Annotated in this window: 49 protein-coding genes and 2 tRNA genes (2 of these 51 only partly in view); 29 read left to right on the top strand and 22 right to left on the bottom strand. The window is 53.2% G+C overall.

Annotated elements, in window-relative coordinates; translation table 11 throughout:
• The 6 genes from ACQ0MK_RS04935 to ACQ0MK_RS04910 all read left to right on the top strand — a co-directional run.
• Window positions 1-936 carry the 3' portion of a sensor histidine kinase gene (locus ACQ0MK_RS04935; RefSeq protein WP_430475074.1) on the top strand. The gene continues 444 nt to the left of window position 1, outside the view, so the window shows 936 of its 1,380 coding nt (coding positions 445-1,380); its start codon lies off the left edge, out of view; the stop codon is at window positions 934-936.
• Between the two features lie 841 nt (window positions 937-1,777).
• On the top strand, window positions 1,778-5,491 hold the full coding sequence (locus ACQ0MK_RS04930) for a vitamin B12-dependent ribonucleotide reductase (RefSeq protein ID WP_430475073.1): 3,714 nt from the start codon (window positions 1,778-1,780) through the stop codon (window positions 5,489-5,491).
• 96 nt (window positions 5,492-5,587) lie between these two features.
• Entirely contained in the window at window positions 5,588-6,169 is a 582-nt protein-coding gene (locus ACQ0MK_RS04925; RefSeq protein ID WP_430475072.1) for an isochorismatase family protein, read from the top strand.
• Window positions 6,170-6,364: 195 nt separating this feature from the next.
• Complete coding sequence (locus ACQ0MK_RS04920; protein WP_430475071.1) at window positions 6,365-8,224, top strand: autotransporter outer membrane beta-barrel domain-containing protein; 1,860 nt, start codon at window positions 6,365-6,367, stop codon at window positions 8,222-8,224.
• 205 nt (window positions 8,225-8,429) lie between these two features.
• A complete protein-coding gene (locus tag ACQ0MK_RS04915) occupies window positions 8,430-8,642 on the top strand; it encodes a DUF3185 family protein (protein WP_430475070.1) in 213 nt (70 codons plus the stop codon).
• Window positions 8,643-8,786: 144 nt separating this feature from the next.
• Window positions 8,787-9,608: a DODA-type extradiol aromatic ring-opening family dioxygenase gene (locus ACQ0MK_RS04910; protein ID WP_430475069.1), complete on the top strand. Its 822-nt coding sequence runs from the start codon at window positions 8,787-8,789 to the stop codon at window positions 9,606-9,608.
• Between the two features lie 65 nt (window positions 9,609-9,673).
• Here ACQ0MK_RS04910 and ACQ0MK_RS04905 read toward each other — a convergent pair whose 3' ends face one another.
• The 4 genes from ACQ0MK_RS04905 to ACQ0MK_RS04890 form a co-directional block, all read right to left on the bottom strand.
• Window positions 9,674-10,396 (bottom strand): copper resistance protein B, encoded by a 723-nt coding sequence (locus ACQ0MK_RS04905; protein ID WP_430475068.1) that lies wholly within the window; start codon window positions 10,394-10,396, stop codon window positions 9,674-9,676.
• 6 nt (window positions 10,397-10,402) lie between these two features.
• Window positions 10,403-12,082: a copper resistance system multicopper oxidase gene (locus ACQ0MK_RS04900; protein WP_430475067.1), complete on the bottom strand. Its 1,680-nt coding sequence runs from the start codon at window positions 12,080-12,082 to the stop codon at window positions 10,403-10,405.
• Between the two features lie 75 nt (window positions 12,083-12,157).
• Window positions 12,158-12,727, bottom strand: a complete 570-nt coding sequence (locus tag ACQ0MK_RS04895; protein WP_430475066.1) for a cupredoxin domain-containing protein — start codon at window positions 12,725-12,727, stop codon at window positions 12,158-12,160.
• A gap of 128 nt (window positions 12,728-12,855) precedes the next feature.
• On the bottom strand, window positions 12,856-13,176 hold the full coding sequence (locus ACQ0MK_RS04890; protein WP_430475065.1) for a hypothetical protein: 321 nt from the start codon (window positions 13,174-13,176) through the stop codon (window positions 12,856-12,858).
• A 263-nt stretch (window positions 13,177-13,439) separates the two neighbouring features.
• Between ACQ0MK_RS04890 and ACQ0MK_RS04885 the strand changes: the two genes are divergently transcribed.
• Window positions 13,440-13,862 (top strand): secondary thiamine-phosphate synthase enzyme YjbQ, encoded by a 423-nt coding sequence (locus tag ACQ0MK_RS04885; protein ID WP_430475064.1) that lies wholly within the window; start codon window positions 13,440-13,442, stop codon window positions 13,860-13,862.
• A 24-nt stretch (window positions 13,863-13,886) separates the two neighbouring features.
• Here ACQ0MK_RS04885 and ACQ0MK_RS04880 read toward each other — a convergent pair whose 3' ends face one another.
• Together ACQ0MK_RS04880 and ACQ0MK_RS04875 are read right to left on the bottom strand one after the other, a co-directional pair.
• Complete coding sequence (locus ACQ0MK_RS04880; protein ID WP_430475063.1) at window positions 13,887-14,507, bottom strand: TetR/AcrR family transcriptional regulator; 621 nt, start codon at window positions 14,505-14,507, stop codon at window positions 13,887-13,889.
• Between the two features lie 81 nt (window positions 14,508-14,588).
• A complete protein-coding gene (locus tag ACQ0MK_RS04875) occupies window positions 14,589-15,488 on the bottom strand; it encodes a DMT family transporter (protein WP_430475062.1) in 900 nt (299 codons plus the stop codon).
• A gap of 265 nt (window positions 15,489-15,753) precedes the next feature.
• Between ACQ0MK_RS04875 and ACQ0MK_RS04870 the strand changes: the two genes are divergently transcribed.
• Window positions 15,754-16,221, top strand: a complete 468-nt coding sequence (locus ACQ0MK_RS04870) for a RidA family protein (protein WP_430475061.1) — start codon at window positions 15,754-15,756, stop codon at window positions 16,219-16,221.
• A 63-nt stretch (window positions 16,222-16,284) separates the two neighbouring features.
• On the opposite strand, the gene ACQ0MK_RS04865 is transcribed toward ACQ0MK_RS04870, so the two are convergent.
• Window positions 16,285-16,746: an SRPBCC domain-containing protein gene (locus ACQ0MK_RS04865; RefSeq protein WP_430475060.1), complete on the bottom strand. Its 462-nt coding sequence runs from the start codon at window positions 16,744-16,746 to the stop codon at window positions 16,285-16,287.
• Window positions 16,736-17,191, bottom strand: coding sequence for an ArsR/SmtB family transcription factor (locus tag ACQ0MK_RS04860; protein WP_430475059.1), 456 nt, complete (start codon window positions 17,189-17,191; stop codon window positions 16,736-16,738). Before ACQ0MK_RS04860 ends, ACQ0MK_RS04865 begins: the two co-directional genes overlap by 11 nt.
• Before the next feature lie 27 nt (window positions 17,192-17,218).
• On the opposite strand from ACQ0MK_RS04860, the gene ACQ0MK_RS04855 reads away from it, so the two are divergent.
• Complete coding sequence (locus tag ACQ0MK_RS04855; protein WP_430475058.1) at window positions 17,219-18,130, top strand: NAD-dependent epimerase/dehydratase family protein; 912 nt, start codon at window positions 17,219-17,221, stop codon at window positions 18,128-18,130.
• Window positions 18,131-18,135: 5 nt separating this feature from the next.
• On the opposite strand, the gene ACQ0MK_RS04850 is transcribed toward ACQ0MK_RS04855, so the two are convergent.
• A complete protein-coding gene (locus tag ACQ0MK_RS04850; RefSeq protein WP_350041298.1) occupies window positions 18,136-18,462 on the bottom strand; it encodes a DMT family transporter in 327 nt (108 codons plus the stop codon).
• A 263-nt stretch (window positions 18,463-18,725) separates the two neighbouring features.
• Here ACQ0MK_RS04850 and ACQ0MK_RS04845 point away from each other — a divergent pair, with 263 nt between their 5' ends.
• Window positions 18,726-19,916 carry an FAD-dependent oxidoreductase gene (locus tag ACQ0MK_RS04845; protein WP_430475057.1) on the top strand — a complete coding sequence of 397 codons (1,191 nt, stop codon included), beginning with the start codon at window positions 18,726-18,728 and terminating at the stop codon, window positions 19,914-19,916.
• 96 nt (window positions 19,917-20,012) lie between these two features.
• Here ACQ0MK_RS04845 and ACQ0MK_RS04840 read toward each other — a convergent pair whose 3' ends face one another.
• A complete protein-coding gene (locus ACQ0MK_RS04840) occupies window positions 20,013-20,864 on the bottom strand; it encodes a DUF4437 domain-containing protein (protein WP_430475056.1) in 852 nt (283 codons plus the stop codon).
• Between the two features lie 121 nt (window positions 20,865-20,985).
• On the opposite strand from ACQ0MK_RS04840, the gene ACQ0MK_RS04835 reads away from it, so the two are divergent.
• A complete protein-coding gene (locus ACQ0MK_RS04835; protein ID WP_430475055.1) occupies window positions 20,986-21,900 on the top strand; it encodes a LysR family transcriptional regulator in 915 nt (304 codons plus the stop codon).
• 25 nt (window positions 21,901-21,925) lie between these two features.
• Here the strand turns inward: ACQ0MK_RS04835 and ACQ0MK_RS04830 are convergent, their stop codons facing one another.
• The gene (locus ACQ0MK_RS04830; protein ID WP_430475054.1) at window positions 21,926-22,477 is read right to left on the bottom strand and encodes a sugar O-acetyltransferase; all 552 of its coding nucleotides are present in this window, start codon (window positions 22,475-22,477) and stop codon (window positions 21,926-21,928) included.
• 114 nt (window positions 22,478-22,591) lie between these two features.
• Window positions 22,592-23,707 (bottom strand): patatin-like phospholipase family protein, encoded by a 1,116-nt coding sequence (locus tag ACQ0MK_RS04825; RefSeq protein WP_430475053.1) that lies wholly within the window; start codon window positions 23,705-23,707, stop codon window positions 22,592-22,594.
• 268 nt (window positions 23,708-23,975) lie between these two features.
• Here ACQ0MK_RS04825 and vapB point away from each other — a divergent pair, with 268 nt between their 5' ends.
• Window positions 23,976-24,206: a type II toxin-antitoxin system VapB family antitoxin gene (vapB, locus tag ACQ0MK_RS04820; RefSeq protein ID WP_430475052.1), complete on the top strand. Its 231-nt coding sequence runs from the start codon at window positions 23,976-23,978 to the stop codon at window positions 24,204-24,206.
• Between the two features lie 3 nt (window positions 24,207-24,209).
• The gene (gene vapC, locus ACQ0MK_RS04815; RefSeq protein ID WP_430475051.1) at window positions 24,210-24,608 is read left to right on the top strand and encodes a type II toxin-antitoxin system tRNA(fMet)-specific endonuclease VapC; all 399 of its coding nucleotides are present in this window, start codon (window positions 24,210-24,212) and stop codon (window positions 24,606-24,608) included.
• A gap of 426 nt (window positions 24,609-25,034) precedes the next feature.
• Here the strand turns inward: vapC and ACQ0MK_RS04810 are convergent, their stop codons facing one another.
• Window positions 25,035-25,799 carry an outer membrane protein gene (locus ACQ0MK_RS04810; protein WP_430475050.1) on the bottom strand — a complete coding sequence of 255 codons (765 nt, stop codon included), beginning with the start codon at window positions 25,797-25,799 and terminating at the stop codon, window positions 25,035-25,037.
• Between the two features lie 352 nt (window positions 25,800-26,151).
• The gene (locus tag ACQ0MK_RS04805) at window positions 26,152-27,351 is read right to left on the bottom strand and encodes a LysR family transcriptional regulator (protein ID WP_430475049.1); all 1,200 of its coding nucleotides are present in this window, start codon (window positions 27,349-27,351) and stop codon (window positions 26,152-26,154) included.
• A 258-nt stretch (window positions 27,352-27,609) separates the two neighbouring features.
• On the opposite strand from ACQ0MK_RS04805, the gene ACQ0MK_RS04800 reads away from it, so the two are divergent.
• Entirely contained in the window at window positions 27,610-28,467 is an 858-nt protein-coding gene (locus tag ACQ0MK_RS04800; RefSeq protein WP_430475048.1) for a hypothetical protein, read from the top strand.
• Window positions 28,468-29,020: 553 nt separating this feature from the next.
• Window positions 29,021-32,059 carry an FAD-binding and (Fe-S)-binding domain-containing protein gene (locus tag ACQ0MK_RS04795; protein ID WP_430475047.1) on the top strand — a complete coding sequence of 1,013 codons (3,039 nt, stop codon included), beginning with the start codon at window positions 29,021-29,023 and terminating at the stop codon, window positions 32,057-32,059.
• Between the two features lie 42 nt (window positions 32,060-32,101).
• Here the strand turns inward: ACQ0MK_RS04795 and hsdR are convergent, their stop codons facing one another.
• The 3 genes from hsdR to ACQ0MK_RS04780 are packed head-to-tail and all read right to left on the bottom strand — an operon-like array spanning window position 32,102 to window position 37,223.
• Window positions 32,102-34,459 (bottom strand): EcoAI/FtnUII family type I restriction enzme subunit R, encoded by a 2,358-nt coding sequence (gene hsdR / locus ACQ0MK_RS04790; RefSeq protein WP_430475046.1) that lies wholly within the window; start codon window positions 34,457-34,459, stop codon window positions 32,102-32,104.
• A 17-nt stretch (window positions 34,460-34,476) separates the two neighbouring features.
• Window positions 34,477-35,661, bottom strand: coding sequence for a restriction endonuclease subunit S (locus ACQ0MK_RS04785; RefSeq protein ID WP_430475045.1), 1,185 nt, complete (start codon window positions 35,659-35,661; stop codon window positions 34,477-34,479).
• On the bottom strand, window positions 35,658-37,223 hold the full coding sequence (locus ACQ0MK_RS04780) for an N-6 DNA methylase (protein ID WP_430475044.1): 1,566 nt from the start codon (window positions 37,221-37,223) through the stop codon (window positions 35,658-35,660). The genes ACQ0MK_RS04785 and ACQ0MK_RS04780 overlap by 4 nt, the downstream gene beginning before the upstream one ends.
• Window positions 37,224-37,649: 426 nt before the next feature.
• On the opposite strand from ACQ0MK_RS04780, the gene ACQ0MK_RS04775 reads away from it, so the two are divergent.
• The 7 genes from ACQ0MK_RS04775 to ACQ0MK_RS04745 all read left to right on the top strand — a co-directional run bounded on the left by ACQ0MK_RS04775 (window position 37,650) and on the right by ACQ0MK_RS04745 (window position 45,818).
• The gene (locus ACQ0MK_RS04775) at window positions 37,650-38,897 is read left to right on the top strand and encodes a hypothetical protein (protein WP_430475043.1); all 1,248 of its coding nucleotides are present in this window, start codon (window positions 37,650-37,652) and stop codon (window positions 38,895-38,897) included.
• Between the two features lie 263 nt (window positions 38,898-39,160).
• The gene (locus ACQ0MK_RS04770; protein WP_430475042.1) at window positions 39,161-39,634 is read left to right on the top strand and encodes a cache domain-containing protein; all 474 of its coding nucleotides are present in this window, start codon (window positions 39,161-39,163) and stop codon (window positions 39,632-39,634) included.
• Window positions 39,604-40,419, top strand: coding sequence for a hypothetical protein (locus ACQ0MK_RS04765; protein ID WP_430475041.1), 816 nt, complete (start codon window positions 39,604-39,606; stop codon window positions 40,417-40,419). Before ACQ0MK_RS04770 ends, ACQ0MK_RS04765 begins: the two co-directional genes overlap by 31 nt.
• A gap of 50 nt (window positions 40,420-40,469) precedes the next feature.
• A complete protein-coding gene (locus ACQ0MK_RS04760; RefSeq protein ID WP_430475040.1) occupies window positions 40,470-40,778 on the top strand; it encodes a Dabb family protein in 309 nt (102 codons plus the stop codon).
• Between the two features lie 153 nt (window positions 40,779-40,931).
• On the top strand, window positions 40,932-41,927 hold the full coding sequence (locus ACQ0MK_RS04755; protein ID WP_430475039.1) for an HlyD family secretion protein: 996 nt from the start codon (window positions 40,932-40,934) through the stop codon (window positions 41,925-41,927).
• On the top strand, window positions 41,924-44,686 hold the full coding sequence (gene rbbA, locus ACQ0MK_RS04750; RefSeq protein WP_430475038.1) for a ribosome-associated ATPase/putative transporter RbbA: 2,763 nt from the start codon (window positions 41,924-41,926) through the stop codon (window positions 44,684-44,686). Before ACQ0MK_RS04755 ends, rbbA begins: the two co-directional genes overlap by 4 nt.
• A 1-nt stretch (window position 44,687) precedes the next feature.
• A complete protein-coding gene (locus ACQ0MK_RS04745) occupies window positions 44,688-45,818 on the top strand; it encodes an ABC transporter permease (RefSeq protein ID WP_430475037.1) in 1,131 nt (376 codons plus the stop codon).
• 64 nt (window positions 45,819-45,882) lie between these two features.
• On the opposite strand, the gene ACQ0MK_RS04740 is transcribed toward ACQ0MK_RS04745, so the two are convergent.
• Together ACQ0MK_RS04740 and ACQ0MK_RS04735 are read right to left on the bottom strand one after the other, a co-directional pair.
• Window positions 45,883-45,959 (bottom strand) — tRNA-Val (locus ACQ0MK_RS04740).
• A 16-nt stretch (window positions 45,960-45,975) separates the two neighbouring features.
• A tRNA-Val gene (locus tag ACQ0MK_RS04735) sits at window positions 45,976-46,052 on the bottom strand.
• A gap of 259 nt (window positions 46,053-46,311) precedes the next feature.
• On the opposite strand from ACQ0MK_RS04735, the gene ACQ0MK_RS04730 reads away from it, so the two are divergent.
• The 3 genes from ACQ0MK_RS04730 (at window position 46,312) to ACQ0MK_RS04720 (ending at window position 48,270) form a co-directional block, all read left to right on the top strand.
• Window positions 46,312-47,181, top strand: a complete 870-nt coding sequence (locus ACQ0MK_RS04730; RefSeq protein WP_430475036.1) for an N-formylglutamate amidohydrolase — start codon at window positions 46,312-46,314, stop codon at window positions 47,179-47,181.
• Window positions 47,178-47,762 (top strand): GNAT family N-acetyltransferase, encoded by a 585-nt coding sequence (locus ACQ0MK_RS04725; protein WP_350043457.1) that lies wholly within the window; start codon window positions 47,178-47,180, stop codon window positions 47,760-47,762. Before ACQ0MK_RS04730 ends, ACQ0MK_RS04725 begins: the two co-directional genes overlap by 4 nt.
• A gap of 139 nt (window positions 47,763-47,901) precedes the next feature.
• Entirely contained in the window at window positions 47,902-48,270 is a 369-nt protein-coding gene (locus ACQ0MK_RS04720; RefSeq protein ID WP_430475035.1) for a hypothetical protein, read from the top strand.
• A gap of 726 nt (window positions 48,271-48,996) precedes the next feature.
• Here ACQ0MK_RS04720 and ACQ0MK_RS04715 read toward each other — a convergent pair.
• From ACQ0MK_RS04715 to dgcN, 3 genes are all read right to left on the bottom strand, one after another.
• Window positions 48,997-50,106, bottom strand: a complete 1,110-nt coding sequence (locus ACQ0MK_RS04715) for a diguanylate cyclase (RefSeq protein ID WP_430475034.1) — start codon at window positions 50,104-50,106, stop codon at window positions 48,997-48,999.
• Between the two features lie 462 nt (window positions 50,107-50,568).
• The gene (gene dgcA / locus ACQ0MK_RS04710; RefSeq protein WP_430475033.1) at window positions 50,569-51,549 is read right to left on the bottom strand and encodes an N-acetyl-D-Glu racemase DgcA; all 981 of its coding nucleotides are present in this window, start codon (window positions 51,547-51,549) and stop codon (window positions 50,569-50,571) included.
• 1 nt (window position 51,550) lies between these two features.
• Entirely contained in the window at window positions 51,551-52,555 is a 1,005-nt protein-coding gene (dgcN, locus tag ACQ0MK_RS04705; RefSeq protein ID WP_350043452.1) for an N-acetyltransferase DgcN, read from the bottom strand.
• 273 nt (window positions 52,556-52,828) lie between these two features.
• Here dgcN and ACQ0MK_RS04700 point away from each other — a divergent pair, with 273 nt between their 5' ends.
• The 4 genes from ACQ0MK_RS04700 to ACQ0MK_RS04685 form a co-directional block, all read left to right on the top strand.
• Complete coding sequence (locus ACQ0MK_RS04700; protein ID WP_350043451.1) at window positions 52,829-54,178, top strand: glutamine synthetase family protein; 1,350 nt, start codon at window positions 52,829-52,831, stop codon at window positions 54,176-54,178.
• A 223-nt stretch (window positions 54,179-54,401) separates the two neighbouring features.
• On the top strand, window positions 54,402-55,508 hold the full coding sequence (locus ACQ0MK_RS04695) for a polyamine ABC transporter substrate-binding protein (RefSeq protein ID WP_430475032.1): 1,107 nt from the start codon (window positions 54,402-54,404) through the stop codon (window positions 55,506-55,508).
• Between the two features lie 412 nt (window positions 55,509-55,920).
• Window positions 55,921-57,087, top strand: coding sequence for an ABC transporter ATP-binding protein (locus ACQ0MK_RS04690; RefSeq protein ID WP_350047215.1), 1,167 nt, complete (start codon window positions 55,921-55,923; stop codon window positions 57,085-57,087).
• Window positions 57,084-57,671, top strand: the 5' portion of a protein-coding gene (locus ACQ0MK_RS04685; protein WP_350043792.1) for an ABC transporter permease subunit. The gene runs 357 nt beyond the window's last position; 588 of the gene's 945 nt are visible here — the first part of the coding sequence; the start codon lies at window positions 57,084-57,086; its stop codon lies off the right edge, out of view. Before ACQ0MK_RS04690 ends, ACQ0MK_RS04685 begins: the two co-directional genes overlap by 4 nt.

Raw genomic sequence — 57,671 nt, 5'->3', positions numbered from 1 at the left:
CTCTTCCTACAAGTAGCTGAACCTATGGCCCATCGACACGAAGCAGCTCTTGAAAGTTCGCTTGCGGTTCTTTTGCCGCTCATTGTTCTGGTGCCCGCCATTGTGGTTGCAATCTGGCTCAGTGTCCGGTCAGGACTCGTTCCCGTGCGTCATTTACGCGATGAAATCGGCCTGCGGGGCGGCGGAAATCTTGATCCGGTTGAACTTGATGAAACGCCTCGCGAATTGTCAGGCATGGTCAATGCCATCAACATGTTGCTGGTCCGCTTGCGCGCCGCCTTGAATGCCGAACGCAGCTTTGCCGCCAACAGTGCGCATGAATTGCGCACCCCCATCGCCAGTGCCCTTGCCCAGCTTCAACAATTGCAACTCGAAGTCGGCGACAACAGCCCTGTTCGCGAACGCACCCAAAAAGTCGAAATGTCGCTCGACCGGTTGCGTCGGCTGTCTGAAAAACTGCTGCAATGGTCGCGGGCAGAGGCCGGCATTGGGCGAAGCCCCCACCCCCATCAACTCTCTCCAATTGTCGAGATGATGATTGAGGATATCGAACGCAGCAACCGTTTCACCAACAAGCTGGTCGCAACATACGATGACGTTCCCCTGATCGCCGCAGTTGACCCTGATGCGTTCGGGATTTGCCTGCGCAACCTGCTTGAAAATGCCCTGCTGCACGGCACCAACGCCGAACCGGTACAGGTCCACGCCACAGGTCCCGCCACCATCAGCGTCGAAAACGCCTGTCCGGTCATCCCCCCTGAACTCCTTGGCCGACTGGCCAACCGTTTCGAACGTCACGGCAGCCACCCGGAAAGCACCGGACTGGGATTATCGATCGCAACAACCATTATTTCACAGGCCGGTGGCACACTTGAACTGATGTCCCCGCGCCCGGGAAAACCTGATGGGTTTGTCGCGATCCTTAACCTAGGCTAAGAAACGATATTACTGACGCTTCAGGCCACCGCCTCATTATCTACCCACCTATTCAATGCCAAGGATTATTGACGACAGGCCCGCCATAAAAACGACTTTCCTCTTCCAATAACGGCTTTCACACCTCCGGCCCGCATTTTCGGTCGTCAAACGACCCACAACTGCTGGTGGGGCGACGACTCATTGATCCATATATGTCTGGGGCCTTTGTCCACCCTGTTATCCACAATATGCGGTATGTCTGCTGTTGGACCGAAGGCCTGGATCACGTTGATTTCGACCCATAACAGAAACAGAATTTTAACATAAATATCAAACTGTTAATCGATATCCGCATGCTAACAATCAAGGCAAATCAATAAGTTTTTAGCTTCGCACTGGAAATGGAACGCAAACGGCGTTAGCTTGTATTTGCTTAGTGAAGGACACCCCGTCCTTACACAACATGTAGTCCGAGTCTTAGGACCGACACACAATCACGCTGCGACAAGAACCGCAGTTTTCCGGGCATCAGCGCCGGATTCAGAGATTGTTAACGAGAATCCCAGCAGCATCGAATCAGCAAGACGGCAACCGACCCACTACATGTGGTGGTAAAAATCACTGTCAACCACAAAGATTAGTGGACTGTGGCAAAATTTTGCCCTTATAGTCTTCCCACGAACCGGATGGTTCCAAGGGGGGACCACACCACTCGAATACGGATTTAGCGCTGATCTCGCAAAGGCCAAAAAAATGGCCATAGGGGCAGCGTATGTGCATAGAGCAAACTATATAGAGTCAGGCGAGGCAGGCGCAAAGCGCCGCACGGCTTCACGTCTGATCATAACCGGAGCAGACCATGCGGATTACCAGAAAGTTCACTCAGGAAGGTGTCAGCCCATACGCAGACATCGACTTTCGCAAATCGTCATGCGTAATCAAAAACCCCGATGGATCGGTTGTTTTTGAAATGAATGACATTGACGTTCCCGCCTCCTGGTCCCAGGTGGCGAGTGACGTTCTGGCGCAAAAATATTTCCGCAAGGCCGGTGTTCCGGTTGCGCTGAAGCCGGTTAAGGAAAAAGACGTTCCGAACTGGTTGTGGCGTCAGGCTGCTGACAAGACCAAGCTCGAAAAAATGCCGACTGAAAAACGCTACATTAGCGAAACCAGCGCAACGCAGGTCTTTGACCGTCTTGCAGGCACCTGGACCTATTGGGGCTGGAAAGGCGGATATTTTGACGCCGAATCCGATGCGCAGGCTTTCTTTGATGAAATGCGCTATCAGCTTTCCCACCAGATGGGTGCACCGAACTCTCCGCAGTGGTTCAATACCGGCCTGCATTGGGCATACGGGATTGATGGCCCGGCACAGGGTCACTCCTATGTTGATTTCAAAACCGGCGAACTGACCAAATCGGCAAGCGCTTATGAACATCCGCAGCCGCATGCCTGCTTTATTCAGTCTGTTGCCGATGATCTCGTCAATGAAGGCGGCATCATGGATCTCTGGACCCGTGAAGCCCGTCTGTTCAAATTCGGCTCCGGTACCGGTTCGAACTTCTCGAACGTACGTGGCGGCGGTGAAAATCTGTCGGGCGGCGGTCGTTCTTCCGGCCTGATGAGCTTCCTGAAAATTGGTGACCGTGCTGCTGGCGCAATCAAATCGGGTGGCACCACCCGTCGTGCTGCCAAAATGGTTGTTGTCGATATCGATCACCCCGATATCGAAGAATACATTGATTGGAAAGTTGTCGAAGAGCAAAAAGTTGCTGCCCTTGTCGCCGGTTCCAAACTTGCTGAAAAGCACCTGACCCAGGTTCTTGCGGCCTGCACCAACTGGGATGGCGCTGCTGACTCAGAAGATCGTTTCCTCCCGCGTGCCAACCCGCAGCTTAAAGAAGCTGTCTTGGGTGCCCGTGCGGTCATGATCCCGGATTCCTATATCAATAAAATCATTGAATTCGCCCGTCAGGGCTTCACCGAAATCAGCTTCAAAACCTATGACACTGATTGGGATTCCGAAGCATACCTGACCGTTTCGGGTCAGAACTCGAACAACTCTGTTCGTGTCTCGAACGGTTTCCTTCAGGCTGTTTTGGATAACGGTGACTGGGAACTGATCCGTCGTACCGATGGCAAAGTTGCCAAAACCATTGCCGCACGCGATCTGTGGGACAAAGTTGGCGAAGCCGCCTGGGCCTGCGCTGATCCCGGCATCCAGTATGACAGCACGATCAACGAATGGCACACCTGCCCGAATTCGGGTCGCATCAATGCGTCCAACCCGTGCTCGGAATATATGTTCCTTGATGATACCGCCTGTAACCTTGCATCGCTTAACCTGATGAACTTCCGTTCTGATGATGGCGGTGTCGATGTTGCGGCCTATGAACATGCTGTCCGTCTGTGGACGGTTGTTCTGGAAATCTCGGTTCTGATGGCGCAGTTCCCGTCCGATCGTATTGCCGAACTTTCCTATCGTTACCGTACCCTTGGCCTTGGCTATGCCAACATTGGCGGCCTGCTGATGAGCATGGGCATTTCATATGACAGCGACGAAGGCCGTGCGATTGGCGCGTCCCTGACCGCGATCATGTGTGGTGTGTCTTATGCGACCTCGGCCGAAATGGCGGGCGAACAGGGTCCGTTCCCGGGCTATGGCGAAAACGCCAACGAAATGCTGCGTGTCATGCGCAACCATCGCCGCGCTGCTTACGGCGAGCAGGAAGGATATGAAGGCCTTGCCATCAATCCGGTTCCGCTCGTTGCGGCTGACAGCCCCTATGCCGAACTTCCGGTTGCTGCGCGTGCAGCATGGGACAAGGCGATCGAGCTTGGCGAAAAGCATGGCTATCGCAATGCACAAACCACCGTGATTGCCCCGACCGGCACCATTGGTCTGGTGATGGATTGTGACACCACCGGGATCGAACCTGATTTCGCACTGGTGAAGTTCAAAAAGCTTGCCGGTGGCGGGTATTTCAAAATCATCAACCGTACCGTTCCGGTCGCGTTGGCAACCCTTGGCTATACCGAAAACCAGATCCGCGACATTGAAAAATTCGCAGTTGGTCACGGAACGCTCAAAGGCTCGCCATCCATCACCCATGATGATCTCAAAGCCAAGGGCTTTGACGATGACGCGATTGCCAAGGTCGAAGGTGCGCTTAAAAACGCATTCGACGTCAAGTTTGTCTTTAACAAATACACCTTTGGCGATGACTACTGCATCAACCAGCTTGGTCTTGATGCCAAACAGATCAACAGCATGGACTTTGACATGCTGGCCGCCCTTGGATTTGATAAAAAACAGATCGAACTGGCAAACACCTATGTTTGCGGCGCGATGACCCTTGAAGGTTCCCCGCATCTGCGTGACGAAGACCTTTCGGTCTTTGATTGTGCAAATCCATGCGGTCGTACCGGCAAGCGTTATCTCTCGGCTGAAAGCCACATCCGCATGATGGCTGCAGCTCAGCCATTCATCTCGGGTGCGATTTCGAAAACCATCAACATGCCAAGCAGTGCCAACATCCAGGATTGCAAAGACGCTTACATGCTGTCCTGGCGTCTCGGCCTGAAGGCAAATGCGCTCTATCGTGATGGCTCGAAACTCAGCCAGCCGTTGAACTCTGCCCTTGTTGAAGAAGACGATTACGCTGATCAACCAAATGCTGCCAAGGCAACTGCGGCATCCCAGCAGATCGTTGAAAAAATCATCGAACGTGTCATCCGTGGCGACCGTCGTTCCCTTCCGGGCCGCCGCAAAGGTTACACCCAGAAGGCCACCGTTGGCGGTCACAAGGTTTACCTGCGTACCGGCGAATATGAAGACGGCAAGCTTGGTGAAATCTTCATCGACATGCATAAAGAAGGTGCGGCTTTCCGTTCCTTGATGAACAACTTTGCAATCGCCGTTTCCATCGGCCTGCAATATGGTGTTCCGCTCGAAGAATATGTCGAAGCCTTCACCTTCACCCGCTTTGAACCATCGGGCATGGTTTCCGGGAATGATGCGATCAAGATGTCGACCTCGATCCTTGATTACATGTTCCGCGAACTTGCCATTTCCTATCTTGGTCGGAATGACCTCGCCCATGTTCAGCCATCCGACATCCTTCCCGATGCCGTTGGCGAAGGTGTGGCCGAAGGCGATCTTGGCGAAGCTGCCAAGAAAACCGGCGATCAGGCGATTGAAACCATCCGCAAAGTGGCATCAAGCGGCTTCGTGCGTCGCAACCTTTATGTTGTCGATGGCGGTGCCCAGACCGAAGAACGCGTTGTCGAAGTCAAATCGACAGGCACTGACGGTCATGGCCACAGCCACACTGCCGAAACGGCAAGTGCCGCAACCACAACCGCCGCACCGGCAGCACCGCAGACCACTGCGATCCTGACGGCCGGCGAAGAAGTCTCGGCCAAGGTCGACCAAAAGATGGACCAGATCCGCGAAGCCCGCATGAAGGGTTACGAGGGTGATGGTTGCCCTGATTGCGGCAACTTCACACTGGTCCGGAATGGCACCTGTCTGAAATGTGACTCTTGTGGCGGTACGACGGGCTGCTCGTAAGGGCCCCGGCACTTCCGCAAATCTGATCTGATCAGAAAACCGGCCGGGACACTCTCCCGGCCGGTTTTGTTTTTGGACATCACAAAGGACTGCATCATGGCCGTGCCCGATCGTGTTCCCGACTTCAAAAACAACACCGCCCTTATCGTCCTTGATGTGCAAAAGGCCATCGACGACCCGAAATGGGAGTCTAAAAATAATCCCGGCTATATCGATGCAATTGCGCGCCTTCTGGCCGAATTTCGCACCCGCGACCTACCGGTGATCCATGTCCGCCACGAAGAATCCAATCCCGCCTCAACCTTTTACGCGGGCGGCCCCGGCCAACCGTTCAAGGATGAAGCAATCCCGATGGATGGTGAAACCATCATCACCAAAACCGTCAATTGCGCCTTTATCGGAACTGATTTGGAAAAACATCTGCGCGACCGCGGCATTACGCGCCTGATCTTTACCGGCGTTGTCATTCACAATTCGATGGATATATCCATCCGTGCGGCCCACTGCCTTGGCTTTGAATGCCATCTGCCACTTGATGCCACCACCGCGATTGATGTCACGGATGCCCACGGCAAACGGTTTGATGCCCAAACCGTGTTTGATCTTTATGCCGCCGTTCTGGCATCAGAATATTGCACCCTGACTCGCAGTGAAGATGTGATCAGCACCCTGTCCTGAACGACATTTTCCTTGACCAAGTCACACACCTGACAGCCTTGGCTATCCACTTATGGTCAATCATTATCCACTTTTGGTCAAGAATCGACACAATCCCCCTCTTAAGGATAACCCTCGCCGCGTAATGCCTTTAATGATCCTGCAACGGGACCGATCCGTCGGCACCGATCAAAAAGGATATGGGCACGGCGAACAATGCATAAGAACACTAGCACCTTCAAACAGGAGCGATCTGATCGTTCTCCCGTCACCACGTGCAAGTCTTTGTTAAAAAAAGGTCTCTATGCGCTGGCCCTGACCGGGCTATCCCTGCCTTTTGCCGACAGTGCTTTGGCAGTTAGCGTAGGTTGCGGTTTCTGGAACTCTACAATTAACAACACCGACGGCATCGTTATCACCAACGCTTTTAGCGCACGGGAGGTCACCAAGGTCACCTTCACACACATAAGCGGCGCCTCGCCAAACAACTATACCTACACCTATACGGACAATAACAACGCCGCCAATTCACGCTCCGCCACAGCGGGCAGCACCACCACCGGCGATACTGTCACCCTCACCATCCAGATCCCGGCAGATACGACAAGCGGTAAGCTTTTCTTGGATGCCACGGGTTCGACCGCGAGATACAACATGACCGCATCCTGCGTTGCCGGATCGGCACCGGTCGCGGCATCAACATCTTCGGCCAGCACCACATCCGCTGTGATCGCGGCCGTCTCCCGCTCCCAGACCACAGTCATTCAACAAAATATCGCATCGCGCGTCTCATCCGTGATCCGTACTGTCACCAATTCCAGTACGGACAATGTGCTGGGCCTCGCCACCTCATCACGCGAAACCGCCACCAATCGCACCAGCCTGACCGACAGCACCGCCGATGATGATAACCTCAACAGCAACAGCATCACCGACCGCGATGATGCACTGCGCCGCATGGCAATGATGGGCAGCTTTGACAGCTCCACCGGCCTTGGCATGGATATGCTTGGCCTTGGCCCGACCGACCAAGGCGATGTTGGTGGTGCCGCCGGTGTTGATGGCCGATCTGCCTTTGCCACTACAAGCCCGTTTACGGTGTGGGGCCATGGCTCCTTTACCTCGGTCGAGAATGATTATGTCAATGGCACCAATGACAGCCGCTATGACGGTGATGTCTGGGGCTATAATGTCGGGCTGGATTACCGCTTTGCCGATGCGCTGATTGCCGGCATAGTACTTGGTTACACCGATACCGACCTGACCACATCGTTTAATGATGGCAGCTATCAGGAAACCGGTTGGGTCGCATCGCCTTATGTGATTTATCGCCCGATTGCAAACCTGACCATCTCTGGCGAAGCCGGATACGGTATGGGCGACCTTGATGTCACACGCGATAACGATGCAGTATCGGGCTCCACGGAATCAGACATGTGGTATGCTGCCCTGACCACGTCCTATCGGACCAATCCGATCGAATCCCTGGCGGCGGCCTCACTGACCCCGTCTCTGGCCTTTTTGGCGGCTCGCAAAACCGTCGATGGCTACAGCGAAAGTGACGGCACAACCAATGCGACCACCCACTCCAACACCCGTCAGATCAAACCGGCGATCGAGGCCGCCTATGATTTCACCCCGACCCAAAGCCTTTTGATCTCGCCCTTCCTTGAAACCGGTCTGGTCTATGATTTCACCGATGAAATCAACAAAGACAAAACCGCGTTTAATCTCGGCGGCGGTGTGCGCCTGTCCGATGCGATCACCGGACTGAATGCCGCCCTGGAAGGCAGCTATCTTGCCGGGCGATCTGACTATCGCGAATACACCATCGGCGGCACCATCACCTATGGCTTCGCCCTGACCGATCAGGACGGACGCCAGATGGGAATCATCACCCCGTTCTTTGCCAGCAACCTGAATGAATATGGCAATCAGCGCATGCGGACCGGATTTGGCTTTGATATCGGCCAACTAACCAGCGAACTGGCCCTCAGCCACATGATGTCGGTTGCCAATGATGATGATGAAAGCAATGCCAGTGCAGTTGAAATAACCATGTCCTTGCCGTTCTGATTTCGGTTTCCTAAATCTGCTGCACGTAGCTCACCCGATAAAGCCCCTGGCCAGTGGCCGGGGGCTTTTATGTGCTCATGCCCGAACCGATCAAAGGGTGGCAAGATGGGAACAACTTCTCGCAAGGCGCGTTTGGACCTCTGTAGTACATGTCTCGAAACCCGGGACATGCGCAAATCTGAATGAACGGAACAGGAGCCCATCAATGCCCATAAGTCGTATTGCAGGCATCGTCATTTGTATCATCGGCATTGGCCTTTTGATCACTGGTCTCAACGCATCCGACAGTGCGGCCGACCAGATTTCCGAAACCCTCGTTGGCAGCTATACCGATCAGACGATTTGGTATCTGATTGCCGGTGGTGCTGCTGCGATCGGTGGCTTTATCCTGATGATGTTTGGCGCCAAAGCCCGCTAGACATCCCCGGTCTGTCGCCATTGCCGCGAAATCCCGCCTCTTTCGCAGGCAATGGCAACAGACTGTTTACGAACCGCATCTGGTCATCGCCCGCCATTACGCTCATAGTCAGGATCGATACTGTCCCTGATCAAGGTGCCCGACATGACCGACGCAACCGCAAAATCCCCATCCGCAAATCTGGCTCCGATGTTTATCTCGCACGGCTCTCCGATGCTGGTTGCGCGTCAAAACACACCTGCCTTTGATTTCTTTGTCGGTGAACTGGGCCGCCATACCGACGGTGTCCGCGCCATCTTGATCGTGTCTGCTCATTGGCAGACCGATGCCCCGACCATCTCGACCGCAGAACAGCAAGAAACCATCCATGATTTCTTTGGCTTCCCACAGCCGCTTTATGATCTGCGATATGACGTCGTGGGTGATCCCGATCTGGCCGGGCAAATTGCCGATCAGATCGATATTGCCACCGATGACGCGCGCGGCCTTGATCACGGGGCCTGGATGCCGATGGTTCTCGCCCGCCCGAATGCCGACATTCCGGTTTTTCAGCTTTCCATGCTCGGCCATGGCAGCCCCAAAGATCATTATGAATTGGGTAAAAAGCTGCGCGGTTTGCGCGATTTGGGCGTTCTTGTCATTGCCAGTGGTGCGATGACCCATAACTTGCGTGTGCTTGATCGCAACGAAGGGCCAATTGATCCTTGGGCCACGGAATTCACCGACTGGATGCTTGAAAAAGTCAAAGCCCACGACATCGACGCATTGCTGAACTATCGCAGCCTCGCCCCGCATGCCGCCATGGCCCATCCCGAAGACGATCATTTGATGCCGTTTTACGTCGCCCTTGGCGCGGCATCAGACGGTTTCACGCCTGATCTGATCCATAACAGCTATGAATTTGGCAACCTTGCCATGACGGCTGTGCGGTTTTACGATCAGGGCGCGATTAAAACTGCGGCCTGAATATATACGCGTTGGTCGCCGCCGATAGAAAGTCAAACCGGGAGGTTTCCCTCCCGGTCATTCGATTAAAACATCAGGCGCACACCGGCCACCACAAAGGTTGCCTCGTAGTCCTCACCGTCATTTCTGGAAAAATCGGCGGTATCACCCAGTTTCCTTTCATAGGCAACACCGATATAGGGTGACACACTACGATCAATCAGATCGTAGCTCAGCCGCAATCCAAGCTCGATGGCAAACAATCCCTTGCCGACTTCAAGCTCCCGATCTTCGGAGAACGCCGCATTAATCTCGACAGATGGCGTCAAGATCAGACGATTGGTGATCAGGCCTTCATATTCGATATCAAGTCGCGCACTTCCATCGCCGGTTTCGCTGACAAACAGATCGGCATCGACTTCAAACCACTGCGGCACAAGCCCCATCACCCCGACGGTCCCGTACCAACGATCTGTACCTTCGGGGCTATCCAAACGCACGCCAGCCTTGGCATCAAAGAAATCAGAGATCGGTGTTTGAAGCACGACCCGGTTTTCAAGACTCTCATAAAAGTCGGCACTCAGATCGCGCTCTCCCTCACCTTGCCAGCGCAGTTTCAATTCATCGGTGCCAATAAAGGCATCCCCATCCCAGACAAACAGCTTCTCGCTTTCGTCTCCGGAACGGTATTCAAACTGCTCCATCTGAATGCCATAGAAAATGTGATTATCCGCCTTTGCCCCCAATGAGAACGAAAGAAATGTGGCAATAACACTGCCACCAAATGCGACCAATTTAACGATTTTCATGATCAATCAGCTCCCGTTCTCAAGAGAAACCGTGGGGCCACCTTCAACAATGACCTTGCGGAACATTCCCGACGCCATGTGGTAGCTTAAATGACAATGGAACGCCCATTGCCCCGGTTCATCGACTTCGGTTTCGGAATAAACGGTGGTTCCCGGGTTAATATTGATCGTATGTTTGACCGGGTTCCATTTGCCCTGCCCGGTATCAAGGATCGACCACATGCCATGAAGATGCATCGGGTGGGACATCATCGTTTCATTGACGAATTTGAACCGGACACGTTCCCCGTATTTTAGGCGAATTGGCTCCGCATCTTCGTATTTGACGCCATTGATCGACCATGTGTATCGCTCCATATTTCCGGTCAATCGAAGCTCGATCTCACGCGTTGCCGGGCGTTCGGGATATAATGGTTTCTGCGCCTTCAGATCACCATATGACAGGAACTTTCCACCATTTGCAGCCCCCGGGGTTAACCCGCTGCCCGCCGCATAAAACGGATCAGCCTTGGCAGCCCCCATATTGGAATGATCCATTCCGCTCATATTGGAATGATCCATGCCAGCCATATTGCCCAGATCGCTATCGCCCATAGCGCCATGATCCATACCGGCCATGTCGCCATGATTCATCCCCATATCCGCCATGGTCAGTAATGGAGACTCCATGCGACGTTCGGGCATATCAGCACGCATACCTTCCTTGGGTGCCAGCGTGGCAAAGGCATAACCTGACCGCCCCATGGACTCTGCCATGATGCCATACGCCTTAGCGTCTTTTGGTTGAACGATCACGTCATATGTTTCTGCCACCGAAATGCGAAATTCATCAACCTTCACAGGCTGCACATTATTGCCATCTGCTTGCACGACTGTCATGCCAAGTCCCGGTATGCGAACATCGAAATAGGTCATCGCCGACGCATTAATGAACCGCAGGCGAACACGTTCACCCGGTTCAAACAGCCCCGTCCAATTCTGTTCCGGTGACTTGCCATTGATCAGGCCAACAAACCCTTGAACATCTTCGATGTCGGTTGGCATCATGCGCATGCTGCCCCAGTCCCCGCGCTCAGACAACGTCGCACCAAGACCGTTTTCCGAAACATCATTGATGAAATCGCCAAGGGTCCGCTGATTGCGATTGTAGTAATCGGGCATCATTTTCAAGTTCCGCAAAATACGGGCGCCCGAATGCGGATGCTTGTCTTTCAACACCACGACATATTCACGGTCGAATTTAAACGGCTCACGCTTTTCCGGTTCGATAATGATCGAACCATAAGCCCCGTCTGGTTCCTGAAAACCGGAATGGCTGTGGAACCAGTATGTCCCGCTTTGTTTGACCGGAATACGATAGGTAAAGGTTTCCCCCGGCTCAATTCCGGGAAAACTGATCCCCGGAACCCCATCCATCTGATAGGGAAGGATCAAACCATGCCAATGAATTGACGTCGCCTCTTTAAGGTTATTTGTCACCTTGATGACGGCTTCTTCGCCTTCCTTGAACCGCAAGGTCGGGCCCGGCGAAACACCATTATATCCGATGCCTTTAGTTTGCGTGTCACCCGTATTGATGGTGACATAATCTACGGAAAGATCATATGTCGCCGCACTGACTGTGAAAGGCACAATCATCGCGGCAAGCGCACCCAAAAGGACGCGTCCAGCGAATTTGATTTTCATTTTTCAATTCCAGAAGATCAGATGCGCCAGAGGCATAAGAATTAGCTACCTCTGGCACAAAACAAGGGGGACGAATTACTGCAAGCGGACTTTGCCAACCATGCCGCTTTCATAGTGGCCCGGAACATTGCAGGCGAATTCGAGTTCCGCTGCTTTGGGGAATGTCCAGATCACCTCAGCCGTTTTTCCCGGCTCAAGCAAAACACTGTTGGGATCGTCATGCTTCATCGTCATGCCGTTCCCCATGTCCATTTCCATCTTGTCCATATGGATTTTATCAACATCAAGCACACCATGCTCAACCATCATCATCATTTCTTCCTGATGACCGGCATGCATGGCCGCTGTGCCAATATTGAATTCGTGAACAAACTCGCCTTTGTTTTCGACCAGAAAACGAACCGTTTCACCGCCACGGACGATGATTTTTTCCGGGTCGTAAAAGTTATCTTCCATCGTTATGCGAATGGTCCGGCGAACATCAGATATATTGCCCGGCGCACCGATATCAAAAGCCGCCTCGCTACCATGGGCATCGCTGTGACCTGCACCCGCGAAAGCCGGCGCCTGAACAGCCATCAATGATCCGAACACAAAGGTAGAAGCAGCAAGAATACGAATAGAAGATGTTTTGAAGTTGGGCATGTAAATGCTCCTGAGAAATATTCACAAGAATGCCCTCACAACGCACAATTCGGGCGCTATGGCGTATGATTTTCCTGCAAAAACAGGGGGAAAACGCGAAAGGGCGGCAATTAGAAAGGTGAATTTTCTCAGATACGCGGAGGTTTAACCCGAACGTCAATCTCTGCAGAAGATGCCCGACGGACTTCTGTCCAGTATTTCACATTGTGAACAACCGGAACAGCCATCCAGATACCATCAAGTTCCTGAACGAATGGGCCGCAAACGGCCATACCACACATATCGGGGTGCGCAGCATTCTGTTCATGATGGGATGACACTGGCATGTCTGAAATCATGCCATGATGCCCAGAAGCGGAATTCGCAACATCTGCCTGCACACCCTCAATCCCCGACAGCATAACTGTCAGGACGATGATCAGTGAAAGAAGGCAAGAAACAAACCGCAAGACATTTTCCTATGATGTTGCTTTGCGATCAGTATATAGCGCTGCCAAAATCGTCAAGTGGCAATATTGTGGCAAGACAACCAACATAGCCCCCTAGGTCCGGCTCCCAGCCTTCGCTCAATCGCTAAAAACCTACCTGAGATCAGATTGCTTCTGAATGAAATTTCGATCCAAGCTTAACAAGTTCGGCAATCTTGCCATACTTTCACTACGCTCTTACGATAACGGGCACGGTAACTCGGACGGTAAAGGAACAGCTCGCCATGCTACGCCAAGACCAGACCACACTTGAAATCACCACCAGCGGTCAGGGTCTGTTTGAAATTACCGATCCGGTTCAGTCATGGATTGCCCAAACCGGCCTGTCTTGTGGTCAACTTTCCGTCTTTGTCCGCCATACATCGGCCAGCCTGACCATTCAGGAAAATGCCGATCCGGATGTGCGGCTTGATCTCGAAACCTTCTTTGCACAACTCGTACAGGAAAACCCCAGTCTCTATCGTCACACCTGCGAAGGACCGGACGATATGCCCGCCCACATCAAATCCGCCCTGACCGATGTGTCTTTGACCATTCCGGTTGGCGATGGCCGGGCAATGCTCGGCACATGGCAGGGCATTTATCTGTTTGAACATCGCCATGCACCGCACCGGCGCAAAGTTACCCTGCATCTGATCGGGGAATAGTAAAAGCGTGGGCCTAAAGAACGGCTAGGCCGCCAATTCTGGCTTTGACGCCCAAAGCCCCATAACCTGCGCTTCAACCAATTCACGCAATGTTGCGCACATATCTTCGCAGTCGAAATTCTGGCGGCTCATATGTTCGTGGATGGTAAACAGGAAAAGCGCCATCAGGCTTTTTCGGATCAGTTCAGGCGACAAATTGGCGTTTAATTCACCAGACAATTGCGCTTCTTCGATCAAACCCTGAAACGCCTTGATCAAGCCACTGCTTTGCATGATGTCATTGACCGCCCCTTTGCGTGCGGTAAAGACCACTTGTTGCATGATCACCTGCCACATACCGGGATTAAGACCAATCTGGGCAAAGCGATAAGATGCAACATGCATCAACCTGTCCACAAAGCACCATTCCGGATCCATGGTATAAAGACCGATTTCAATCGCCTCGGCCATTTGCGCCCCGATGCAGCAAATCACCAGTTCTTCCTTGGTCGGAAAATGATTGAAAATCGTGCCTTCGGCCACACCGGCCCGCTTGGCTATTTCGCGGGTGGATGCACTGTCAAAATCACCACTCGCAAAACAGTTCCGCGCGGCTTCCAAGATCTTTTGACGGGTCTCTTCGCGTTTGGTCGCCCGGATATTCATGGGGCTTCTCCGGCTATATGAGTTAACTCAATGAGTACACTCACCTAAACTGCAAAAAACAATCTGTCAATTACCCTGAACTTAAAGTGGTGCAGCTGCGCGCATCCGGCGGCTTTCACGAATGCCCAGAAGACTGTGGAACACCAATGTCACAATGACGATTGTGCCGCACACAAGGGTCATCTGGCCCGGTGTTTCGTCAATCACCAGCCATACCAGAAACGATCCAAGGATCGCTTCATTCAGCATGATCAACCCGACCTCGGCGGCGGGAATTTTCCGTGCGCCTGCCGAAATAAACAAAAACGATACCGGCAGCACCCAGAATCCCAATATTAAAAGCCACACCCAGTCCATGCCGGTCACACTAAACGGTTCCGCCGTCGGCAGCAGGATCAGTGCCCCCAAACAGGACCCAAACAGCATGGCCTTGACTTCATTGATCTGCGGCCGTGCGCCAATGACGTTAAAGAACCCGGCCATGCAGGTCGCGGCACCGAGCGCAAGAACATCGCCAAGGGCGTTTTCCCCGCCAAAACCAGCCCCGACAATCAAGGCAAGGGCGACAAACACCACAACCGACGCCACCCAGGTCCGCATCGGTTGGTTGCGCTTAAACACCAACACCCCGATCACACCGGCAATCAACGGGGTCGCGGCAATGATGACCAATGTGTTTGCCGCATCGGTGTTGCGGATCGACAGGATAAAGAAAATCGCCGTGCCGCAAAAAAACAAACCCGCCGGAATTTCAGGGCGTCCCGGCATAACCGAGGCAACAAACCCTTGTCCCTTATAGTGCCCCTTTATCAAGGCCATCACAAAGGTCGCAACCGCCAAAAACCCGATCCGCCAGAATGACGCCGTCATATCGTCCACTTCAATCAGGCGGATCAACAAAGCATCCGGGCAAATGACAAGCACCCCGATAAAGGTAAGCCACGCACCGTGCAAATTTCCGACCTGATTGCGAAACGACATAATCTGCGACTTTCAAACATTTGATATTAAACTCAAAAACACGCCTTACCTTTGATATTGCGCATGAATCTTATCCTTATAGTAGTGCGGTGCTTTGGTCTTGAAGGCAATTTCATTTTCCTCAACTGTTGCTGAAACAGCTTCAAGCAATCAACAACATTCCAATAATGCTGCGTCGCACAAGAGAAGAAACTGTTTTGTTCAGAACCCAAGGGCGTTAAGTTTGGCAAATTACACGCCACCGCAGTAAAAAGGATCGATCATCATGGCTGGTAAAATTGACGCACAGCTTGCCAAACTTGGCATCACCCTGCCCCAGGCCACCGCACCGGTTGCCAATTACGTGCCCTATGTTGTGTCAAACAACCTTGTCCACATTTCGGGTCAGATCACCATGGAAAATGGCGAACTGAAATTTGTCGGCAAGCTCGGAAAAGACTATCAGGTTGAAGAAGGCCAAAAAGCCGCCCGCCTCTGTGCGCTGAACCTGATTGCACAGCTTAAATCCGCGATTGGTGATCTTGATAAAGTCACCCGTGTTGTCAAACTGAACGCATTCGTGAACTCCGCCCCGGACTTCACCGATCAACCAAAAGTCGTCAATGGCGCGTCCGACACCATGGTTGAAATCTTTGGCGATGTCGGCAAACATGCCCGCTCCGCTGTTGGTGTTGCGTCTCTACCACTCGGTGTCGCGGTCGAAATTGATGGCATTTTCGAATTCGCCGACTAAGCCTGATCAACAACATCACCAAAATTAGCCGGGCAGTCGCCCGGCTTTTTTGTTGAACGCTTGTTACTCGACAGTTTTTGCCAACTGTTCAATCACGGTGCCCCACCCTTCGAAGAATCCCATCTCCTGATGCTTCAGGGAGTCTTCCGTATTTCGATGCAATACATGCGCCCGGTACAACGTACCGTTACCCTCCTGTGTGAAGGTTATGATCGCGGTCAGCGCCAACCACGGCTCGGTCGGTTGCCACCCCTCTTGTAGTACCGTCGTCCAGACAAGACGCTTATCGGGAACCACCTCAAGAAAACAGCCTTCGACATGGGGCTGAAAATCTTCACCACTTTGGCGCATCCGTGTCTCAAACCCGCCTCCGGCGCGCAGGTCTAGCTTCATCACCTTGCATTCTATCGGGGCCGGTATCCACCACTTCTCAAGATGCTCGGGCGTACTCCATGCTTTCCAAACTGTAGATGGCGATGCCTTGATGAAACGTTCGACCGTTAGTTCCGACTGATTAATTGCCATCTTCAGATCTCCCAATCATTTCAACTTCCACATAACTGGCAAGGCGATCGGTTTGCGCCTGCCAGAGTTTCCTCTGTTCGGAAAGCCAGGCTTCGGCTGCTGCCAGTTTTTCAGCATTGATCCGGCAAGTGCGTACACGCCCGACCTTTTCCGAATGAATCAAGCCATCACTTTCAAGAACACGCAGATGCTTCATGAAAGACGGCAACCCCATATCAAAGGGTTCCGCCAGCTCTTTGACCGATGCCGGTCCTCTCGTCAGTCGGCTCAACACCGCCCGGCGCGTCGGGTCGGCAAGGGCGTGAAAAGCCGCATCAAGTGATGTTTGATAGTTTTCCATTTGGAAAACCATAATAAACAGTTCTCCTTTTGGCAAACTTTTTTCCCCGGTGAAATCTCTCCAAAATATTCTTGACCTCAATCGCGGTTGAGGTTCGATAAGCACCGCATCACATCCAAAAGGAGAGCTATGATGCGTGTCTTCATCACCGGCGGCACCGGCCTGATCGGATCGGCGGTACTTAGAAACCTGATTGCCCATGATCATAAGGTTTTCGCCCTTGCCCGGTCCGAGAACAGCAAAAACAACCTGATCACCGCCGGGGCAACACCGGTCATGGGCGATATTACCCACCCTGAAATCTGGTGCGCGGATTTACCCGAAATCGATGCGGTTATTCACGCTGCCAGTGATTTTTCCGATCAAATGGCCGAAATTGATGCCGCCCTGCTCGATCATTTGATCCCGGCTCTGCATCGCCAAGCGCGTCCGGTGCGCCTGATCTATACCGGCGGCATCTGGCTTTATCCAGAATCCTCGCCATCAGACCCGATGATGGATGAAACCACCGCCTTTGCCCCGTTACCGGAATTTCAATGGGGAGAGTCCGGTATCAACCGCGTTCTTTCGGATGAAAAAATCGACGGCATCATCCTTCATCCGGCCTGCGTTTATGCCAGTGGCGAGCAGGGCCGAACCGGGCATTTTGACCGGGATATCGACACCATAAAAACGGAAAACCGCGTTACCGTGATTGGCGGGGATAACATCTATCAACCCTTGGTCCATGCTAACGATCTGGCCGATCTTTACCGGCTGGCGCTTGAGAAGGCCAAACCCGGTTCAAGCTATATCGGATCAACCATCCATGATCTTTCAAACCGCAAGGCGGCAGACCTGATCGCCAGACATTTCGGATCGGGAAACACGCGGGTTGAAACCATCACACCCGAAACCGCGATGGCACGTCTGGGCGACTGGGCCCGTGGCTTGGCCCATAGCCAACATTTCAGCAGTACCAAGGCACAGCATGAACTGGGCTGGAACCCCAAACATCGCGATATCGAAGACGCGATCCGAACGATCAAAGCACACCAAAACTAACGGTGTTAACTTTTACCACCCACCACCTTAAGCCCGACCACGCCACCAATAATCATCAACAGGAAAATGCCCTTCATCGCGGTCATGGGTTCTTTGAAAAACACCAGGCCAATGATCGCGATGGCCGCCGTACCCAGCCCGGCCCAGACCGCATAGGCTGTGCCAATCGGAATAACGCGCAGTGTTAGCGACAAAACCCAGAAACTCAACCCATAGACAACAAGGGTCAGAACCGAAAACCGCCAGTCGGTAAATCCGTTGGAGAATTTAAGCGAAACAGTCCCGATAACCTCAAGGCTGATCGCAATGAACAGATAAAACCAGGCAAGCATGACAAATTTCCTATGGTGGCAGGCAGCCGATATGGCCGGTGCAGCGGGGCGTGCACCCAACCAAAATGGCCGATCCCGCCCGATGACGCAATCCCTTGGCGCCGCATAGCCGCCCTGATCGCACCAAGGCGACGATTTGGATCAAACCAAACCCCAAAATGATTGCGTATAACCGATCAAACGGGCACATTGCCCGACACAAATGCGCGGTAATTGGCCGGTATTTATGCGTGAAGACAGGCCAAAGACAGGAAAACACGATCATGATCGAAACAGATATTCTGATTGCAGGCGGCGGGATCGCCGGAATGAGTGCCGCGGCACGATTTGCCGCCGACGGCCATCAGATCGTGATTGTTGACCCTGCCCCGGCCGACATTGGCGAAGGCACCGATTTACGCACCACCGCCTTTTTGGAGCCGGGGATCGCAACCTTGACCAAGGCCGGTGTATGGGATGCGATCAAACCCACGGGTGCGGAACTGCGCGTCATGCGGATTGTCGATGCAGGTGGCGAAACCAGAACCCCGCGCGAAACCGCCGACTTTGACGGGGCCGAAACCAAACAGGGTTTCTTTGGCTGGAATGTCTCGAACAAGGCCGCCCGCGTTGCCCTGATGGCAAAGCTTGGCCAGCTTGAAAATGTCGATTTCCGATTTTCCACGACTGTGACCGGCTTTAAAAACACTGCGCGTTTTGCCGACGTAGCCCTGTCTGATGATGAAACCATCCGGGCAAAAGTCGTGATTGCCGCCGATGGCCGCAACTCGTCTTTGCGCGACATGGCCGGGATCAAACATAAACGCTGGGCCTATGACCAAAGTGCCATGGTTTTTGTCGTCACCCATGACAAACCGCACAATAATATCTCGACCGAAATTCATCGCACCGGCGGGCCGCTGACCCTTGTTCCGATGCCGGACCTGGGTGGCAAGCCCTGCTCGTCCGTGGTCTGGATGTCGCTGGCTGCACGCGCTGATGAACTTAACGCCATGAGTGATGAGGCACTCTCGTCCGAGATCACTAAAGACACCATGAACCTGTTTGGCCCGCTGACTGTCGCCAGCCCGCGTGCGGTTTGGCCCATGATCGCCCAAGTTCCCAGTCGGTTGATTGCCGCCCGCCTCGCCCTGATTGCCGAGGCCGCCCATGTCGTCCCGCCGATTGGCGCACAAGGGCTTAATATGAGCCTGCATGACATCGAAACACTGGCCGACCTCATGGCCAAGGCCAGATTGCACGGGCAGGATATCGGCGCGACCCCGCTTTTGAAATCCTATGAACGCCGCCAACTGCCCAAAACACTGGCCCGTGTCGGCGGCATTGATCTTTTGAACCGGGCGTCGATGTTGGAGCCAAAACCACTCCGCGATCTGCGCTATGCCGGCCTCTCGGCAATCAACCGCATCGGCCCGTTGCGCAAATTCGCCATCAAGGTCGGGATTGGCAAATAAGCCCCCTTCACCGACAAACGCCATACCCCCGAAAAAAAACATGCCGCACCTTTCACGGTGCGGCATGCTTGATACGGTCACGGATCGAATGCGTTTTTAGTTGGCGCGCAGTTCGTATTTTCCTTCGGTGCGCACATAGAAAACACTGTCCTGATTGGCATCGGCTTTAAGGTGATGGCGGACTTTTTCCTTTGATCCGAAATAGCTGCCCGGTGTCAGCGCTTTGGCATCGCCCGTATCAGCAAGTTCATAGGTCGCAGCCCCGGAAACAAGCACAGCACGCAATTGGGAATCGTTGCTGATCAATTCGCCGTCAAATCCCGCAGGCAGTTTAAGGAAGGTTCCGTTCATCTCGCCCGTTCTGAGCTGCCCCCAAAGAAATGCCATCTGGGCACCTGACGCGTCATCGGTATCGGGGTGATCGATCCAGGTCACGTCTGATGCCGCCAGCCAGACAATGTTGCCCGCATCAAGATTGATCGGGTGTTCGCCATTATCGAACTGCTCTTCGGACGGTTGAACAAGATACGGCCCTTCCAGAATTTCAAGAAATGCCGTCGCACTGCCGCCATCGCGGGCTGCGGTAATATGCGCCTCGCCCGCCGGCTGGGTCCAGAATGACCCCGGTCCCATCCACATGCTTTCGGCCGTGGGATCATCATTATGAACAGCCCCTTCGATCACGACCGCACGATAGGTAATGTTGTGGATATGCGGCGGGGATGAAAAACCATCGGCAAATTCGATAATGGCACCGGTCGGAACATCCTTGCGCATGTCGCCCCACAGAACCCCGGCTTTGGGGCTGGCGTCACCGCGCGCGGGATTAAGCGGCTCAAACACAACATCAGACCGTAAAACAACATCACTGGCCGGTTCTGCATGAACCGGAGCAGCTGCGGATACGCCAGTCATCATGGCGGCGAAAATAAATGCACGTATACTCATGGGGAAACCCTTTGCTTGTCATCACTCAGGCTCCTGCGCCTGTTGAGGACAAGCTATACACAATCCATTTTTATAAAATAATCGGATGAAAAACAAAATGACTATGTGATATAACCAAATAATGAACCTTGATTTGAAATCCATCGAACTGTTTATTCGGGTTGCAACGCTGGGCGCAATCGGCAAGGCCGGTACGGAATTCGGCCTGTCACCCACCGCGACGACCCAACGTATTCAGGCACTCGAAGCGGCGGTCGGGACGCAACTGATCCACCGCACAACGCGTGCCATCTCCTTATCGGCAGATGGCGAAGCCTTCCTGGAACATGCGCGGAAAATCGTCGCCGATGTCGAAGACGCGCTGGCTGATATTCAATACGAACCGCAATCCATTCGCGGTGAATTGCGCATTGCCGCACCGGCATCCTTTGGGCGCATTCATGTCGCCCCCTATATTGCCGAATTTATCGATCTGCATCCGAATGTCTCCATTCAGTTGCATCTGACCGATTCCGTCATCGACATTGTCGAACAGGGTATTGATCTCGCAATCCGGCTGGGCGCTTTGCAAAGCTCGACGCTCAAGGCGCGCAAGCTTGCCGAAAGCCCGCGCATGATTGTGGCCGCACCAGACTATATCGCACGGCACGCAAAGCCGACCTTCCCCGAAGACCTTCACGATCACAACTGTCTGGCCCGCGAAGATATGCGCACTTGGAAAATGACCGGCCCCGATGCGGATGAATACGAAATCAGGATTTCCGGCAACTTCGCCAGCAACTCTGCCGAAGCAGTGACCGAAGCGGCCCTGACCGGTCTCGGGATCGCGCGAAAGTGCCTCTGGGAAGTCGCCGAACATCTCAAAAGCGGCGCATTGGTGCCATTGCTTTCGGACTATACCATCACACCGGAATGGAACGTTTATGCCCTGCGCTCTCCGTCGCGCCTGACACCTGCGCGTGTCCGTGCCTTCGGTGATTTCCTGGGTCAGAAACTTCGTTCGGTTCCTGCCTTGTCAAACCGTAAACCCGATTAACGATCCCACCCGGCATTCGCGGTGATCACGCCCGAACACGGGCCGGATTCCCAACCACAGTCGCCCCGGCGGGCACATCGCGTGTGACCACCGATCCGGCACCGACAATTGCCGCATCACCAATCGTCACACCGGGCAGAATAATCGCACCCCCGCCGATCCAGACATTTTCGCCAATCGTTACCGGTCGCGCGATTTCAAGATGCTGCTTGCGAAGCTCCGGTTCGCGGTGATGATCGGCGCAATAAATCTGCACATTCGGGCCCAGCATCGAATGATCGCCGATCTGCACCGGCGCGGTATCAAGGATCACGCAGCCGACATTTAAAAACACGTCTCGGCCCAGATGGATATTGATGCCATAGGCACAATGAAACCGCGCTTCTATCCGCACGTCTCCGGCACATTTGGCAAATAATGCGCGCAGTTTCGATCCGATATTTCCCCGTTCAGCCGGGGAAAGATGGCTATGTTCATGACATGCATCCAGCGCCCGATGGCGCATTTCGGACAATTGCGGATCAAGGCAGGAATACCAATCTCCTGCCTGCATCTTTTCAAATTCGCTTTGGGGCATAAAAGGTGACGCTTTTTGTTGGTTTCTTAAATTCGCAAGCGAACTCTACGCCTTCCGATCCCCCTGCGCAATTCACCCGAATGGACAATTGCCCCGTCTCGCAGACCATGATCGTTATTGCTTCATATAATCTGGCGCAAACAAATCCAGATCAAGCGATGGCCGAACCCCGATATCGCGGCGGTGCCGTGTTAAAAACGCCGACGCGGCGTCGCGTCCGGTATCGCGCAGCTTGGTCATAAAGCTCCACTCCGCATTCATCTTGGAGGATTGATCAAATTCAAGCATCGCCTCGCTTGCGATGCAATGCATCCGCATCGCCCCCCATTTGCTGGCTTCGCAGACATGCTCGGGCGCATCCTTGCGCAGGATCGAAATCATCCGCAATTCCTTCATCAGGCTGCTATTAAACGATACCTCGTTGAGCCGGTTGGCAATATCACGCGATGATTTGGGAATGCCCGACCGCTTGACCGGATTGATCTGTACGAGAACCGTATCATCCGATCCGCATTCAAGCACCAACGGGCCAAGGCTCGGATTGCCGGAATATCCCCCGTCCCAATAGGGCACCCCGTCAATTTCAATCGCCTTATAGATCGTTGGCAAACAGGCCGATGCCAGCAACACATCAACACTTATATCGGGATTGCGAAACACCCGGCCCTGCCCGGTTTCCACATTGGTTGCGGTGATAAAAAGCTTGGCCGGACTTTCATTAAGTGCCTTGAAATCCACCACATCATTCAAAATCGCCGCCAGCGGATTATCCCCGGCCGGATTAAGATCATAAGGCGAAAACATCTTCGCACTCATATCAAGCCACATATAAGCCAACGAATTTTCAAGCGACCAGTTGCCAAACAAAATATCGATCGGGCTGCGCTGAAGCGGGCTATAGCGTGCTGCTTCCGACACCGCCTGCCAGAACGTTTCAAGATCGGCCCGCGCCCCGTCATGCCCGCCCTTGGCAAAACCCGATGTCACCACCGCCGCATTCATCGCCCCGGCCGAGGTCCCCGAAATCGCCTCGATCGCGATTTCCTCATCTTCCAACAACCGGTCCAGCACACCCCAGGTAAACGCCCCGTGCGATCCCCCGCCCTGAAGTGCGAGGCTGATGGTTTTTTGCGGTTTCCCGGATTTACGCGGGGTTTTGGCTTTGGTCATGGTCCTGCTCTTGGCCTTATCGTCACTTTGCGCCACCGCGCCACGATCAGTATCGCTCATGCCAACTCCTGCTTCACACGTCCGCAAGGGACCACCCTACCATGATGATATGTCGTAGAATTTCGGTTTTACCAGTTTGGAAAGATTAAAAGCAGGAAACGCGACAAAACTGCCACAATATCTGTCATTCCCGCGACGGCGGGAATTTAACGCTAGCGCCCCAACAGGCAAATGTTAACCAAGGCGCCAGCAAATGGTATATACTATTGCCATATACCACCGTTCCACGTAGTATACTCTGATTGTATATACCTGTTGGAGCCACCCGATGACCCAGGCATCCGTCTTTTTGAACAACAAAACACAGGCCATCCGCCTACCCAAAGATGTCGCCTTCCCCGAGGGCACCAAATCGGTCGAGGTGATTACAGTTGGCAATACACGGGTCATCATGCCCGCCGATCAGCTGTGGGACAGCTTCTTTGACGCCCACACCGTCAGCGACGATTTCATGAGTGATCGCAATCAGCCGGACATGCAAAAGCGCGAAGGTTTATAAGCAATGCTGCGCTTCATGCTCGATACCAATATCTGCATCTATACGCTTAAAAACCGTCCGCCCTCGGTCCGCGAACAGTTTAACCGTTACAGCGGTGCGATGTGCATTTCCACCGTCACACAGGCCGAACTGGTCTATGGCGCAATGAAATCCGCCCAGCCCGAAAGCAACCTTGCGACCATCGAACAATTCGCCGCGCGCCTAACAGTGCTTGATTTCGATACCAATGCCGCCGGTCATTACGGCGACATCCGAAGCATGCTTGAAAAACAGGGCAACATCATCGGCCCCTATGACCTCATGATCGCCGGACATGCCCGCAGTCAGGGACTAACGCTGGTGACAAACAACATGCGGGAGTTTGAACGTGTGGCCGGTTTAAGGCTTGAAAATTGGGTATGATATCGAAGAACAGGAAATCGCCCTCTTTTAGTTGCGCCCCCAACTTCAACATATCCACCTGTCGTCACCCCCGCGAAGGCGGGGGCCCATAGAGACCACCGCGTCACACGTGACCAATGCATCACATTGGATGCCCGCCTGCGCGGGCATGACCCAAGGGTAGGAAAGCTGACAAAATTATCTTTTTCCCCGACCTCGCAAACCCTCATCCCCACTCAATCGCCGCCGGTAATCCAGCTTCGGCGCTTGCTCTATCACCATGGCAAGGAATATCCGCGCAATCGGCGACAGGCTTTTGCTCTGGCGCGTGATCACGCCGATCTGGCGGTGGCGGGTTGGTTGACACAGCGGCACACTATCATATCCTGAACCGTGTAAACCCTGCTTGGGCGTGGCCACATTTGGCCGCTCCCCCAAAAGAAGCGGTCAAAACCGTTTGATCAGGCCAACACGGATATTGTGGGATTGAAAATCGGCATCATGGCTAAAGACATCGTCATTCCCCGCCGGGGCAGATAACAGATTACTGCCATCGACGATGTCGGGATAATAGGTCATCACATAATCGCCCCGCAACGACCAACCATCGCCGATCTGGTGGCTCACCCCGATATTGGACGACACCCCAAAGACGGTTTCTTCAGTGCTGAACGACGCCGCTGCCGGGCTCGCATCATCCGAGAAGTTGAATTTATAATTGAACCGGCTGACAGATGGCCCGGCCGCAACATGGATCATTGTATCGCCAAAGCTATAGCCAACCCGTGGACGGATGCTAAAGGAAAACTTGCTTTCGACTTTTGTGCTAACGAAAAAGTCATTGGCGACTGTGTTGTATCTGGTTGGACCACTATTTTCGGTTTTGGAATAATTCATCGCAGTCAGATCGGCTTCAATGCCATAGACAAGATTGCCATCCTGCACATTATAGCCCAGCAAGCCTGAACCACTGATCGCGAAACCATCAACATCTTGCTGGAAAGTATTGTTCAGCAGGTCGATGTTAAGCGTGTCAAAATATGTACCGTCACTGACCGTCGTATCCGGGCTGGATTTGCCATAGACACCGCCCAAGGCCGCACCGCCATAAAACCCCTGCCAGTTATTGTCCGACATGCTGTCATCAGCATATGCCGCATTCGCCGACATCATGGCACAAACCGCGCCAGCAACACCCCACAGACCACGCATAACAAACCCTTACCCTGAAAATATTCCAAGCACCCTACAATTTCAGACTGCTCTCATTCATGCACTATATCAAAACTCACTAATCTCTTTATGCCGCTCAGAAATGAAGATAGTCAAGTTTTATAAGGACTTCAGATTCCAGTGGCTTATGAACTGGGTGCGATGTCAGGAAAGGGCGCGGGCATGACCGGCACACGTAAAACAGGACACCTTCATCCCACCGCCCTACTCCCGTCACCTCACACTCAATACCACTCAATGGACCAAAAAGGGGACATGGACCAAAAAGGGGACCAAAAAGGGGACAGGGGACCAAAAAGGGGACAGATTTATTTTTTTTCCCTTCACTCCCTCAACCCCACTCAATCGCCGCCGGTAAATCCATCTTGGGTGCTTGCTCCATCACCATATCAAGGAATATCCGCGCAATCGGCGACAGGCTTTTGCTGTGCCGCGTGATCACGCCAATCTGGCGATGGCGGATCGGATGACAAAGGGGCACAAAGGTAAGCTTTCCCGATCCGGCCAGATCGCCCGCCCCGGTTGCGATGCGCGCGGCCAGTTCCGGCAGGACCGTAATCCCGACCCCTTCGGCAACCATCGCGGCCAGTGTGATGGTGTTGGATGTTTCGACCACCGGGCGCAACAGCGCCGCCGGATCGGTGGCAGCATTCCCCGACATCCCCGCCATTTTGGACGCTTTTGCGGATTTCGAAGATGCGCCGCGTTGCTTGGCCTTTCCCACCCGGGCGATCTGTTCCATTGCGCGGTCAAGATCATTTGCCGTGCGCAAGGCCTTCTGTGCTGCCCCGACGCCAAGGGCGGCTGCGCGGGTGATGCTCGGACTGATATCGACCGCATGATGTGTGTCTGGATTTCGGCTGGCATCATCGGCACCACCGCCTGCCGCCCAAATCCCCTGCCCGGCCATCATTGCCCGTGTGCCGGATTCCGGGCCCAGCCCGACAAACGGTTGATCGGCCAGTTCCGACCAGGCAATTTCGGTTTCTTGCGCAAACGGATGATCCGGGCGGCACAAAACGCCAAACCGGTCGGAAAAAAGCGGGCTGAAATTGATATCGGGCAGGTCCTGCCATTCCCCGGCAATGCCAAAATCGGCCTCGTTATTGGCCACCGCCTCATGGACATCCTTGGCATTCAGCTCGTCCAACCGTAACCGCGCATCGGGATGGGCGGCAATAAATCCCCGGATCACCCCGGGCAGAATGCGGGTTAAAACCGATGGTGCCGCCGCAATGCGGATTTTGCCCCCAATCCCCTTGGACAGCGCATCAAGATCACCAAGCGCCTCTTCAAAATCACCAATCAATCGGCGCGCAACGGGTAAAAAGCGCTCTCCGGTAACCGTAAGCGATACCTGCCGCGTCGTGCGGTCAAAAAGGGCCGCACCCGTTACATCCTCAAACTGGCGAATGGTCGCAGTAACGGCGGGCGAACCCAGCCCAAGGAACGCCGCCGCAGCACTGAACGATCCCTGCTCGGCGATTGCGACAAACACGCGCATATGACGGATATTAAGTGATGACAGCATGGTTCATCCGTTAACTCGTTGATCAGAATGCAACAATAGCGGGAAACCATCGCGTTGTGCAGATAATCCTGAAATCCGACCTAACCGTCTGCCCCACCCTTTAACTAGCGACAACCAGAGATCCGCCCTGTGCCGCACGCTGCGGGTTCTCCGCTGCGCACTCAAAACAAACGTTTACACACAAAACCTTTAGGAGCATTGTGTGCACAAAAAAAACAACCGTAAATACAAATCAAAAACCTTAAAGGAAACCAAAAGATGCAATTATATGCTAGAAATGCAGTGTCTGGAAAAACCACGCAGTTTGATTTCCCTGACACCTCGTCCCAGGAAGAACTCGAAAATGCAATGGCTCAATTCTCCAAAGCGCGCCCGGCGCAACCTGTGATCATATCCACGGCCTCCCCTCCAAAAGCAACACGCGCTGCTTCCGCACCGAACCAACAGGCTCAATCCGAACGTCTGGTTTCCCTCAAAAGCAGTGCGTCCGGTTTACCGACGCCGACGCCGCCAAAACCGACAAGCCCAACGAAATTTCCGCCGGAACATTCTGAAGAACTGATTGTTTCAACCAATCGCATCACCGGGCTTCATATCAATCACAGGAATACTTATGTACCGGCCCTGCCACCTATTAAGGGCTGGTCGACCGACCCTGAATTCCCCCAGATAGCTTACGTTCAATTGTCCACTTATTGGAAAAATGTCGGTACGGCAGTCATTACCGGCCCCCAAACATACACTCACACGGTTTCATATGAACAAGGCATGTCTGTCACAGATTCAGAAACCCTCTCTGCCGAGCTAGGGGTTGCCGTTGGCGATCTTGCTGCAACGATAAACCGAACCACAAATCATTCCATAACAACATCCGAAACCACAACAATTACAGACTCTTATGAATTGAGTGTCGCCGATTCTCAAACGACGGTTTACATACTCTGGCAATTAATTGCCAAGCTGCGTTTTCTTGACGCAAATAAAAGACCAATCAACTGGAAAGGCTCCATAAGGGTCCCACCGCTGGGCGCCCCTTTGCCCGCGACGTTCCCAAATGAAAAACGCCTGAGCATGTTTGATACGGTTTATTCAGACCGCACTAACTTCAAGACATAAGCCTAAACCGTATAACGAAAACCCGCATGAGGCCGACGCCAAAACGGGTCTTTGGGGCACGCAAAAAATGCCTCAAAACCCGCCCCCAACTATCCGCCTAGCGCGACGAAAGCTCCTTTTGTAAAGACTACATTCTTGCTGTGCATCACGGTCGGATGTGCTGACTGCCAAAATCACCGGCAAAACCCGAAATCCTATTAGTATGATGATTGTATTCTCGCCCGGATTTTAGCCTTGAGCATCCAGCACACCGGCCCGTTTCGCACGCGAAAAGCACCACATATCGGGTAGCACCGGCCCAATCATCAGACAATTGCAATAGCGTCATTCAACCCCGATTTGCCCGAAATGCCGTGAAGCGTCCCTGTGGGGGTTATTTTTGCGGTCGATTATTCACTAAAAATGAATAATCAGTCAGAATTTTCGATTTGTGTATTTAATCACGATCAGGTCAAATGGCGAAAATCGCCGTTAAAATCGCCATTAAAATCACCCAACAAACCGACCGAAAAAATAGCCAAAACACATCCCGGTCGAAGCAAGAGAGAACCCGATGTCTGTCCCAAAAAGTGTGATCAAAAAACTGCCGCGTCTGACACCGGATCGGTCGCTTGACAGTTTGTCACTCGGCTTTTTGAAAACGCTTGAGGCAGAAGGGAAATTTAGCGGTGAAATTCATGCCGATTTCCCCACCCGTTTGATCCATGCCACCGACAATAGCGTTTATCAGGTCATGCCGCGTGCCGTGCTTCAGCCGCGCAGTTGTGATGACATCAATGTCGTGATGGAAATGGCCGGGCGCGATAAATTTTCCGAGGTCAAAATCACCCCGCGCGGCGGTGGAACCGGCACCAATGGCCAGTCGCTTAACAACACGATCATTCTTGATACATCCAAGCATCTCAATAACATACTGGGATTTGATGCGAAAAACGGCCTTGTCCATGTGCAACCCGGCGTGGTGCTTGATCAGCTTAATGCATGGCTAAAACCGCACGGGGTTTTCTTCCCGCCCGCCGTCTCCACCGCCAGCCGCGCGACCATTGGCGGCATGATCGGGTCGGACAGTTCGGGCAAGGGATCGCGGATTTATGGCAAAACAAGTCATTATATTCATGACATGACCACAGTTCTGATTGATGGCACGGATTTCAAAACATCGGCATTAAGTGCGTCGGATGCCAAGGAAATCATGGCGCGCACGGATCGCATGGGTGCGCTTTATCGCAAAGTTTTTGATGAAATCGCCCCAAAGCGCGATCAGATCAAGGCGACCTTCCCGGAAATGAACCGGGGATTGACGGGCTATAACCTTAAAGAAGCCGTTTCGGATCAAGGGGATATGAACCTGTCCTTCCTGATCGCCGGCGCAGAAGGCAGCCTTGGCATGGTCAAGGAAATCACGCTGCGCGTTATTCCATTGCCAAAGCACAAAGCGATTACGGTTGTGCGCTATGACAGCTTTGATAGTGCGCTTCGCCATGTCGGTGCCTTGGTCCAATTTGATCCGGTCGCGATTGAAAGCATCGATGACAAGGTGATGAAACTGGCCGAGCAGGATGAAAGCTGGCACATGCTGGGCAAATTGCTTGGCACCGAAGGAAACTCCGTTCAAACGCGCGGCTTTAACGTTGTTGAATTTGTTGGCGGAACCGCCGATGAGGTTGCCGCCAAGCAAGAAGAATTGCGCGCCTACCTTGATGGCAATCCGGGCGAGAAATATGCCCCGATTGGCTTTGTTCAGGCGACCGACCCCGGACAAATCGCCGCCATCTGGTCGATCCGCGCGAAATCCGTCGGGCTTTTGGGCAATCTCGAAGGCAAACGCCGCGCCACGCCGTTCGTTGAAGATACCGCCGTTCCACCAGAAAATTTGGCCGATTTCATCGCTGAATTCCGTAGCCTTCTGGATGCCGAAGGCCTTGATTACGGCATGTTTGGCCATGTCGATGTCGGGTGCCTGCATGTCCGCCCGCTGCTTGACATGATGGATGAAGAGGACGAAGCCCGCATTCGTCGGGTGTCCGATGCGGTCGCCGATTTGACCAAGCGCTATAACGGTCTGATCTGGGGCGAACATGGCAAGGGGTTTCGCGGCGAATATTCCCCGATCTATTTCGGGCCGGAGCTTTATGACGTTCTGCGCCGGATCAAAGAAGCCTTTGATCCAGAAGGACAACTCAACCCCGGCAAGATCGCATCACCCTATTCCAAAAACACGCCCATCACCGCGATTGACGAAGCCCCGATGCGCGGTCAGCTTGACCGTCAGATCGAAGATGCCCTTCGTGATGAATACCTGAATGCCACGCGGTGTAACGGCAACGGTGCGTGCTTTAACTGGGATTTTATGGATGCGATGTGCCCGTCCTATAAGGTCACGCGATCACGGGTCCATTCGCCCAAGGGTCGGGCTGGCATGATCCGCGAATGGATCCGGCAGTTATCCGTTGGCACCGATCCGATGAACCAGGATTTGGCCGTGATCAATGCCCGTGATTTTTCCCATGATGTCTATGAATCCATGGCCGGTTGCCTGTCATGTAAGGCATGCGCCGGACAATGCCCGGTCAAGGTCGATATCCCGGAAATGAAATCGCGGTTTTTAGAAACCTATCACACCCGCTATAAACGCCCGGCAAAGGACTATGTCATTGCCTCGCTTGAAAGTATGGCGCCGTTTTTGGCCATTGCGCCCAACCTGTTTAACGCGCTGCAATCGATCCCGCCGATACCATGGATTTTCAAAACATTCATCGGCCTGACGGACTTGCCAAAGCTGCATACCCAAAGCCTGAAATCAGGCCTGCGCAAACGCGGGATTGGCCGGTTTAAACAGGCCGATCTTGATGCGCTAAGCCCGGATGAAAAGGCCAAGTCGGTGATGATCCTTCAGGATTGCTTCACCACCCATTATGACACCGATGTATTGCTTGCCCATGTGGACCTGCTGCAACATCTGGGCTACCGCGTGTTTGTGCCGCCGTACCGTGCGAATGGCAAGGCGATGCATGTCAAAGGGTTCCTGAAAAAGTTCGATTATCAGGCCAAACAAAACGACATTGTTTATGGCCGTTTGGCAAAATCCGGCATCGCCATGGTCGGGATTGAGGCCAGCGTCACCTTGACCTACCGCCAGGAATACGCCCAGCGTCTTTCAGATCGCCCGGATTACCGCGTGCATCTGTTCCATGAATGGCTGGCGGCCGAGATTTCCGAGGGCCGCTTAACCGCCCCCAAGCTTAAAGACGGTGCCGCCACCCCCGCCCCGGCAAGCCTGTTTCCCCATTGCACAGAAAAAACATCGATCCCCGATGTTGGCGTTAAATGGCAGAAAATCTTTGAGGCATTTGGCCTTTCACTCGCAACCGAAAAGACCGGTTGTTGCGGCATGGCTGGCGTTTACGGCCACGAAACCCGCCATCAGGAAACCTCGCGCGAGCTTTATGACCTAAGCTGGAAAAAGAAAGTCGATGCCGCGGGGGCGGCAAACATGCTGGTCACCGGCTATTCGTGTCGCTGTCAGGTGGACCGATATGAAGGCGTGAAGCCGCAGCATCCGGTGGAGTATCTCGCCAAGCTGGTCAGTTAGGAGCCTTGCTTGATATGGTTGTTTTGGCTTCAACCAGAAGCGCTAGTTTGAATACAAGACCTCTTGCATCGTCCTGAAGGCTTCTTTGACAGTCGCCAAACCGCCGAGTTTTGATTTGGCTTCACTCACACTGCCATAGCGCGCGGTAAGGAACGTGCCGAGTTTCTTGGGTGCCAGTTCGGATTCACCACGCGCCTCGTAAGCGCCAAGAATGGCAAACAACAGGTCCTTCATTTCAGCATCTGCATCCGCCATGCCATCAGAGCGCACATGATCGGCCCGTTCATGCCGGGTTCTTGGGTCATTGGTGAACATGATGTAACTCAGAACATCAAAAAGATCGCTGTCAGCGGCATCCACCAGTCTGCGGATATCTTCCAGACGGTCCCGGTCATATCCACGATCTGAGAGCTGTTCGAGGAAATGTTCGCGGTTGTCGGGATCACGCCAGATGGCGCGAAGTTGGTCCTCGTCCGCGACAATGCCCTTGAGATCGCCAAACAGGCGTTCAAGAAATTCCTTGGCCGATATCGGTTTTCCTTCGGAACTCCAATAGGTTGTCGTGGCGATATATTTGATCTTGCGCACAGTACCATCCGACAGCTTTACGACGATTTTTTCGCGCCCATTGTTATCATTGTCGTCAGTGTCATCGGAATCATCGGTGTTATCCGAGCCATCCCCGTCCGGTTTTTCCGGGTCCCCCTTGGGCCCGCGCGGATCGCCCGGCGGTTCGGGTGCCAGCGGTTCACCATCCCATTCGGCATCTTCAAAGTTTTCATGCGCCTTGACGAAATCCCAGATCGTGAAGAATTCCTTGCCCTCATAAACCCGCGTGCCACGGCCAATGATCTGCTTGAACTCGATCATGGATCGGATCGGGCGCATCAGAACGATGTTACGGACATTGCGGGCATCCACCCCGGTTGAGAGCTTTTGCGAGGTCGTCAAAACCGTCGGGATGGTTTTGTCGTTATCCTGAAAATCGCGCAGATGTTGTTCACCCACCTTGCCATCGTCTGCGGTGACGCGATGACAATAATGCGGATTATTGCTGTCTTTCACCTGATTGATCAGATCTCGCACCAGTGCCGCGTGGTCCTGTGTAGCGCAGAATACCAGCGTTTTATGACGCTGATCAATCTGCCCCATGAATTCCTTTACGCGGCTAAGCTCGCGCTCCGGTATTTCAATGATTCGATTGAAATCCGATTCTGTATAGACACGCCCTTCTTCAATCTCACCGGCGATCAGTTCATCACTCTCATCATAGACATATTCATTAATGGTGCTCGCCATCTGGCGCACCTTGAACGGGGTCAGGAACCCGTCCTCGATCCCGTCACGCAGCGCATAGGTGTAAACCGGTTCGCCGAAATAAGCATAGGTGTCGGCATTGTGTTTGCGCTTTGGGGTGGCGGTCAGGCCAAGCTGGGCAGCGGGTTCGAAATATTCCAGCAAGCGCCGCCATTCGCTTTCATCCTTGGCCCCGCCGCGATGGCATTCATCAATGACGATAAAGTCAAAGAAGTCCGGCGGATATTGCGTGTAAACCGGATCACCTTCGCCGGTCACACCCCCATCGACCATAAACGTCTGGAAGATGGTGAAAAACAGACTGGCGTTTTTGGGCGGCTTGCCACCGTTTTTGCGGATGGTGTCCGGGTCAATCCGGGTAACGGCATCATTGGGAAAGGCGGAAAAGGCGTTATAGGCCTGATCGGCAAGGATGTTGCGATCCGCCAAGAACAAAATGCGCGGACGACGAACAGGTTCGCCAGACAGATTCCATTTTGCATTAAACAGTTTCCAGGCAATCTGAAACGCGATGGAGGTTTTGCCGGTCCCGGTCGCCAGCGTCAAAAGGATGCGATGATCACCGTTTGCCAAGGCCTCAAGTGCTGCATTAATCGCCTTGTGCTGGTAATAGCGCAGTTCCCACTTGCCGCCATCGGTTTCAAAATCAACCTCGCCAAACCGTTCGCGCCAGTCATTGCGGGTGGCAAAGGTGCGATCCCAAAGCTCATCGGGCGTCGGGAAGGGTAAATCCAGATCGCCCTCGGCCCCGGTCATCATATCGATCTGATACCAGTTCAGACCGTTTGACGCATAGGCAAAGCGCGATCCCAACCGGGTGGCATAATCCTTTGCCTGCCCGACCCCGTTGCGATGGCTGATGCCTGCGCGCTTGGCCTCAAGCACGGCAAGCTTTTGCCCCTTGTGGATCAGCACATAATCCGCCGTCAGCCCCCGCCCGCGCGTGCCGCCGGACTGGATACGCCCCGGACAGATGACTTCACGCCGCACCCTGGAGCCATTCTGGCCCCAGCCCGCCGCCGCGAGGGCGGGATCAATCCGCTCTGCGCGGGTATCGGCTTCGGTTTCGTCGTGAATGCTCATCTTTTCTACCCGTCACATCATGTCAGTTCGCCCGCAAAGGCTTTCTGCAAAAGGGATTGGCGGAGGTCGTCGAGGTCTGAGATTTGAGCCTGATAATGCGCTGATGCGAAATCCACCTTTGCGCGAACTTCTGAGAGCTTACAAACAATTTCTGACTGCTTTGATAAATCGCTAGGCATCCGCACTTTAAGCTTGCTCCACTTTCCCTTATTGATGATAGGCAACGTTGCCTGCCCCGCTCTAAGCATCACGTTTGCTTGAAACTCGGGAGTAAGCATTTGGTAGTAAAGATACTCACCGCTTATCCCACTCTTGGGAACGACTGCGTTGATCTGTTGGTTCGTAGCTACCGCACGTTCAGAATAACCCGCCTTGCCGATGGTCGCGCCAATACAAACCATCAGAGTTGACCCCGCTGGAAGCACACGAGAAACCGCTGCACCTTGCTCGCTCAAACCTTGGTTATCGTAAACTAGAGAACCGTCTGGTAAGAAATCGCCAGGTTTTACAAATGGTATGTAATTACCTAGGTTTTCTTTGTCGGAAGTTTTCGGCGTAGATCCAGTAATGACCTCGCCAAGATCGCATAACAACGCATCATTCCATGAATTGCTTTCATCCTGAAACGCTGCTTGTAAAGCACTGGCAAACAACTCCCGCGCGTTTTGGAGGTTGGTTTCGGCGTGGGCGCGGGCGCGGGCCAGCCCCTCGAAGGCCGCGTCCAGAACCGCAACAATCCGCTTTTGTTCTTCGAGTGGTCCAAGAGGAACTTCCAAAGCTTTGATTTTTGTTTGAGATATATTGGGTTGAGCGTTCCCCACTGCTTGGGCGACAAGCGATGGTTTTGCATGCAGCAAAAAATAGTAGAGATATTCTGGGAGGTATTTCTCACTAGGAAGGATTGCGCAAACTGCTTGGTTTGTTGCCGCTTCAATTCTTAGTATCCCTGACTCTCCAGCAGTCGCGCCGTACATCGCGACTAACACCGAATTCGGCGGAAACAGTTTAGCAGACGACCCTTTTAACCCTTCTTCAGTAATGTAATTTGCAGCTTCGATGATATTTGCGTTCGCAACCTCGCCGCTGAGCAGCCAAGGAATATCACCACCTTCGTAAAAGGCTCTATTACTCTTTCTTGGCGTACCTCCGGCGCTGGTATTTGCAAAAGCCGCCACAGGTTTCAATTCCCAGCCTGCCTTCACATCATCCCCCGAATATCTTCGAGGATTTGCGCAGTTTCGACATCGCGGGCCAGCATGTCGGCGATAATGTCTTCGGGGCTGCGGAGCGCCTCTGCCTCTGGCGCGTTGGGGTTTTTCACCGACAGATCACAGGTGTCATCATCAAGATCGGCGCGATTGATGATCCAGCTTTGCGGACCATTCGGGCGGGTGCGTTGCAGATCGACAAATTCCGCCAGATCATCATCCTTCAGCGGATTGGTCTTGCCAAGGCTTCGGCCCGGATCAAGCTGGTAGACCCATATATCGCGGGTTGGGGCGCCTTTTTCAAAAAACAGCACCACGGTCTTGACCCCGGCCCCCTGAAAAGTGCCCTGCGGGCAATCAAGGATGGTGTGCAGTTCGGCGGCATTTAGCAATTCCTTGCGCAGGGCGACGGAGGCATTATCGGTATTGCTCAGAAACGTGTTTTTGATCACCACAGCAGCCCGCCCACCGGCACGGAGCTTGCGGATGAAATGTTGCAGGAACAGATAGGCGGTTTCGCCCGTGCGGATCGGGAAGTTTTGCTGTACTTCACGCCGTTCGCCACCGCCAAAGGGCGGATTGGCAAGGATGACGTCGTGCCTGTCCTTTTCCTGAATATCCATCACGTTTTCATTGAGCGTGTTGGTATGGATCAGGTTCGGGGTTTCGATCCCGTGCAGCACCATATTCATAATGCCGATGATATAGGCCAGCCCCTTTTTTTCCTGACCGTAAAAGGTTTTGGTTTGCAGGGTTTCGTAATCAGATGCCGACAGATTATCGGTGCGCAAATGGTCGTAAGCTTCGCAGAGGAAGCCCGCAGAACCACAGGCCCCGTCATAGATGGTTTCGCCGATTTTCGGATTGATGACCTTGATCATTGCGCGGATCAGGGGGCGCGGCGTGTAATATTCACCGCCATTGCGCCCGGCATTGCCCATGCGACGGATGCGGGTTTCGTAAAGCTGCGACAATTCGTGGCGTTCGGCCTGTGTATTAAAGGCCAGGCCGTCCACCTGTTCGAGGACATCGCGCAGGATATAGCCCGACCGGAACTTGTTGCGCAGTTCGGTAAAGACTTCGCCGATTTTATAATTGATCGTTTGCGGGCCGGTCGCCGATTGGCGGAAGGACGCCAGATAAGGGAAAAGTTCCTGATCGACAAACGTGATCAGGTCATCACCGATGCGGGCCGCGTTATGATCAAATTCGCCATCCTTTTTGGGGGCCGCCCATTTATCCCAACGGAAGTCGCCACCAATGATCGGCGTATAATCCACGCCATCAAGTTCGGCGCGGTCGGCACGTTCATTTTCAAGATCATGCAGATATTTCAGGAACAGCACCCATGACGTCTGTTCGACGTAATCGAGTTCGTTGGCAATGCCTTCTTCGGCGCGAAGGTCTCGTTCGATCTTGTTAAATGCGTTCTCGTACACGGCGGCGATTACTTTCTGGTCATATTCGTTCTGGTTGTAGCACCACGGGCAAACACCATCTGCGGGCAGCAGACTTTTATAACGTCCCGGTCGGCACAGACACAAGAGATCTTGCATGCATTCTGTTACAAGTGCCCTGCCTGTCCGGGTTTGCTTGTTTTGTCAGCTCTGCCCCGGCACTGCGAAAAGCGGATAGTCCCCTTTTTACATGTCCCCTTTTTACAATTTTCTGATGATGTGATGCTTGAACGTGTGGCAAGAAAACGAAAGGCCGCGCTGATTATTGCACTGCCTTTCATTTTTTGGAGTCCCGCCCTGCCCCCGATGTTGCGTTGTACAGCACGAGATTCCCGCATGCGCGGAAATGACGGTGTGGGGCAATGTGGGATAATGGGGATTGGGATAATGGGGACAGTCCCCTTTTGTTTGCGGTCCCTTTTGTTCGCTGGATTCCCCTTCTGACTCTGAGGATTCTTGACGCCTGATCCCGGATATTGCTTTAAAATCAAGGCTATGATAGTTTTGAGGAGGCCAAGGGTGGACATGCTGGAGAAGGATGCGAAATCGGCTGATCTGCGAGACGCATTCGATCATCGGCTGAAACAAGAAACCCAAGGTTCAAAGATGACTTCCGGCACGAATCAGCTCTCCTTCCGGGAGCCGGACCCGCCGAAACAATCCCCGCCGTATGACGGCTCAATTTTTCACGCGGCCAGATCATTGGCTGGGGAAGGGAAGTGCGCAATGAAGATAAGCCGTATCGTCGCAGTCCTGCTTGCGACGATGTTGATCGCGTCGCCCGCAGCGGCGCATATCAAGTGGTTCGAGCCTTTCAACGTTGCGGCCCAGCCCAAATCAATCGACGCCGTGCTGAGCACCACTTTCGTAACTTTCTTCCTGATCTCGGTCGCGCTCGTCTTCGTGTTCTTCATGCTCGACCGCATCGCGCTGCGTCGCGGCATCTTGGACGCGTTCCACCAGCGGCTGGAGGTCTTCGACGGGCTTTCGATCCTGATCATGCGCGGCGCGGCGGGGCTGTTCTTTGCCGCTGCATGGGCCATGGCCATATTCGGCGATATCCACTTCTACCTTGCGCCGGAGCTGACCGCCCATGAGGTCTGGGTGCCCTGGTTCCAACTGGCCCTGGCGCTCTTTGCGTTGAGCCGATGGACCACACCGGTGCTCGGTGCGGGGATCCTGGTGCTCTACGTCCTGGCACTGCACCATTACGGCGTTTTCCATCTGATCGACTATCTGATCTTCCCGGCCATCGCCTATTTCTTCATGGCGACCGCCAGCCCCTCATATGGCTGGAAAAAATCCGGCTTTATAACCCTTTACGCTGTCACCGGAATCAATTTCCTCTGGCTCGCGATCGAGAAGTTCGCCTTTCCGGAATGGACCTATCCGCTCTTGGCCAAACATCCGGGGATTCTGATGGGCATCGACCCAGAGATCTACATGGTGCTGGCCGGGTTCGTGGAGTTCGTGATCATCTTCACCTTGCTGGGCGCGGCCTCGGTGGTGACCCGCTTGATCGCCTTCGCTTTCCAGACCTTGCTGGTCCTCGGCATTTTCGAGTTCGGCCTGGTCGATGCCATCGGCCACCTGATGATCAATGCCGTCCTCTTCGTGCTGATCGTTCGCGGCCCGACCGATGCCCGCTACATCCTGGTGCTCTCCACAAAGTCGCCACAGATGGAGGCCTATTTCATGACCGGCCTCTACTATCTCGCCTTCGTCAATGCCTTCGTTCTTTACTACGGCATCCATTTCCTGCTGTACGGCTGAGATTCCGTTCCGCAGCGTACGAATTAAGGTGGGGGCGAATGAACGAGCAAGCACCTACTCCCGCTACTTAGGCTCCCGGAAAAAAGGGGACAGTTCCGAAAAACGGGAACAGTCCCCTTTTTGTTTCTGCCCCTACTCTACCCCGCCTCTATGCTACTCCACCCAAAAATAAACGCACATCAGTTTATCTTGTTATACTTGAATTTATTGGTGCGCCTACAATTTATAGAAATTGAAGCCGGTGGATCACAACGAGGACCGTAATGAACCTGCCACGCCTTACTGCGACATTGGTTTTGATGTGTTTTGCCTTTGCTATCCGTCCGGCACTTGCCGACGATCTCCGGCTGCAACGGGGCACACCGGCCGAAGCAAAGGCGTTGGTCGTAAAAGCTGTTGCCCACATCCATGAAGTTGGCATGTCCCAGGCATTCCGCGATTTTTCCGATCCTGACGGCGGCTTTCAAAACAAGGACCTGTACATATTCGTGCAGGACTACAATTGCACCTTTCTTGCACATGGCCTGAACCCTGCCTTGGTCGGACGCAATATATGGGATCTAAAAAACCCGAATGGTCTCTTTGCTTGCAGGGAGATTGTCGGAAAGACAAAAACACAGGGTGAAGCGTGGACAGATTATGTTTTTCAAGACCCTTTGACCGGATCTTTGGCCGAGAAGACAGCGTACACCTATGGGATGGCGCATTGCATGGTATCGTCTGGCATTTACAGATAACCGGTTTTCCGAAGGCTGCATCAAGTATCATACGGCGCTTGGTATTTATCCTGAGTATCGCATTTTGTTGCCTGACAGGCATATTTGGCAGTCTTGAAACCGCGCAGGCGCAGGCACAAGCCCAAGACGCGTCGAATTCGCACAACACAACCTGCTCGGATGAGACCGCCCGCCCCCTTCGCATTGCATTGCCCGAGATCGTCGATCTTGGTCAAGGGGCTGGCGTAGCTTCGCTTTTTGACATTGAAAAAACCAGACTTGAAGCAATTCTGGCAGAGGCAGGTTACTGCATACGTTTTTATCTATTACCGTGGTTACGGGCCGACAATCAGATCAAGAATGGCGCGCTTGACGGTTTTGTATCCACCCAAAATATCGGCTGGTACAAGCGCGATTATTTCATTAGCGCGCCCTTTGCAGAGATTGATGTATATGTGCTGACCAATCCGGAAAAATTTGCACCGGAAGGCTACACATATGAAGACCTTGCAGAACTACGTGTCGCAATCCTGCTTGGTGATAGTCTGGGGTTCGAACTTTCAGGTCGCGGAATTCCCTACACGACGCTGCCAGCGACAGCAAATCTAACACGTTTTTTACAAGCAGGACGCGTTGATGCAGTGCTGGGCTATAAGGCGTTGTTTGAAAAGTCCGCAGCCGATGCCCTTGATAAGCAGTTGCTGAGGATGAGCTATATCGGCAAACGAGAACTTTATCTTATGATCCATCGAGAGGTTGGTCAGGCAAAATCGATTATCGATGGCTTAAACGCGCTTCTGCCTTAGACTTCTGCCTAGGATTATCAAATGGCATATTCACGAGAAAAGGACGACCGATGATCCGTCATATCGTCTTGGTCAAATTCCGCACCAGCGTCACACAAAACGTGATTGACGATCTGTTTGATGCGCTGGCCGGCCTAAATCCGCTCATCCCCGGCATGCGCGGGTTTGATGGCGGAATTTCGGTAAGCCCGGAAAACCTTGAACAGGGTTTTCGCCATGGGTTCTGCATTGATTTTGACGATGAAGCTGCGCGCGATGCCTATTTGGTGCATCCAACCCATAAAGAACTGGGCGCAAAACTTGTCGGACTTGCAGATGGCGAAATTTCAGGACTGATCGTGTTTGATTTGGAAATTTGAATTTCATCGCAACGCGCTTTGCACTTTGCGCGAGATCAAAGAATGCGCTCCCCCGACGAAATAGGATCATTCCAAGTTTTGCTGCGATGCACCGCGACATTCAAATGAATCTCGGTCACCATGGCGACACGTTATCGTCTTTGGGAGAAGAACATGACCAATCTGCGCACGCCGTTGGTGATCCTTGTGGCGGCTTTGGCCATTGCCGGGGGCGGTTATTATTACTGGCAGCAAAGTCAAAACCCCCTTCCCGACTATATTGCATCGGGCAACGGGCGGCTTGAAGCCGAGGAAATTCATGTGGCGACCAAATATGCCGGGCGGGTTTCGCAGGTTGATGTCGAAGAAGGTGACTTTGTCAGCAAGGGGCAGGTTTTAGCCCGCATGGACACCGCCGAACTTGACGCAACACAGGCCAAAGCACGTGCTGATGTTGCCCAAGCCCGACAAAAGGTCGCCCAAGCCAATGCCGAAATCGTTCAGCGTGAAAGCCAGTTAAAATTCGCCCAAAGGCAGCTTGAACGCGCCAATACACTGGTGAAAAACAACAACATCTCGCGCGAGGCCGTTGATCAGCGACGGTCCGAGCGCGACATTGCCGAGGCCGCCTTAAGCGCATCACAGGCCGGATTAACTGCCGCCGAACGCGGGGTTGAAGCCGCCGATGCCGAGGTCGCGCGCCTGCAAGTTCAGATTGATGATTCCGCCCTTAGCGCGCCGCGGAGTGGCCGGGTGCAATATCGCCTTGCCGAACCGGGGGAAGTTTTGGCAAGTGGCGGTCGGGTGGTGACGCTGATTGACCTAACCGATGTTTATATGACGATCTTCCTGCCGACCGATGCCGCAGGGGCGACCTTTGTTGGCAATGAAGCGCGCATTGTTCTGGACGCGGCACCGGAATTTGTCATTCCGGCGAATGTATCGTTTGTATCGGCCGATGCGCAATTCACCCCGCGCGAAGTCGAGACAAAAAGCGAGCGCGAAAAGCTTATGTTCCGGACCAAAATCCGCATCGACCATAAGATTTTGACCCAGCATATCGAAAAGGTCAAAACCGGCCTTCCCGGTGTTGCCTATGTCATGCAGGGCAACGCGACGCAATGGCCTGAAAGCTTGACGGTGGCATTGCCGCCGGAGGATTCAAAATGAGCCATAAGCCCGATTTTGCCGTCCGGCTGAACGGGGTATCGCATCGTTATGGGCAGACCGTTGCCTTTGCCACGGTTGATTTGAATATCGAAGCCGGACGCAGCATGGCCTTTATTGGCCCCGACGGGGTCGGTAAATCGACCTTGCTTGGCCTGATTGCCGGTGCGCGGAAAATTCAGACAGGCACGGTTGAAACCCTTGGCGGTGATATGCAAAGCGATGCCCACCGCAACCGGGTTTCGCCGCGCATCGCCTATATGCCACAGGGGCTTGGCAAGAACCTGTATATGGATTTGACGATTGCCGAAAATCTGCATTTTTTTGGCCGTCTGTTTGGACAGCCCGCACGCGAACGCCGGGCGCGGATTGATCGGCTGGTTAAGGCAACCGGGCTTGCGCCGTTTGTTGATCGTCCGGCGGGTAAACTTTCGGGCGGGATGAAGCAAAAGCTTGGCCTGTGCTGTGCGCTTATTCATGACCCTGATCTTTTGATTTTGGATGAACCCACAACCGGGGTTGATCCATTATCACGGCGGCAATTTTGGCAATTAATCGATAATATCCGGGCAGAACGCCCCGGCATGACCGTGATTGTTGCCACCGCCTATATGGACGAGGCCGAAGGATTTGACCAACTTGTTATGGTCAATGCCGGTAAAATACTGGCATCGGGTACGCCTTCTGATGTGCGCCAAAATGCCGGGGCAAAATCACTTGAAGAAGCGTTCGTCAATTTGCTGCCCGAAGATATGAAACGCGGCCATCATGCGATTGATATCCCGCCGCTTGTCAAAGATGGTACTGAACCGGCGATTGTTGCCAAAAACCTGACGCAAAGATTTGGTGATTTTACCGCTGTCGATCATGTCAGCTTTGAAATCCATAAGGGCGAGATTTTCGGTTTTTTGGGATCAAATGGGTGTGGCAAGACAACAACCATGAAGATGCTCACCGGGCTTTTGCCCGCGACCGAGGGGCAGGCATGGCTGTTTGGCCAAGCTGCAGAAACCAGCGGCCTTTCGATGCGCAAGCGGGTTGGCTATATGTCACAGGCCTTTTCGCTTTATACCGAATTGACCGTGCGGCAAAACCTTGATCTGCATGCGCGCCTGTTTCACCTGCCCCGCCCGACAATCGCCGGACGGATAAGCGAACTACTTGATAAATTCGGGCTTGATCACGTTGCAGATCATTCAACCCGCGACCTACCACTTGGCGTACGGCAGCGCTTATCGCTTGCGGTTGCGATCATTCATCGGCCGGAAATGCTGATTTTGGATGAACCGACATCGGGTGTTGATCCGGTGGCACGGGACCGGTTTTGGGAATTGTTGATTGATCTGTCGCGCAATGACGGGGTGACGATTTTTATATCGACCCATTTCATGAATGAAGCGGCACGGTGCGATCGAATTTCACTTATGCATGCGGGCCGCGTCCTGGCAAGCGACACCCCCGATGCCCTTGTGATCCAACATGATGCAGAAACGCTTGAACAGGCGTTTATCACCTGTTTGGAACAGGCCCATACGGATGCCGATGCGGATGCGCAAAGCAGCGGCGATACAGATGCAGATAACAAAACCCAAAGCGGCCTTGTCACCGAAACCAACCATAGCGGACGCCACCGCGCGTTTAGCACCCGCCGTGCATATGCCTATTCACTGCGCGAAACCATGGAATTGATCCGTGATCCGGTGCGCTTGACCTTTGCCCTTTTGGGTACGGCGTTGCTGATGCTGGTATTTGGTTTTGGCATTACATTCGATGTCGAAGATTTGAAATATGCCAGCTTTGACCGCGATCAAACACCGCAAAGCCGCACCTTTTTAGAAGGTTTATCCGGGTCACGTTATTTCGAAGAACAGCCCGCAATCACCAGCATTGCCGATATGGAACGGCGACTGGAAAGCGGCGACATCACCCTTGCGCTTGAAATTCCGTCGGGGTTCGGGCGGGAACTTTTGCAAGAACGCAGCCCGGAAATTGCCGCCTGGGTTGATGCATCCATGCCATTTCGCGCCGAAACCATTCATGGGTATGTCCAAGGCATCGGACAATCCTATTTAGCCGATCTTGCCCGCCGCAATCTTGGATCGGTGCCAGCGACACTTCCGGTGAATATTGAAACGCGGTATCGCTATAATCAGGATTTCAAAAGCGTTTTTGCCATGGTCCCATCGGTGATGGCTTTGATGTTGATCTTTATCCCGGCTGTTTTGGTCGCCCTTGGGGTTGTGCGCGAAAAGGAATTGGGATCGATCACCAATTTGCATGTAACCCCGGTTAATCGGCTTGAATTCCTGTTGGGCAAGCAATTGCCTTATGTCGTGCTGGCGATGGTCAATTTTGTTTGTCTGGTCATCCTTGCCCTGACGGTATTTGGCATCCCGATCAAGGGCAATTTTGCCGCCTTAGCGTTTGGCGCGTTTTTATATGTCATCACGACAACCGGGTTTGGTTTGTTGATTTCATCGTTTGTTTCAACACAGATTGCCGCCCTGTTTGGCACGGCGATTGGCACCATGGTGCCATCTGTCCTGTTTTCGGGGATGATGCAACCCGTGGCATCCCTTGAAGGCGGGGCTGCGGTGATTGGGGCGGTTTTCCCGACGGGTCAATTCATCACCATTGCGGTTGGCGTGATTACCAAGGCACTCGGGTTTTCGGCCTTGATACCGGAATATCTGATTTTATCGCTGACCATTGTTGTCTTTACCGGAGCCAGTGTCATGTTTTTGAAAAAACAGGATCGCTGAGATGTTTGAACGGCTTGAAAATATCTATCGGCTTGGCGTCAAAGAACTGTTCAGCCTGCGGCATGATCCGGTGCTGATGGCTTTGATCATTTGGGCGTTTACCGCCTCAATCTATACTGCGGCAACCGGCATGAGCCACGATTTGAACAATGCGGCGATTGCGATTGTTGATGAAGATAATTCACAACTTTCGGCCCGGATTGGTGATGCGTTTGTGCCCCCCTATTTTCATAAACCGGTTCAGATTGATTTTAACGATATTGACCATACGATGGATACCGGGCTTTTCACCTTTGTCGTGGTGATCCCACCGCGGTTTGAGGCTGATGTGATTGCCGGCAACCAGCCCGATATTCAGGTTAACATTGATGCCACGGCAATGATGCAGGCCGGTATTGGTGCAACCTATATCAGCAGCATCATTTCCGAAGAGGTCGTCAAATACATCAATGACGACGTCCCGGTTAAAAGCGTTGATACGATCAATCTGCAAATCCGCTATGCCTTTAATCCCAATGTGACCAGTTCCTGGTTCACAAGTGTCATGGAAATCATCAACAACATCACCATGCTGTCGATTGTTTTGACCGGGGCGGCTTTGATCCGCGAACGCGAGCATGGCACGATCGAGCATCTTTTGGTGATGCCCCTCACCCCGATTGAAATCATGATGGCCAAGGTCTGGGCCAATGGCCTTGTGATCCTTGCATCGGTCGGCTTGTCGTTGGTGCTGGTGGTCGAAATGATGCTTGATGTGCCCCTTGCCGGGTCCAAGACCCTGTTTTTGTTTGGCACGGCCCTTTATCTGTTCTTTTCGACCGGGCTTGGCATTTTTCTGGCAACACTGGCGCGGTCCATGCCGCAATTTGGGCTTTTGTTCATGCTGGTGGCCTTGCCATTGATGTTGTTATCGGGCGGGGAAACACCGGTGGAAAGCCAACCCGAACTTTTGCAAAACATCATGCAGCTTTCGCCTTCGGTGCATTTCATATCCTATGCACAGGCGATTTTGTATCGCGGGGCGGGATTTGACATCGTCTGGCCGAAATTCGTGCTGGTGTTTGCCATTGCATCGGCATTCTTTGTTTTCGCCGCCGTACGGTTCCGCAAAAGCATTTCGGGAATGCGTTAAAACGCCGAAGCTGAACATAATCCAGACACACAAAACCCCGCGCGGTGAACCGGCGGGGCGGGAATGGTGGGCCTAACAAGACTCGAACTTGTGACCTCTCGCATGTCAAGCGAACGCTCTAACCAACTGAGCTATAGGCCCCTATGTGTGGGAAAGATGGTGGGCCTAACAAGACTCGAACTTGTGACCTCTCGCATGTCAAGCGAACGCTCTAACCAACTGAGCTATAGGCCCGCAAATCCATCTTTCAAAAGACCGCCTCTTCCGGGTAGAAGGATTGGTCCGTGCCGTTTGCGTCGGCGAGGCGGTATTTAGCCCAAGGCAGACAAAGGCGCAACCCCAGAAATGGTTTTTTGACAAAAAATCTTCATCAATTCTGCTTCAATTCCCATATGCTAGAAGAGCATGCGGCATCGAATTTGACGTGATATGCTTTTGAAAGATCGCGGGATAATCAAAGACACCGTCAACAGGGATGGACGTTACCAAGACAATGAACCAGTTGCCTTCGGAAATCGCCTCTAGCGGGCCTGCCACCGTTATCCTGCCAGCGCGGCAAACATTGCCCGTGGTGTTTGCATCCCCGCATTCAGGGCGGCAATACCCGCAAGACCTGATTGAAAGTGCGCGCATCGGATCGTTTGAGCTACGCGCATCCGAAGATGCCTTTGTTGATCAATTGTTTACCGCTGCACCGAAACTGGGCGCGCCGCTTTTATGTGCGACCTTCCCGCGCGCCTATGTTGATGTGAACCGGGCAGCGTTCGAGCTTGATCCGCGCATGTTTGTCGGCGACCTTCCCAGCAATGCCGAGGTGAATTCCATGCGCGCGCTTTCGGGGCTTGGCTCCATCCCGCGCGTGGTAAGTGGCGGGGTCGAGATTTATAAAACCCGCCTGCCCGTCGAAGAAGCGTTCGAGCGGATCGCGGCCTTTTACCGGCCCTATCACAGCGCCTTGCAGAAACTGATTGATAAAACACGGGCCGAATTTGGCTACTGCATTCTGATTGATTGCCATTCCATGCCCGGTGATTCGGTCGACAGCACGAAAAACCGCGTTGATCTGGTGCTTGGCGATTGCTATGGAAGTTCCTGCCACCCGTCATTGACGCGGTTTGTGGATGAACGTGTTCGCGATCTGGGTTTTCATCCGGCGCACAATGATCCATATGCCGGGGGGTATTGCACACGCCATTACGGTCGCCCGCAAGAACATGTGCACAGCCTTCAGATCGAACTTTCTCGATCCCTGTATATGGATGAAACCACGATCACGCCGCATCGCGGATTTGATGTCCTGCGCGATCAGATGACCAATCTGATTGCGTCCTTCCATGATCTCGACGGGAACCCGTTCTCATGACCACCGCGACCGATACCGATGCGAATCTTGCGCTTGTCAATCTTGTCATTCGCGATGCCGAACCCGAAGATTTCGAACGGGTCACAGAAATTTATGGCCACCATGTTTTGCATGGCCTGGCATCTTTTGAAGAACGTGCCCCTGAAATCGCCGAACTGACCACGCGCTGGCAACATGTGCGCGAACGCGGATTGCCCTATCTGGTGGCGGAAATTGACGGCCGGGTCGAAGGTTTCGCCTATGCCGGGGCCTATCGTACCCGCCCGGCTTATCGCTTTACCGTCGAAGACACGATCTATATCGCGCCCGATGTTGTCGGCAAAGGCGCTGGCCGTGCGCTGTTGTCCGAGCTGATCAAACGCTGTACCGCCCTTGGTTATCGCCAGATGGTTGCGGTGATCGGGGATTCGGCCAATGTGGCCTCGATCGGGCTTCATGCGCGCCTTGGTTTCCGGGTTGCCGGAACATTGCAGTCCGCAGGCTTTAAACTGGGCCGCTGGGTCGATAGCGTGATCATGCAGCGCGGACTTGGCGATGGCGATGGCAATTCCCCGGACGGCGATCCAACGCGCGAGAAATAGACCCGCGACAGATCAGACCAATCAAGATAAGGCGCTTTCGCAGTACATTCTGTGAAAGCGCCCTTTTTTTGGCGACTTGCAGTTATCACATGCCCTGATGATAGACTGCGCTTACAGAAATCATCAGAAATACGGATTTATGCAAGTTGATCAGCAACACCTACCCGGTGCCCCGCGTCAGTTTGGGTACGGCAAACCTTGGGCATTTCTTCTTATTATCGCCGCCGGCATTGCCTATTACGATCTCGTGCTCAATAGCTGGGACTGGCAGGATGATGTGAACTGCGCCGCCTTTTACACATGGTCACCACAAGATGCGACGGCGCAAGACAACGCGAGTACCCGCATTGCCCGTGCACTCGAAAGTGCATCAGAGAACCACCATCCCCCAAGCGAAGTGCCCCTTCGCCACCAAGTGCGCCAAATCATCGAAGAACTTAAAAGCCCGACCCTGTCGCGCCCTGATAGAAAAGACCGGCTTGCTGATTTGAAAGAGAGTTGTGATTGATCTGTTTTCGGCTTTCACCCCGCACCGCACAAATTGCTACATTCAACGAGGCCAATCAACCAATTGGTTGGTTTCCTGCACACCGAACAACCTAATTCCTTGAATTTGGGCAAAAAAAAGGCCGCCTGTAACAGCGGCCCAAGTCTAGGGAGGAAACGTCCAAGAAACGAGCGACTAGTCGCTCGCCGGAATGCACTGCGTCCTACCGCAGCGCACAAATGAACATTACCCATTTGATGACGGGGACGCAATAGCTTTTTGACTGTTTTTTTATCAAAAATATTAATGCGTGTTTTTTAATCATAATTTCATCGAAATGCCCCTGAAACGCCTTCAATTTTCTCAGATAGCGGTTATTTTTTGACCACCGAAGAAAAGGAAATGTTCGAAAGGACGGAGAGAATCGAACAGAATGCGGTCAGGAAAGCCGCATTTGTACCCTCCGATTCTGTCTTTTGGCCCCTCAGGACCATCAGAGTCGCGAGATTTGAGCAGCAATGCGCGTCCCACCAGCCCATTACCCCCAATGTCCGTCGTTCGTGCCGTCACCCAAGCCGTCAGCCGTTGCCGAACAAGCGACCGCCGGATCAGGCAAACACGACAGACCACCACACACAGCACAGCAACGCATCGCACATATACAGAGCGATGATTTGTCGCGCGGCAAAATATCAACAATTCGGGGGATCGGCTGAAACCGAACAGATCGGTGCTTAGAGGCAGCCCCTAATTCGCGGACTGATCTGCGGACTGGACCTTCGCACCGCAGGGTGTAGATGCCTTGCGTCGCTTTGCCGGGGCATGGCGGCCCGAGAGGCCATCGGCAATCATGTCATCATGATCCCGGCGTTTTTTGGCGTCATACATGCGACGGTCGGCAAGTTCGATCAGGTTCTGTGGCAAGGCAATGGCGTCTTCCAGACGTTCGGACAAGCCGACACTTGCCTTTTGCACCTGCCCGCTTTCAAGTTTGGCCAAGCCCGACGCCATGACACGTTCAAGAACTTCTTGCGCCCTATACATATCAAGTTCAGGCAGCAGGATCAGGAATTCTTCCCCACCCCAACGGACAACAAGGTCCGAGCGACGAAACCTGTTCATCAGACTGTCGCCGACTTCGCCCAATATGCGATCGCCATAATCATGACCATAGCGATCATTGATCTGCTTGAAATCATCAAGATCAATGAAGGCGACCGTAAAAGGTGCTTTTTTGCGCACGGCACTGTCAAAGGTCACCTTGATCATTTCCATGCCAAACGCGCGGGTATAGCACCCGGTGAGCGGATCAATTGCTACTTCATGCGCGGCTGTAATAGTCCGATAAAGCTGAACAAGGGCGGAAAATACCGCAAGCGGCACCAAAACAGCCAACAGCATTTCAAGCGGGATCATGCCGGTTGCCAAGCCGCCCTGCCCGCCAACAATCACAAGCGCAAGGATCGGCAGCGAGAGTATCCCGGCCTCGACCAATGTTACGGGCATGATCGCGATCATGACCACAATCCCCAACATCAGGAAGCTATGCGTGGAATGCATTTTCTCCGTCGCCAGCGGATCATTGCCGCCAAAGACACAGAGCAAACATGCCGCAACGATCAGCATCAACATCGGGAGATAGGGGAAATGACGGCGCCACCGCGCACTGACTGCCCGGTTGGTAATGACAACCACCGCGACTGCGGCGACCAGCGCACGCATCACGAAGGTCTGCGAGGACATCATATCAGCGGCGATTACACCATCCCAGAACGGGGTAATCGCCAGCAAGATCAGAACGAACAAAGCTGCAAAACGCGCGGAAAGCTGAATCGACTCCTTACGCCGAAGATGCATCAATTCCGCATGCCTTGGCGTGTAAAGGAAGTCTCGATAGCAACATCGCAAAGGTCCAGCGATGCGCTTACTATCTCTGAAAGGGCCAGATAGCACGCAGAACAGCTCCAACTTCAATCTTTTCAGGAGCCTATCAGCCCCGGGACTTGGGTATTATCGTTCCCTTATTTAACCAAAGATACAACTATCCATTAGAGGTGGGAACGCCAAAGGAACTGCCGCTTTGGGGCATTTTCACCCCGCCCTACCACACCAATCCATTGATAAATAAACACAAAATTAACAATTTGATAGATTTTGACCGGCGTTAAAAAAGTTAAACTTTTTTGCATTCCGGAAACCAGTTGAGGACTTCGTCCCGCCCCGTGGTTAAAAATGAAAACGCCGCGTCGAAAAATCAACGCGGCGTTCATGCATTTCAGGTCGACACACGGACGGCCTGTGAGATTTCAAAAGCCGGGGTCAGCCCCAAAGTTCACGATCGGGCAAGCCCATGACACCGTGTTCAAAGCTCAGCCCATGTTCACGGTCCTTGGCCATCCAGATCGGACCATCCAGATCGACAATGCGTGACATGGCACCGGTAATCATGGCCGGTGCCATCGCAAGCGACGTTCCCACCATGCAGCCGGTCATAATCTGCATACCGGCCTTGGAGGCTGCTTCTGCAAGCTCAAGCGCGCCTGTCAGACCACCGGTCTTATCCAGCTTGATATTGATCATGTCATACAGATTGGCCAGACGCGGAATGTCGGCAATCGTATGAACAGATTCGTCCGCACACAGCAAAACCGGGCAGTCGATATTGATCAAACCGTCATCCTGCCCGGCCGGCAGCGGCTGTTCGATCATTTCAACGCCAAGCGCGTCAAGTTCGGCCCCGATATCTTCAAGCAGATCAAGCGACCAGGCTTCGTTGGCATCAACAATGATGCGGGCCTTGGGCGAACCTTCGCGTACGGCACGAACCGATTCGAGAACGTTTTCGCCGTTCAGTTTGACCTTGAGCAACGGCGCATGGGCAATTTTGCGTGCAGCTTCACGCATTTTGTCCGGCGTATCGATGCTGAGCGTTTCGGCTGTGACCAAACCTTCTGGTGCCTTATGCCCGATCATTTCCCAAACACGACGGCCGGTGCGCTTGGCTTCCAGATCCCAATATGCACAGTCAACAGCGTTGCGAGCTGCCCCTGCTTTCATGGCATCCTGAAGTTCCTTGCGCGTCATGCCGTGATCAAGCGCGTCTGCCTGCGCATTGATGTCGGCAATCACACCATCGACGGTTTCACCGTACCGGGCATAGGGAACGCATTCCCCATAGCCGGTAAATTCGCCATCAGACAGCGTCACCTTGACCACATGTGCCTCGGTCCGTGCCCCGCGCGAGATTTTAAAAACCTGCGCTAAGGGGAAAACCTCGGAAATCACATTGAGTTTGGGCAACTTAAATCTCCTGCAGCTTGTCAACGATGGACACAACACCGGTACGAACCGGATCAACCGCCGGCAGACCGAATTCTGCTTCGATGTCGGCCAGAAGTTTGGTTGCTGCTGCGTCGTCAAGCGACTTGGTGTTGATCGCAAAGCCGACAACCACGCAATTCGGGTTGGTCAGTTTGGCGTGCTGCAAGTTAACGTCCATGCAGGTTTTCAGATCCGGCAATTTATACCCCGGAAGACCGCGCATATGTTCACGGGTCGGTTCGTGACAAATCACAAGCGCATCAGGCTGCGATCCGTGGATCAGGCCCATGGTCACACCCGAGAAGGATGCATGGAACAGGCTGCCCTGCCCTTCGATCACGTCCCAGTGGTCTGGATCATTTGCCGGTGCAATGGTTTCAACCGCACCCGAAATGAAGTCCGAAATCACCGCATCAACCGAGATACCTTGGCCGACGATGAAAATACCGGTCTGGCCGGTGGCGCGGAAGTCAGACTTCATGCCGCGTTTTTTCATTTCCGCATCAATCGCCAGGGTGGTGTACATTTTACCAACCGAGCAATCGGTACCAACAGCAAGAACACGCTTACCAGAACGCTTTTCACCATTCCCAACCGGAACCTTGCCATCGAAATGACGGACGTCAAACAGGCTGACACCCTTGGCGGAAGCAGCTTCGACCAGTTCGGGAATCGTAGAAAGGCGGGTATGCAGGCCGTTGGCGATATCCATTCCGGCATTAATTGCCGCGAGAAGGGTTTCCATCCATGCCGGGCCAATGATGCCGCCACGGTTGGCAACGCCAAGCACAAGCGTCTTGACACCTGCTGCCTTTGCCTCGGCAATCGACATTTCCTGCAAGCCAAGATCAGCCTTACAGCCCGGAAGGCTCAGCTGTCCAACGCACCATTCAGGGCGCCATTGCTTGATACCAAGTGCGGTTTTTGCAGCCAGCTCATCCGGCGCGTCACCAAGAAACATAAGATATGGATGTGCGATTTTCATAATACCTCCTTGACCAGCGTCCAGACGCTACCCTTATAATAATCTGGAGAGACTATAGCGCAATATGGTGGAAGCGTTCCAGAGATATGAATTGATATCTTCGACAATACCCACAATAATTCGTCTATAATTCGACAAATTGAAATAAAGACAAAATTAAATACAAAACTCTTCGAAGACCAACATCCTTTCTTGCGAAATTTGCCGGGAATGGCCCGAAAAACGCAAGAAAATGCAATTTTGAAGGACTGGCGTGAAAGCGCCCGACTACATATGAGCACCGATCTCAAGAAGTGGCTATCTGAGCGAAAAATCGAAGAAGTCGAATGCATTGTACCGGACATGTCAGGGGTCGCCCGTGGCAAGGTTCTGCCAACGCAGAAATTCCTACGTGGGCTGGAGGCCAAAAGCCTTGCCATCCCGGAGGCCATTTTCTGCCTGACTGTCACTGGCGGATACCCGGAAGAAACCGATGCATTCCTTGATCCTGCAGAGAAAGACGTCGTCATGGTTCCCGACCCGGAAACCATTCGCGTCGTGCCCTGGTATGAAGAGCCGACAGCACAGATCATCTGCGACTGTTTTCACTTCTCGGGCGAAGAGGTTTCGATCTCTCCGCGCGGTGTTCTTAAACGTGTTCTGAGGGCCTTTGAAGAACGCGGCATGAAGCCAATTATCGCACCGGAACTTGAATTTTATCTGGTGGCGAAAAACACCGATCCTGACAACCCGCTGGAGCCGCCAATCGGCCGTTCGGGACGCCCGGAACGCGCATCAAATGCGTTTGGAATCGATGCGATTAACGAATTCGATCCGTTGATTGAAGACCTGTATGACTATTGCGAAGCCATGGATATCGACGCCGATACCATGAGCCACGAATCCGGCCCGGCCCAGCTTGAAATGAACTTCAACCACGGGGCACCGCTTGAACTGGCCGATCAGGCATTTTTGTTCAAGCGCACATTGCGTGAAACCGCGCTCAAGCACGGCGTCTATGGCACGTTTATGGCCAAACCGATGGGCAACCATCCGGGAAGCTCGATGCATATTCACCAGAGTCTTCTCGACATCACAACCGGCAAGAACCTGTTTGCCGATGATGATGGTGAAAACTCGAAAATGTTCCTGAACTATATTGGCGGCCTGCAACGTTATCTTCCCGCCGCCATGCCGCTTTTGGCGCCGAACCTGAACAGCTATCGCCGTTTGCAGCCTTGGTCGGATGCCCCGATCAACATGCATTGGTCACTTGATAACCGGACCGTGGGCCTGCGCCAGCCAAACGGCCCACCCGCAGCACGCCGTATTGAAAACCGCCTGCCGGGGGCGGATGCCAACCCGTATCTGGCGGTTGCGGCATCGCTTGCCTGTGGATTGCTTGGCATTATCGAGGAAATCGACCCGACCGCCCCGATCGAAGGATCGGGCTATGACCGGGCGCATTCCCTACCGCGTCACATTCACGAAGCCTTGGCGAAATTCCATCGCTGCAAACCGCTTAAAGAACTGTTGGGCGACGAATTCTCAGCCGCTGTTGTTGCGGTTAAAGAGGCCGAATGGGATGCCTATCAAACCGTGATCAGCGCATGGGAACGCGAGCATCTCTTGCTCAACGTTTAAAATCAGTGATCGAATCTTGCGCCGGGAGATCGCGCCCGGCGCAAGATTATTGCATTGCTTATGCCTAAATTTTCACATGATGCGAAAAATGCACAATTTTCCATCTTGTGTTTGACAATATCCTGATCCATTCAAAGGATATTAGAAGTGCCCTTGGTCTTGGGGGAACCAAACAACAAGACCATCAAACTTTCAAACGCTGCCACATGGGAGGCTCAGCGAAATGAAATCTCTTCTTAAAACTTCAAGCATGATTGTGCTTGCAACAGCCGTCTCCGGCTTTGCCTTTGGCGCATCCGCACAGGAAGTTCTCAACGTCTATAACTGGTCTGATTATATCGGCGAAGAAACCGTTGCGAACTTTGAAAAAGAATATGGCGTAAAGGTCAATTATGACGTTTACGACAGCAACCAGTTGGTTGAAGCCAAGCTGCTGGCGGGTAATTCCGGCTATGACATCGTGGTTCCGACCCTTGCGGATGCAGAACGCCTGATCCGGGCCAAGCTGTTCCAGCCGATTGATAAATCAAAGCTGTCGAACTATGGCAACCTTGATCCGGTAATCCTGCAGCAGCAGGCAAAATACGACCCCGACAACACCTATGCTGTACCCTATTTCTGGGGCACCAATGGCTTTGGTTACAACGTTGCCAAAGTTCAGGAAGTTCTCGGCGATGATGCCCCTCTTGATAGCTGGGCAATGATTTTCGACCCGAAATATGCAGAGCCACTTTCGAAATGCGGCCTGTCGCTTCTGGATGATCCGGGCGAGATCGCGCCGTTGGTGAACTTCTATCTTGGCAATGTGCCGGAAGGCGAGCCGACCAGTGAATCCATCGAAAGCTCCTTTGCGCAGCTTGATAAAATTCGTCCTTATGTGACCTATTTCCATAGCTCGCAGTACATCAACGATCTGGCAAACGGGAATACCTGTATTTCTGTTGGTTGGTCGGGCGATGTCGGCATGGCGGCCCTGCGTGCAGAAGAAGCCGGCAATGGCAACGAGATCAAGTATGTCATTCCGAAGGAAGGCACGCTGATCTGGTTTGATGCGATGATGATCCCGGAAGATGCACCGAACCCGGATCTGGCGCACAAGTTCATCGACTATGTGCTGCGTGCCGATGTCGAGGCTGAAATCGCAAACTATGTTGCCTATGCAACCCCGAACCTTGCAGCAATGGAACTGGTTGACCCGTCCCTTCTGGAAGATCAGGGCATCTATCCGCCGCAGGAAGTAAAAGAACGTCTGCGTTCGAAAGTCGAACCAGGCGCACGTCTTCTGCGGACCCGTACCCGCATGTGGACCAAGCTTAAAACCGGTCAGTAAGGCAGATCTGCCAATTACGATCTAACCGACCGGACGAACAAGGGCGCGATATCAATCGCGCCCTTTTGCTTTGCAGCATCACATCGGCTCCCTGCCTCAACCACGGTAACGCGGACTCGTGATCACGCCATCAATTTTGCCCTTAATTCCCGAAGTCACACGTCGCAGCCATAATCGAATAATGCACATTTTCTGAACACCCGAAGGCCATTTCCTGCCGTTTATAGCGGCATAAATGGATCGTTGTTCAAAATATCGCACACCCCTCTTTACAGATTGAAGAATTGCTTCATCCTGTTATCAGAACGAACCGACATCTTGGCGCAGGCGCAACACTCAATGAGTGCGCAGCAGGTCATCAGGGACTGTCGCCCAATGAAATCGGTTCATCGTGACATTGATCAAGGGGAGAATGCTGGTGCCAGAGGCGGTTTTGGATCGTGCGCATGAAGACGTGCACAAGACGCAACCTTGGAACAATCCAGACGCGGTTCCCTATATCCGCTTTGAGAATGTGACCAAGAAGTTCGGTGACTTCTACGCCGTTGATGATGTCTCCCTTGATATTTATCGCCACGAACTTTTCGCGCTTTTGGGCGGTTCGGGCTGTGGGAAGACAACTTTGCTGCGCATGCTGGCCGGGTTTGAAGAACCAACATCAGGCAAAATTTACATCGATGGCGTCGATATGGCCGGTGTTCCGGCCTATGAGCGCCCGACCAATATGATGTTCCAGTCCTATGCCCTGTTCCCGCATATGAATGTGGAACAGAACGTTGCCTTTGGCCTGCATCAGGACGGTTTGCCAAAATCGGAAATCCGGACCCTTGTTTCGGACATGCTTGCCCTTGTACAGATGACCAAGTTTGCCAAACGCAAACCTCATCAGCTTTCAGGCGGGCAACGCCAGCGTGTGGCATTGGCCCGCTCGCTTGTGAAAAACCCCAAAGTGCTGTTGCTTGACGAACCACTGGGCGCGCTTGATAAGAAATTGCGCGAACAGACCCAGTTCGAACTGGTCAATATTCAGGAAAAAATCGGCACGACCTTTGTCATGGTCACCCATGATCAGGAAGAAGCCATGACCATGGCTTCACGCATTGCCGTGATGAATGAAGGGGTGATCAATCAGACCGGCACCCCGTTTGAACTTTATGAATATCCCAACAGCCGCTACACCGCGAACTTCCTTGGTCAGGTCAATCTGATCGAAGGCGTTCTGATTGATGACGATGAAAAATACGCGGTCATCAAATCGGATGAAGCCGGTTGCGAGATTTATATCGATCACGCCGTTCAGGGGCATGAAGGCATGACATTCTGGGCTGCCCTTCGCCCTGAACGTTTGCTTCTGACCAAAGAAGCCCCCGAAGATACCAAATATAACTGCGTATCGGGCAAGGTCGAGGAGATCGGCTATCTGGGTGGTATTTCGACCTATCACGTGCGCCTTAAAAGCGGCAAACGCATCAAGGTGACCGAACCGAATTCCACCCGACAAATCGAACCGCGTTATACGTGGGAAGACACTGTTTGGGTGTCGTGGGAGGCCGGGGCTGCTTCGGTTCTGAACAAATGAGCAGTGACAAACAAGAGCTCCCTGCTTTGAGCATAAAGCAAAGATTTGATCGCTGGATGATCAAACATGGCCGGGTATTGGTCATTGGCATCCCGTATCTCTGGCTTTTCCTGTTCTTCCTTGTGCCATTCCTGATCGTTCTCAAGATCAGTTTTTCCATGGCCGAATATGCCCAGCCGCCATACACTTCCTTGTTTGAATGGATCGACGAAGGCATCACGATCACTCTGAATTTCGGGAACTATCTGTTCCTGCTGTCTGACAGCCTTTATGCCACGGCCTATCTTAATTCCATCCGGATCGCCGCGATATCGACCATCATCACCCTTCTGATCGGCTATCCGATGGCCTATGGCATCGCCCGCGCCCACGGGTCCTTGCGCAGCATTCTTTTGATGATGGTGATCCTGCCGTTCTGGACCAGTTTCCTGATCCGCGTTTATGCATGGATCGGCATTCTGGATCGTGAAGGTCTGATCAATGCATTTTTGCTTTGGACCGGGATCATTTCCGAACCGCTGATCATGCGCCAGACCGAATTCGCGGTTTATGTCGGGATTGTTTATACCTATTTGCCCTTCATG

This window comes from Thalassospira lucentensis, from assembly GCF_050516545.1.
Lineage (GTDB): Bacteria > Pseudomonadota > Alphaproteobacteria > Rhodospirillales > Thalassospiraceae > Thalassospira > Thalassospira lucentensis_C.
This window is presented reverse-complemented; position numbering and strand designations above follow the sequence as displayed.

What these genes read in the sequence shown, in the direction of transcription:
- ACQ0MK_RS04930 (WP_430475073.1), top strand. Translation starts at nt 1,778, where the DNA reads ATGCGGATTACCAGAAAGTTCACTCAGGAAGGTGTCAGCCCATACGCA.
- ACQ0MK_RS04925 (WP_430475072.1), top strand. Translation starts at nt 5,588, where the DNA reads ATGGCCGTGCCCGATCGTGTTCCCGACTTCAAAAACAACACCGCCCTT.
- ACQ0MK_RS04920 (WP_430475071.1), top strand. Translation starts at nt 6,365, where the DNA reads ATGCATAAGAACACTAGCACCTTCAAACAGGAGCGATCTGATCGTTCT.
- ACQ0MK_RS04915 (WP_430475070.1), top strand. Translation starts at nt 8,430, where the DNA reads ATGCCCATAAGTCGTATTGCAGGCATCGTCATTTGTATCATCGGCATT.
- ACQ0MK_RS04910 (WP_430475069.1), top strand. Translation starts at nt 8,787, where the DNA reads ATGACCGACGCAACCGCAAAATCCCCATCCGCAAATCTGGCTCCGATG.
- ACQ0MK_RS04905 (WP_430475068.1), bottom strand. Translation starts at nt 10,396, where the DNA reads ATGAAAATCGTTAAATTGGTCGCATTTGGTGGCAGTGTTATTGCCACA.
- ACQ0MK_RS04900 (WP_430475067.1), bottom strand. Translation starts at nt 12,082, where the DNA reads ATGAAAATCAAATTCGCTGGACGCGTCCTTTTGGGTGCGCTTGCCGCG.
- ACQ0MK_RS04895 (WP_430475066.1), bottom strand. Translation starts at nt 12,727, where the DNA reads ATGCCCAACTTCAAAACATCTTCTATTCGTATTCTTGCTGCTTCTACC.
- ACQ0MK_RS04885 (WP_430475064.1), top strand. Translation starts at nt 13,440, where the DNA reads ATGCTACGCCAAGACCAGACCACACTTGAAATCACCACCAGCGGTCAG.
- ACQ0MK_RS04880 (WP_430475063.1), bottom strand. Translation starts at nt 14,507, where the DNA reads ATGAATATCCGGGCGACCAAACGCGAAGAGACCCGTCAAAAGATCTTG.
- ACQ0MK_RS04875 (WP_430475062.1), bottom strand. Translation starts at nt 15,488, where the DNA reads ATGTCGTTTCGCAATCAGGTCGGAAATTTGCACGGTGCGTGGCTTACC.
- ACQ0MK_RS04870 (WP_430475061.1), top strand. Translation starts at nt 15,754, where the DNA reads ATGGCTGGTAAAATTGACGCACAGCTTGCCAAACTTGGCATCACCCTG.
- ACQ0MK_RS04865 (WP_430475060.1), bottom strand. Translation starts at nt 16,746, where the DNA reads ATGGCAATTAATCAGTCGGAACTAACGGTCGAACGTTTCATCAAGGCA.
- ACQ0MK_RS04855 (WP_430475058.1), top strand. Translation starts at nt 17,219, where the DNA reads ATGCGTGTCTTCATCACCGGCGGCACCGGCCTGATCGGATCGGCGGTA.
- ACQ0MK_RS04850 (WP_350041298.1), bottom strand. Translation starts at nt 18,462, where the DNA reads ATGCTTGCCTGGTTTTATCTGTTCATTGCGATCAGCCTTGAGGTTATC.
- ACQ0MK_RS04845 (WP_430475057.1), top strand. Translation starts at nt 18,726, where the DNA reads ATGATCGAAACAGATATTCTGATTGCAGGCGGCGGGATCGCCGGAATG.
- ACQ0MK_RS04840 (WP_430475056.1), bottom strand. Translation starts at nt 20,864, where the DNA reads ATGAGTATACGTGCATTTATTTTCGCCGCCATGATGACTGGCGTATCC.
- ACQ0MK_RS04835 (WP_430475055.1), top strand. Translation starts at nt 20,986, where the DNA reads ATGAACCTTGATTTGAAATCCATCGAACTGTTTATTCGGGTTGCAACG.
- ACQ0MK_RS04830 (WP_430475054.1), bottom strand. Translation starts at nt 22,477, where the DNA reads ATGCCCCAAAGCGAATTTGAAAAGATGCAGGCAGGAGATTGGTATTCC.
- ACQ0MK_RS04825 (WP_430475053.1), bottom strand. Translation starts at nt 23,707, where the DNA reads ATGAGCGATACTGATCGTGGCGCGGTGGCGCAAAGTGACGATAAGGCC.
- vapB (WP_430475052.1), top strand. Translation starts at nt 23,976, where the DNA reads ATGACCCAGGCATCCGTCTTTTTGAACAACAAAACACAGGCCATCCGC.
- vapC (WP_430475051.1), top strand. Translation starts at nt 24,210, where the DNA reads ATGCTGCGCTTCATGCTCGATACCAATATCTGCATCTATACGCTTAAA.
- ACQ0MK_RS04810 (WP_430475050.1), bottom strand. Translation starts at nt 25,799, where the DNA reads ATGCGTGGTCTGTGGGGTGTTGCTGGCGCGGTTTGTGCCATGATGTCG.
- ACQ0MK_RS04805 (WP_430475049.1), bottom strand. Translation starts at nt 27,351, where the DNA reads ATGCTGTCATCACTTAATATCCGTCATATGCGCGTGTTTGTCGCAATC.
- ACQ0MK_RS04800 (WP_430475048.1), top strand. Translation starts at nt 27,610, where the DNA reads ATGCAATTATATGCTAGAAATGCAGTGTCTGGAAAAACCACGCAGTTT.
- ACQ0MK_RS04795 (WP_430475047.1), top strand. Translation starts at nt 29,021, where the DNA reads ATGTCTGTCCCAAAAAGTGTGATCAAAAAACTGCCGCGTCTGACACCG.
- hsdR (WP_430475046.1), bottom strand. Translation starts at nt 34,459, where the DNA reads ATGAGCATTCACGACGAAACCGAAGCCGATACCCGCGCAGAGCGGATT.
- ACQ0MK_RS04780 (WP_430475044.1), bottom strand. Translation starts at nt 37,223, where the DNA reads ATGCAAGATCTCTTGTGTCTGTGCCGACCGGGACGTTATAAAAGTCTG.
- ACQ0MK_RS04775 (WP_430475043.1), top strand. Translation starts at nt 37,650, where the DNA reads ATGCTGGAGAAGGATGCGAAATCGGCTGATCTGCGAGACGCATTCGAT.
- ACQ0MK_RS04770 (WP_430475042.1), top strand. Translation starts at nt 39,161, where the DNA reads ATGAACCTGCCACGCCTTACTGCGACATTGGTTTTGATGTGTTTTGCC.
- ACQ0MK_RS04760 (WP_430475040.1), top strand. Translation starts at nt 40,470, where the DNA reads ATGATCCGTCATATCGTCTTGGTCAAATTCCGCACCAGCGTCACACAA.
- ACQ0MK_RS04755 (WP_430475039.1), top strand. Translation starts at nt 40,932, where the DNA reads ATGACCAATCTGCGCACGCCGTTGGTGATCCTTGTGGCGGCTTTGGCC.
- rbbA (WP_430475038.1), top strand. Translation starts at nt 41,924, where the DNA reads ATGAGCCATAAGCCCGATTTTGCCGTCCGGCTGAACGGGGTATCGCAT.
- ACQ0MK_RS04745 (WP_430475037.1), top strand. Translation starts at nt 44,688, where the DNA reads ATGTTTGAACGGCTTGAAAATATCTATCGGCTTGGCGTCAAAGAACTG.
- ACQ0MK_RS04730 (WP_430475036.1), top strand. Translation starts at nt 46,312, where the DNA reads ATGAACCAGTTGCCTTCGGAAATCGCCTCTAGCGGGCCTGCCACCGTT.
- ACQ0MK_RS04725 (WP_350043457.1), top strand. Translation starts at nt 47,178, where the DNA reads ATGACCACCGCGACCGATACCGATGCGAATCTTGCGCTTGTCAATCTT.
- ACQ0MK_RS04720 (WP_430475035.1), top strand. Translation starts at nt 47,902, where the DNA reads ATGCAAGTTGATCAGCAACACCTACCCGGTGCCCCGCGTCAGTTTGGG.
- ACQ0MK_RS04715 (WP_430475034.1), bottom strand. Translation starts at nt 50,106, where the DNA reads ATGCATCTTCGGCGTAAGGAGTCGATTCAGCTTTCCGCGCGTTTTGCA.
- dgcN (WP_350043452.1), bottom strand. Translation starts at nt 52,555, where the DNA reads ATGAAAATCGCACATCCATATCTTATGTTTCTTGGTGACGCGCCGGAT.
- ACQ0MK_RS04700 (WP_350043451.1), top strand. Translation starts at nt 52,829, where the DNA reads ATGAGCACCGATCTCAAGAAGTGGCTATCTGAGCGAAAAATCGAAGAA.
- ACQ0MK_RS04695 (WP_430475032.1), top strand. Translation starts at nt 54,402, where the DNA reads ATGAAATCTCTTCTTAAAACTTCAAGCATGATTGTGCTTGCAACAGCC.
- ACQ0MK_RS04690 (WP_350047215.1), top strand. Translation starts at nt 55,921, where the DNA reads ATGCTGGTGCCAGAGGCGGTTTTGGATCGTGCGCATGAAGACGTGCAC.